Source organism: Chelativorans xinjiangensis, assembly GCF_009812055.1.
In the GTDB taxonomy this organism is placed as follows: domain Bacteria; phylum Pseudomonadota; class Alphaproteobacteria; order Rhizobiales; family Rhizobiaceae; genus Chelativorans; species Chelativorans xinjiangense.
The window spans coordinates 1-55,414 of record NZ_WQNH01000032.1 but is presented as its reverse complement, the minus strand read 5'-3'; the positions used below and the strand labels follow the sequence as shown (position 1 = coordinate 55,414).

General features: G+C 60.8%; 57 protein-coding genes and 5 pseudogenes. 26 read left to right on the top strand and 36 right to left on the bottom strand.

Translation table 11 applies throughout. The annotated features are described in order from the left end of the window. Positions 1–83 precede the first annotated feature (83 nt). Positions 84–260 (bottom strand): hypothetical protein, encoded by a 177-nt coding sequence (locus GM910_RS18145; protein WP_159589764.1) that lies wholly within the window; start codon positions 258–260, stop codon positions 84–86. A gap of 184 nt (positions 261–444) precedes the next feature. Here GM910_RS18145 and GM910_RS18140 point away from each other — a divergent pair, with 184 nt between their 5' ends. Further along, complete coding sequence (locus GM910_RS18140; protein ID WP_159589762.1) at positions 445–651, top strand: hypothetical protein; 207 nt, start codon at positions 445–447, stop codon at positions 649–651. Here the strand turns inward: GM910_RS18140 and GM910_RS18135 are convergent. From GM910_RS18135 to GM910_RS18110, 6 genes are all read right to left on the bottom strand, one after another. Continuing rightward, on the bottom strand, positions 648–869 hold the full coding sequence (locus GM910_RS18135) for a hypothetical protein (RefSeq protein ID WP_159589760.1): 222 nt from the start codon (positions 867–869) through the stop codon (positions 648–650). The two genes, GM910_RS18140 and GM910_RS18135, sit on opposite strands and share 4 nt — an antisense overlap. Positions 870–896: 27 nt before the next feature. Then, positions 897–2,006, bottom strand: coding sequence for a PrsW family intramembrane metalloprotease (locus GM910_RS18130; protein WP_159589758.1), 1,110 nt, complete (start codon positions 2,004–2,006; stop codon positions 897–899). Continuing rightward, positions 2,003–2,548, bottom strand: a complete 546-nt coding sequence (locus GM910_RS18125; protein WP_159589756.1) for a hypothetical protein — start codon at positions 2,546–2,548, stop codon at positions 2,003–2,005. The genes GM910_RS18130 and GM910_RS18125 overlap by 4 nt, the downstream gene beginning before the upstream one ends. Positions 2,549–2,658: 110 nt before the next feature. Then, positions 2,659–3,066 (bottom strand): lysozyme inhibitor LprI family protein, encoded by a 408-nt coding sequence (locus GM910_RS18120; protein WP_159589754.1) that lies wholly within the window; start codon positions 3,064–3,066, stop codon positions 2,659–2,661. A 57-nt stretch (positions 3,067–3,123) separates the two neighbouring features. After that, on the bottom strand, positions 3,124–3,477 hold the full coding sequence (locus GM910_RS18115) for an EF-hand domain-containing protein (protein WP_159589752.1): 354 nt from the start codon (positions 3,475–3,477) through the stop codon (positions 3,124–3,126). Positions 3,478–3,494: 17 nt separating this feature from the next. Beyond that, positions 3,495–3,740, bottom strand: a complete 246-nt coding sequence (locus GM910_RS18110; RefSeq protein ID WP_159589750.1) for a hypothetical protein — start codon at positions 3,738–3,740, stop codon at positions 3,495–3,497. 415 nt (positions 3,741–4,155) lie between these two features. On the opposite strand from GM910_RS18110, the gene GM910_RS18105 reads away from it, so the two are divergent. From GM910_RS18105 to GM910_RS18065, 9 genes are read left to right on the top strand one after another with little or no spacing between them, the layout of a single operon-like run. Beyond that, on the top strand, positions 4,156–5,031 hold the full coding sequence (locus tag GM910_RS18105) for a helix-turn-helix domain-containing protein (protein WP_159589748.1): 876 nt from the start codon (positions 4,156–4,158) through the stop codon (positions 5,029–5,031). Between the two features lie 30 nt (positions 5,032–5,061). Then, positions 5,062–8,073 (top strand): autotransporter domain-containing protein, encoded by a 3,012-nt coding sequence (locus GM910_RS27655; RefSeq protein ID WP_159589746.1) that lies wholly within the window; start codon positions 5,062–5,064, stop codon positions 8,071–8,073. 43 nt (positions 8,074–8,116) lie between these two features. Further along, positions 8,117–8,386 (top strand): hypothetical protein, encoded by a 270-nt coding sequence (locus GM910_RS18095; RefSeq protein WP_159589744.1) that lies wholly within the window; start codon positions 8,117–8,119, stop codon positions 8,384–8,386. A 36-nt stretch (positions 8,387–8,422) separates the two neighbouring features. Next, positions 8,423–8,863, top strand: coding sequence for a hypothetical protein (locus tag GM910_RS18090; RefSeq protein ID WP_159589742.1), 441 nt, complete (start codon positions 8,423–8,425; stop codon positions 8,861–8,863). Continuing rightward, a complete protein-coding gene (locus GM910_RS18085; RefSeq protein WP_159589740.1) occupies positions 8,860–9,153 on the top strand; it encodes a hypothetical protein in 294 nt (97 codons plus the stop codon). The genes GM910_RS18090 and GM910_RS18085 overlap by 4 nt, the downstream gene beginning before the upstream one ends. Before the next feature lie 33 nt (positions 9,154–9,186). After that, on the top strand, positions 9,187–9,636 hold the full coding sequence (locus GM910_RS18080) for a hypothetical protein (protein WP_201285541.1): 450 nt from the start codon (positions 9,187–9,189) through the stop codon (positions 9,634–9,636). Positions 9,637–9,688: 52 nt separating this feature from the next. Continuing rightward, complete coding sequence (locus GM910_RS18075; protein WP_159589738.1) at positions 9,689–10,180, top strand: hypothetical protein; 492 nt, start codon at positions 9,689–9,691, stop codon at positions 10,178–10,180. A 43-nt stretch (positions 10,181–10,223) separates the two neighbouring features. Next, positions 10,224–10,460, top strand: a complete 237-nt coding sequence (locus tag GM910_RS18070) for a hypothetical protein (protein WP_159589736.1) — start codon at positions 10,224–10,226, stop codon at positions 10,458–10,460. Then, positions 10,435–12,279 carry a mechanosensitive ion channel family protein gene (locus tag GM910_RS18065; protein ID WP_246226217.1) on the top strand — a complete coding sequence of 615 codons (1,845 nt, stop codon included), beginning with the start codon at positions 10,435–10,437 and terminating at the stop codon, positions 12,277–12,279. Before GM910_RS18070 ends, GM910_RS18065 begins: the two co-directional genes overlap by 26 nt. Positions 12,280–12,475: 196 nt before the next feature. Here GM910_RS18065 and GM910_RS18060 read toward each other — a convergent pair whose 3' ends face one another. After that, entirely contained in the window at positions 12,476–13,396 is a 921-nt protein-coding gene (locus GM910_RS18060; RefSeq protein ID WP_159589732.1) for an aldo/keto reductase, read from the bottom strand. A gap of 440 nt (positions 13,397–13,836) precedes the next feature. On the opposite strand from GM910_RS18060, the gene GM910_RS18055 reads away from it, so the two are divergent. Further along, positions 13,837–14,646: a class I SAM-dependent methyltransferase gene (locus GM910_RS18055; RefSeq protein ID WP_159589730.1), complete on the top strand. Its 810-nt coding sequence runs from the start codon at positions 13,837–13,839 to the stop codon at positions 14,644–14,646. A gap of 191 nt (positions 14,647–14,837) precedes the next feature. Here GM910_RS18055 and GM910_RS26980 read toward each other — a convergent pair whose 3' ends face one another. The 9 genes and pseudogenes from GM910_RS26980 to GM910_RS18005 all read right to left on the bottom strand — a co-directional run bounded on the left by GM910_RS26980 (position 14,838) and on the right by GM910_RS18005 (position 24,666). Continuing rightward, positions 14,838–16,580 (bottom strand): alpha/beta fold hydrolase, encoded by a 1,743-nt coding sequence (locus tag GM910_RS26980; protein WP_201285540.1) that lies wholly within the window; start codon positions 16,578–16,580, stop codon positions 14,838–14,840. 27 nt (positions 16,581–16,607) lie between these two features. Further along, the gene (locus GM910_RS18040) at positions 16,608–17,417 is read right to left on the bottom strand and encodes a class I SAM-dependent methyltransferase (protein ID WP_159589728.1); all 810 of its coding nucleotides are present in this window, start codon (positions 17,415–17,417) and stop codon (positions 16,608–16,610) included. 15 nt (positions 17,418–17,432) lie between these two features. Continuing rightward, positions 17,433–18,116 carry a hypothetical protein gene (locus GM910_RS18035; protein WP_159589726.1) on the bottom strand — a complete coding sequence of 228 codons (684 nt, stop codon included), beginning with the start codon at positions 18,114–18,116 and terminating at the stop codon, positions 17,433–17,435. A gap of 201 nt (positions 18,117–18,317) precedes the next feature. Beyond that, positions 18,318–20,180, bottom strand: coding sequence for a helix-turn-helix transcriptional regulator (locus GM910_RS27650; RefSeq protein ID WP_281354907.1), 1,863 nt, complete (start codon positions 20,178–20,180; stop codon positions 18,318–18,320). Between the two features lie 155 nt (positions 20,181–20,335). Next, a pseudogene (locus GM910_RS18025) lies at positions 20,336–20,772 on the bottom strand (TIM barrel protein); the annotation flags it as partial. Between the two features lie 16 nt (positions 20,773–20,788). Further along, positions 20,789–21,964 carry a Gfo/Idh/MocA family protein gene (locus tag GM910_RS18020; protein ID WP_159589724.1) on the bottom strand — a complete coding sequence of 392 codons (1,176 nt, stop codon included), beginning with the start codon at positions 21,962–21,964 and terminating at the stop codon, positions 20,789–20,791. Between the two features lie 76 nt (positions 21,965–22,040). Continuing rightward, positions 22,041–22,346, bottom strand: coding sequence for a Gfo/Idh/MocA family oxidoreductase (locus GM910_RS18015; RefSeq protein WP_246226216.1), 306 nt, complete (start codon positions 22,344–22,346; stop codon positions 22,041–22,043). A gap of 171 nt (positions 22,347–22,517) precedes the next feature. Then, positions 22,518–22,964 (bottom strand): annotated as a pseudogene (locus GM910_RS18010) (sugar phosphate isomerase/epimerase family protein); the annotation flags it as partial. 328 nt (positions 22,965–23,292) lie between these two features. Next, entirely contained in the window at positions 23,293–24,666 is a 1,374-nt protein-coding gene (locus GM910_RS18005; RefSeq protein ID WP_201285539.1) for an aminomethyltransferase family protein, read from the bottom strand. Between the two features lie 107 nt (positions 24,667–24,773). On the opposite strand from GM910_RS18005, the gene GM910_RS18000 reads away from it, so the two are divergent. Beyond that, positions 24,774–25,967 carry a LysR family transcriptional regulator gene (locus tag GM910_RS18000; protein WP_159589722.1) on the top strand — a complete coding sequence of 398 codons (1,194 nt, stop codon included), beginning with the start codon at positions 24,774–24,776 and terminating at the stop codon, positions 25,965–25,967. A 63-nt stretch (positions 25,968–26,030) separates the two neighbouring features. Here the strand turns inward: GM910_RS18000 and GM910_RS27865 are convergent. The 7 genes and pseudogenes from GM910_RS27865 to GM910_RS26975 all read right to left on the bottom strand — a co-directional run. Next, positions 26,031–26,123: pseudogene (locus tag GM910_RS27865) on the bottom strand (LecA/PA-IL family lectin); the annotation flags it as partial. 193 nt (positions 26,124–26,316) lie between these two features. Next, positions 26,317–27,096 carry an ATP-binding cassette domain-containing protein gene (locus tag GM910_RS17990; RefSeq protein WP_159589718.1) on the bottom strand — a complete coding sequence of 260 codons (780 nt, stop codon included), beginning with the start codon at positions 27,094–27,096 and terminating at the stop codon, positions 26,317–26,319. Beyond that, a complete protein-coding gene (locus GM910_RS17985) occupies positions 27,089–29,380 on the bottom strand; it encodes an ABC transporter permease (protein ID WP_159589716.1) in 2,292 nt (763 codons plus the stop codon). Before GM910_RS17985 ends, GM910_RS17990 begins: the two co-directional genes overlap by 8 nt. A 67-nt stretch (positions 29,381–29,447) precedes the next feature. Further along, positions 29,448–30,530 (bottom strand): substrate-binding domain-containing protein, encoded by a 1,083-nt coding sequence (locus GM910_RS17980; protein WP_159589714.1) that lies wholly within the window; start codon positions 30,528–30,530, stop codon positions 29,448–29,450. A gap of 217 nt (positions 30,531–30,747) precedes the next feature. Beyond that, a complete protein-coding gene (locus tag GM910_RS17975) occupies positions 30,748–31,944 on the bottom strand; it encodes an aldose epimerase family protein (RefSeq protein WP_246226215.1) in 1,197 nt (398 codons plus the stop codon). A 537-nt stretch (positions 31,945–32,481) separates the two neighbouring features. Next, positions 32,482–33,432 carry an MBL fold metallo-hydrolase gene (locus GM910_RS17970; RefSeq protein WP_159589712.1) on the bottom strand — a complete coding sequence of 317 codons (951 nt, stop codon included), beginning with the start codon at positions 33,430–33,432 and terminating at the stop codon, positions 32,482–32,484. 33 nt (positions 33,433–33,465) lie between these two features. Next, the gene (locus tag GM910_RS26975) at positions 33,466–33,747 is read right to left on the bottom strand and encodes an alpha/beta hydrolase family protein (RefSeq protein ID WP_201285538.1); all 282 of its coding nucleotides are present in this window, start codon (positions 33,745–33,747) and stop codon (positions 33,466–33,468) included. Between the two features lie 89 nt (positions 33,748–33,836). Between GM910_RS26975 and GM910_RS17960 the strand changes: the two genes are divergently transcribed. Further along, the gene (locus GM910_RS17960; protein WP_343032997.1) at positions 33,837–34,781 is read left to right on the top strand and encodes a LysR family transcriptional regulator; all 945 of its coding nucleotides are present in this window, start codon (positions 33,837–33,839) and stop codon (positions 34,779–34,781) included. Positions 34,782–34,908: 127 nt separating this feature from the next. On the opposite strand, the gene GM910_RS17955 is transcribed toward GM910_RS17960, so the two are convergent. The 4 genes from GM910_RS17955 to GM910_RS17940 all read right to left on the bottom strand — a co-directional run bounded on the left by GM910_RS17955 (position 34,909) and on the right by GM910_RS17940 (position 36,964). Continuing rightward, positions 34,909–35,232, bottom strand: coding sequence for a MarR family winged helix-turn-helix transcriptional regulator (locus GM910_RS17955; protein WP_159589708.1), 324 nt, complete (start codon positions 35,230–35,232; stop codon positions 34,909–34,911). Positions 35,233–35,364: 132 nt separating this feature from the next. Next, positions 35,365–35,667 carry a 4Fe-4S dicluster domain-containing protein gene (locus tag GM910_RS17950; protein WP_159589706.1) on the bottom strand — a complete coding sequence of 101 codons (303 nt, stop codon included), beginning with the start codon at positions 35,665–35,667 and terminating at the stop codon, positions 35,365–35,367. A 3-nt stretch (positions 35,668–35,670) separates the two neighbouring features. Then, positions 35,671–35,865 carry a periplasmic nitrate reductase, NapE protein gene (gene napE, locus GM910_RS17945; protein ID WP_159589770.1) on the bottom strand — a complete coding sequence of 65 codons (195 nt, stop codon included), beginning with the start codon at positions 35,863–35,865 and terminating at the stop codon, positions 35,671–35,673. Positions 35,866–36,079: 214 nt separating this feature from the next. Next, entirely contained in the window at positions 36,080–36,964 is an 885-nt protein-coding gene (locus GM910_RS17940) for a GGDEF domain-containing protein (protein WP_159589768.1), read from the bottom strand. 999 nt (positions 36,965–37,963) lie between these two features. Here GM910_RS17940 and GM910_RS17935 point away from each other — a divergent pair. Together GM910_RS17935 and GM910_RS27645 are read left to right on the top strand one after the other, a co-directional pair. Then, a complete protein-coding gene (locus GM910_RS17935) occupies positions 37,964–39,274 on the top strand; it encodes an AMP-dependent synthetase/ligase (RefSeq protein ID WP_159589704.1) in 1,311 nt (436 codons plus the stop codon). Then, positions 39,274–39,804: an AMP-binding protein gene (locus tag GM910_RS27645; RefSeq protein WP_281354908.1), complete on the top strand. Its 531-nt coding sequence runs from the start codon at positions 39,274–39,276 to the stop codon at positions 39,802–39,804. The genes GM910_RS17935 and GM910_RS27645 overlap by 1 nt, the downstream gene beginning before the upstream one ends. A 177-nt stretch (positions 39,805–39,981) precedes the next feature. Here GM910_RS27645 and GM910_RS27860 read toward each other — a convergent pair. The 3 genes and pseudogenes from GM910_RS27860 to GM910_RS17920 all read right to left on the bottom strand — a co-directional run. Further along, a pseudogene (locus tag GM910_RS27860) lies at positions 39,982–40,080 on the bottom strand (hypothetical protein); the annotation flags it as partial. Then, the gene (locus GM910_RS17925) at positions 40,044–40,403 is read right to left on the bottom strand and encodes a BON domain-containing protein (RefSeq protein WP_159589700.1); all 360 of its coding nucleotides are present in this window, start codon (positions 40,401–40,403) and stop codon (positions 40,044–40,046) included. The gene GM910_RS17925 and the pseudogene GM910_RS27860, both read right to left, overlap by 37 nt. A gap of 117 nt (positions 40,404–40,520) precedes the next feature. Then, positions 40,521–40,802 (bottom strand): annotated as a pseudogene (locus GM910_RS17920) (hypothetical protein); the annotation flags it as partial. A 541-nt stretch (positions 40,803–41,343) separates the two neighbouring features. On the opposite strand from GM910_RS17920, the gene GM910_RS17915 reads away from it, so the two are divergent. The 7 genes from GM910_RS17915 to GM910_RS17885 all read left to right on the top strand — a co-directional run bounded on the left by GM910_RS17915 (position 41,344) and on the right by GM910_RS17885 (position 47,616). Further along, complete coding sequence (locus GM910_RS17915) at positions 41,344–42,555, top strand: thiamine pyrophosphate-dependent dehydrogenase E1 component subunit alpha (RefSeq protein ID WP_246226214.1); 1,212 nt, start codon at positions 41,344–41,346, stop codon at positions 42,553–42,555. Positions 42,556–42,614: 59 nt separating this feature from the next. Next, a complete protein-coding gene (locus GM910_RS17910; RefSeq protein WP_159589698.1) occupies positions 42,615–43,586 on the top strand; it encodes an alpha-ketoacid dehydrogenase subunit beta in 972 nt (323 codons plus the stop codon). 77 nt (positions 43,587–43,663) lie between these two features. Further along, positions 43,664–43,987 carry a type II toxin-antitoxin system MqsA family antitoxin gene (locus GM910_RS17905; RefSeq protein WP_159589696.1) on the top strand — a complete coding sequence of 108 codons (324 nt, stop codon included), beginning with the start codon at positions 43,664–43,666 and terminating at the stop codon, positions 43,985–43,987. After that, entirely contained in the window at positions 43,984–44,538 is a 555-nt protein-coding gene (locus GM910_RS17900) for a hypothetical protein (protein WP_159589694.1), read from the top strand. Before GM910_RS17905 ends, GM910_RS17900 begins: the two co-directional genes overlap by 4 nt. 31 nt (positions 44,539–44,569) lie before the next feature. Continuing rightward, positions 44,570–45,136 carry a hypothetical protein gene (locus GM910_RS17895; RefSeq protein ID WP_159589692.1) on the top strand — a complete coding sequence of 189 codons (567 nt, stop codon included), beginning with the start codon at positions 44,570–44,572 and terminating at the stop codon, positions 45,134–45,136. A 33-nt stretch (positions 45,137–45,169) separates the two neighbouring features. Beyond that, on the top strand, positions 45,170–46,639 hold the full coding sequence (locus GM910_RS17890; protein WP_159589690.1) for an MBOAT family O-acyltransferase: 1,470 nt from the start codon (positions 45,170–45,172) through the stop codon (positions 46,637–46,639). Between the two features lie 8 nt (positions 46,640–46,647). Further along, positions 46,648–47,616, top strand: coding sequence for an SGNH/GDSL hydrolase family protein (locus GM910_RS17885; protein WP_159589688.1), 969 nt, complete (start codon positions 46,648–46,650; stop codon positions 47,614–47,616). A gap of 35 nt (positions 47,617–47,651) precedes the next feature. On the opposite strand, the gene GM910_RS17880 is transcribed toward GM910_RS17885, so the two are convergent. Next, positions 47,652–48,161 (bottom strand): hydrolase, encoded by a 510-nt coding sequence (locus tag GM910_RS17880; RefSeq protein WP_159589686.1) that lies wholly within the window; start codon positions 48,159–48,161, stop codon positions 47,652–47,654. A gap of 36 nt (positions 48,162–48,197) precedes the next feature. Beyond that, positions 48,198–48,854 carry a nitroreductase family protein gene (locus GM910_RS17875; protein WP_159589684.1) on the bottom strand — a complete coding sequence of 219 codons (657 nt, stop codon included), beginning with the start codon at positions 48,852–48,854 and terminating at the stop codon, positions 48,198–48,200. Positions 48,855–49,017: 163 nt separating this feature from the next. Between GM910_RS17875 and groL the strand changes: the two genes are divergently transcribed. Together groL and GM910_RS17865 are read left to right on the top strand one after the other, a co-directional pair. After that, positions 49,018–50,640 (top strand): chaperonin GroEL, encoded by a 1,623-nt coding sequence (gene groL, locus GM910_RS17870; RefSeq protein ID WP_159589682.1) that lies wholly within the window; start codon positions 49,018–49,020, stop codon positions 50,638–50,640. 50 nt (positions 50,641–50,690) lie between these two features. Then, positions 50,691–50,996, top strand: coding sequence for an XRE family transcriptional regulator (locus tag GM910_RS17865; protein ID WP_159589680.1), 306 nt, complete (start codon positions 50,691–50,693; stop codon positions 50,994–50,996). A gap of 334 nt (positions 50,997–51,330) precedes the next feature. Here GM910_RS17865 and GM910_RS17860 read toward each other — a convergent pair whose 3' ends face one another. The 3 genes from GM910_RS17860 to GM910_RS17850 form a co-directional block, all read right to left on the bottom strand. Continuing rightward, on the bottom strand, positions 51,331–52,803 hold the full coding sequence (locus tag GM910_RS17860; RefSeq protein WP_159589678.1) for a DUF6745 domain-containing protein: 1,473 nt from the start codon (positions 52,801–52,803) through the stop codon (positions 51,331–51,333). 24 nt (positions 52,804–52,827) lie between these two features. Continuing rightward, on the bottom strand, positions 52,828–53,181 hold the full coding sequence (locus tag GM910_RS17855) for a hypothetical protein (protein ID WP_159589676.1): 354 nt from the start codon (positions 53,179–53,181) through the stop codon (positions 52,828–52,830). Positions 53,182–53,820: 639 nt separating this feature from the next. After that, complete coding sequence (locus tag GM910_RS17850; protein ID WP_159589674.1) at positions 53,821–54,117, bottom strand: transposase; 297 nt, start codon at positions 54,115–54,117, stop codon at positions 53,821–53,823. Positions 54,118–54,228: 111 nt separating this feature from the next. On the opposite strand from GM910_RS17850, the gene GM910_RS17845 reads away from it, so the two are divergent. Continuing rightward, entirely contained in the window at positions 54,229–54,603 is a 375-nt protein-coding gene (locus GM910_RS17845) for a hypothetical protein (protein WP_159589672.1), read from the top strand. Positions 54,604–54,685: 82 nt separating this feature from the next. Further along, positions 54,686–55,042: a carboxymuconolactone decarboxylase family protein gene (locus tag GM910_RS17840; RefSeq protein WP_159589670.1), complete on the top strand. Its 357-nt coding sequence runs from the start codon at positions 54,686–54,688 to the stop codon at positions 55,040–55,042. Positions 55,043–55,414 lie beyond the last annotated feature (372 nt).

Genomic DNA, 55,414 nt, shown 5'->3' with positions numbered 1-55,414 from the left:
TCCACCTCCGTCAAAATGGAGGTTGAATCAGAACAAAATGTCGCCGTCACATCACAATCGATTCATCGATCACAGGACATGCTCTAGATCGAATAGCTGATCGCCCCCCGAGCCAGCGCTATGGGCAGTGATCCAGCGGCCCTCAGTTCCCTTGCCGGCATTGCCGAACGGCGCGAAGAGCGGTCGCCGTCGACCGGGTGATGGGTATAGGCAAGGCCGGCGCATCCGACCGCATTGAGCAGCGAACCTGACGCGAGCATCCCGCCCCGCCCAAGGTGGGGCAAGGCCCATCACCAGCAGGCAGGCCGATCGGCACGGGGTGCATTGTTGGCGCCGCGGACCCAGCCAACTGGATACACATATTGGCCAAACTGACGACATCAGCTAGTCACCGTTCCCGCCTATGATGCGGGAAATTCGTTATCCGATGTTGGAGGTGACGCAATGGCACGTGAGGGCGAACCAACGCTCGACGATCTTTTGAGCGAGCCGATCATCCGCAAGGTTATGGCGGTCGACGGCTACACCCCTGATGATATCCGCACCCTGATGCGCCGTGCAGGTGCGCGGGAACCGTTCGTGAAAATCCCAAAGCCGTCCAACAGCGTCTCCGCTCCGCAACGGCGTCCTGCCATGCCGATCTCGACCTAACAGACCAGTCCGCAGTCGGACAGGCCCTTTTCGACAACCTGCGGGGCACTGGAATCCGACCGTTGGGACCAAGTCTGCCGCCATCCGGTGATCAATTGGTCGCGGGGCTGCAGCGCGCGACCGAAAGTGATGGACGATGCGAAGATCATGCCCGCCGTCATTTCGACTTGCAGAACAAGCCAGGCGCCGGCGCGCCTGGAGGCCAGGATGTCGTTCATGACCTGGAAATTATCTTTCAGGATGAGCTACCGAGGCCCCATTGCTGGTTTAGCACCCTGAACCAAATCGAGCGCATAGTGCTGCCTTCTAGCAATAGCCCTTGCCGCCACCCACCCACCGGACTTCCTGGCCTGCCTTCGCAGCCGGCGTCGGTCCTTTCGGGTTACCAGGGAATCGAGAATTTCGGGATCGAACTCGGAAAGAACGCCATCCGACGCACGCAGCTCCGCGATGCGTCCGACAACCCATTGGCGTTCATAGCGAAACAACAGCAGGATAGCGGTGAGGAATATCACCAGATTGACTAAGATTTTAAAGAACAGCAGCACAAAACCCAGCTTACTATCACTGGCAATGAATTCGGGGGCTGGGCTATCCCACACAAAATGCATGAGCCAGGCGCTGACGAAAAGGGCAATCGCCATCGCCCGGCGGTGAAGCGCCTTCCATTCTCTTCGGCCTGCGAAGCTGGGAAGTAGAAGCAGCACGCCGACGGAGGTCAACGCCGTATAGGACCAGTGGGAAGGAAACCCGGTCAGGATTCGAATGATAAGCGTAGGCACGGCTCCGGCAAGATCGGAGTCCAGATCGCCGAGCGCCGACTGCACTTCATAGGTCAGATCCTCGACAATGTCGAAGCCAAGTCCGACAAACATGCCGACCATCAGGGCATGGGCTATGCGGTTCATTCGGTCCCAACACAAAACGAGGATTACGGCGGCGCAAGTTGCCTTGCTTGCCTCCTCGATGATCGGCGCGCTCAGGGCAGCGGACCAATCGGAAGCGAAGTGAGCGCCGAAGAGCCAGCTTATGATGACCTCCATCGCCCCGTTGCCTTGCAGCGCCATGAACAGGGCCGCAGTGCCTCCGAGGGCTACTGCGGCAACCAGAACCTGTGGCACCTGGCGCACCGCGCGAAACGGATCGAATAGCAGGATGATGCGGACGAGCACGAAAACGAAGACCGCCCAGACCGAGATAAGCAAAAGGTTGGTATGGAGCGTTATCTGGATCGCTGCCCCGAACGCCATAAACACGCCGATAACGCCAACTGTGATGGCTGCAAGGTAGACCCAGAAAACCGCCGAATAAGGTCGGTAAATCAGTGGGGGATCATGACGAGCGGCTGTGGTCATGACGCCGGGTTTTCGCTGATGGAGGCGATAATGCTGTCGATCGATGCAGCAGGTCTTTCGGCAGTCCCGATCGAAGTAATCCTGACAATGACGGTATCATCCAAGAGGACGGCGCAATGTCCGGTGTATTCGGTGGCAACCAGTACGCAGGTCGGACCACTCAGGTCGGAATCGGGTACAGAGACATTGCCTCCATCGAATCCGGAGGCGATCCCGCCGATGCGGTCGAGGCGCAGCAGTCGCTCCGCTTCAACCTTCGGATCGCCCTCACCGCGATCAACGATCTCGACGACAATTCGCCGATGACCCGACCGGAAGGTGACGGATGATGCAGTCTGCTGTGCCTCCCAGTGCCGGGGCGAGACAAATGAAATCGCTGCGCCGGAGTCGGAAGTGATCGTCACCAAATCGCCGTCCGAGGTTCGCTCCCAGGCGGGCTGAGGGGCAAGTTGGGCCATGGTGACGGGTATGGCCGGAATGCACACAAGTGCAGCACTCAACCAGGCCGCGGAGGTCTTCTGTTTCAACGCGCGCAGTTTCACCGCTTTGCCCTTGTCACCAAGCCCAAGCTGCCCGCGTCCATGGCGTTTCGGCCAAGATGGTGGTGCGCTGGGTGGAGCGCTTCAAGGCCGCAAAACAGTCGTGAGATGTGTCAGTTCGCCGCCGGCACGGGGCAACTCAGATCGCCTTCCTCGCAATTCAGATAACCCTCGAAGTCTTCGACACGGGATTGCGTCAGGCCGTCCATGCACATCGCAATGAGCATTGGAATTACGCTTCCTCCGGCCGCTCCCGCTGTCTGGAAACCGCACTCCGCGTCGCGAAATTTGACCCAATCCCGCTGTGCTTGAATGAGAAGCTTTTTGGTATCGGCATCGTCCTTCAGGCGGGCTTCGATCTGCTTGTAGAGCTCGTTGAGCTTCTTGTCGGATTTCTTGAACGCAGCGTCGTAGCACTCGTTCAAGGTGGCCTGATCCTCGGCATCGTCGCAGTTGTCTTGCGCAAATGCGAACGCCGGAATGGCCAGAACCATGGCAGCAGCCAGCAGCGCGGTTTTCATCGATTGTCCCTCCATTAGGAATGAACATGTTTTGCGGGGCTCTAACCCCGTCAATGTTCACTCGAGTTGTCCGTCTCCGCCACGGTCAGCCGCTGCGAAATCACTCATGACCCGCTTCAGGAACTCGTTGCGGCTCGCGCCACCATCTCCGTTGGCGTCAATGGCGGTGAACTGCTCCGGCGAAAGCACCTCCGTCACCTCGCTTTCGGCAAGAACACCATCCCCATTTCTGTCGAGCCTGGCGAAGCTTTCAGTCATGAAGGACTGGTATTCTCGCTGGCTGACACCTCCGTCAGTATCGGTATCGAGCTGGTTGAGATGACCTTCGTGCATTGCCGGGGCCTGTTGTGCCGCTGCCAGGCCGGTTCCGACCAATAAAGCGACTGCGGCGGCAGGAATAATCTTGTGCATCGGAAATCCTCCCTCTCCTAGCGACAGGCCAAACGATTACCGAGGAATCCGCCGCCGCCGATACCAACTGCTTCGCCTATGACACGACCGGTGCCGCCACCGATCGTGCTGCCGATCAGGCCGCCAATGATCGCGCCGCCAACGGTGCCGGCGATGCATCCGAACTCGTGGTTGCGCGCTTGAACCTGTGGGTCGGGGCTGGCCTGGCAGCCCACCAACAGCACGGCCGCGCCGGCCAAGCCGATTACATTTCGTTTGATCATTCTCTCACCTGTCGGTTCGCATCTCGCCCCGTACAGCTAATCGCCTACCGTATCCCACAGGCATACAGAGGACTTAGCCGAACATACCACACGCAAAGTGAAGCACAGAAACGGCAACAATTTGCCGAAGCTGGCGAAAAAGCAGCGAAAATTTGACAAATGATAGTTTCTTGATAGCCAAACACCAAAATGCCCACCTTAGTATATGTAATATTCTGAAATATCTCTTGAGATTCAGCCATTAATATCAATTTCTTAGCCATATATTGACGGAAAATAGGTTGAGCTTCTTGAATTTTATAAGCGGTTGCTAAAAATTGCTCGCGGCGAGGGATTTCGGAAAATTGCTTCGGACAAGGGGGTAGTCACGGTCGGCCTTGGATTATGCCGACTGAAGCGGTCCAAGGGGGTGACGTTGGCCGAGACCGTTGGCAGCCTTTTGAGTAGCATTCCAGATGAATGGGGACCGAAGTTCGAGACGACGAGTGGAGCGGTCACCCATACGCTGACAGGCCCCAATTCGATTAGTTACCGCACGCCTTCCCACATGGCGGTGGTGATGCTGTCGCCCCAGGCCGGACGAGAGGTTGCACTCAATTCGGATGGGAGACCGCAGTTTCTGGCTCCGGTTGGCACAGTCGAGATTATCCCTGCCAGCTCCGATCTTTTTGCGCGCTGGACGGTGCCGAAGGAAAACCTGCTGTTGGCCTTGGCTCCGGAACAGCTTTCCAAGCTGGCAGCTCTGGAATTCGAAAGGGAAGATTTTGAGTTCCTGCCTCCGCCAGCCGGACATGTTGATGAGAAGGCACTTTTGCTCGCCCGTTTGGTGAGAGACGAGATTCAAAAAGGGGAATCAATAAACCATCTCTATATGGGTTCCCTTCTGACAGTTTTCTCCACCTACCTCTTGCGCAATTACTCGACCCTTCAAGACTATCCATCGTCCCGGTACCGGGGAGGACTTTCGCCCAAAACCTGGCGTGATGTTCAAGACTACATCCGGGCCAATATTGGTGAACAATTGTCGATCGAACGGTTGGCTCTGCTCGCTGGTCTATCGCCCAGCCATTTTATGCGCGCCTTCAAACAGACGACCGGCCAATCACCTCACCAATATATCCTTTCGACACGGCTTGAACTCGCCGAGCGCTTCGTGATCACGACCGACATGCCCCTGGCTAAGATCGCCAGCCTCACCGGATTCGCCAATCACAGCCACCTGACTGCATCGATGCGGCGTCACAAATTCACGACGCCAAGTGCCCTGCGCCGGGGGCGTTTCGTCCGTTGAGCGGGAGAAGATGGTTTGCAGGAGTCGAGTATGCGGGTGAATTTCAGGACGATCAAATTTCTGGCCGCGACGACGGCATTGTTCGCGCCACATGTGGCGTTGTCGCAGGAGGCTCACACGCCCGTGCCGCCGGCGGCCGATGCGGAATATTCCAGGAACTGGGGCATGCCGATGATCAATGCCCTGCCGGCCTATCTGCAAGGCTATACGGGCAAAGGTGTGACTGTCGCAGTGATCGACACTGGGCTGGATGTCAACCATCCGGAGTTCGCCGGACGCATTTCTGAAGCTCTTCGAAACTTCGGTACGGAAAAGGAACGGGCTCCCGACGACGTAAGTCATACTGACGACGAAGATGGCAAGATAAACGGTCATGGCACACATGTCGCGGGCATCGTTGGCGCGGCTCGCGATGGCAAGGGCATGCATGGTGTCGCCTATGAGGCCACCATTTTGCCGCTCCGCGCGATCGGGACCGAAACTGATGACGACGCCCTGTCCCCTGACATGGCGGCCGTTGAATATGCGGCCCGTCACAAGGTCGATGTTTTCAATGCAAGCTATGGCCCGGACTTGCCGCGTGAAGAAAACAATCCCCACTACCAAAAACTCGAGTACATCCCCGTTATGGATGGGCCCGATTTCGTGACGAGGCAATATAACGCGCTCAGAAAGGCAGCTGATGCGGATGTCGTCATGGTCGTCGCCGCCGGTAATGATTTTATAGATCAACCGAAAGCGGCGGTTTTGCCGTCAGGCGGGTTTGGCATGTTTCCGTTGATCACGCCGGAGAATACCGCAAACCGCCTTTACGAGTTCGTCAAACCCCACGATGATTTCGATTACCAGAACCCGGATACCTGGGATCTTTATGATCCGTCTCATCCCGATGTCGCGGATCTGGACTTTTCAGATTTGCAAGGGTCGGTGATCGCGGTCGTCGCCGTCGGCAAGGACGGGAATATCGCAAGCTACAGCCAACGTTGCGGAGCGGCAGCGGAATGGTGCATGGCTGCACCGGGTGGCGAGTGGCCGGAGCCCGATCCATCCGTGGCCATCTATTCGACCTGGCCGATGTCGGATGGAAGCTACAAAGCCATTGATGGAACATCCATGGCAGCGCCACACGTGACAGGTGCTGCCGCAGTGGTCCGGTCCGCATTTCCTTACATGAACGCAAGCCAGACTATTGAGACAATTCTGACAACGGCGACCAAGGAAGGTTACGAAGACGAAAGCATCTACGGCCAGGGGCTTCTCAATCTTGGAGATGCCGTCAACGGTCCCATGGAGTTCCGTTATCAAGGCGTGTTCGACGTGGACACGCAAGGCTATTCGTCGATCTGGTCAAACCCAATCTCGGGTCCGGCTGATCTTACCAAGCGGGGCGAAGGCGCACTCATCCTGAGCGGCGACAACAGCACCTATACGGGACCGACCACTGTCCTCGGCGGAACGCTGGCCGTCGACGGCAGCATCGTCTCTCAGGTGGATGTCTCGGGAGCGGGCCTTGTTGCAGGCATTGGTACGGTCGGCTCCCTCACAGCAGGCGAAGGCGGCGCGATCGCACCGGGCAGTGTACTCGATCCCGCCCAGGTCGTCTCGGCGTTATCTGTCGACGGCGATTTCGTGCAGCAGGCCGGGTCCACCTACCAGGCGGGTCTCGCATCGACGTCCGATCTCATCGATACGACGGGAAGTGCTGCGATCGACGACGGGGCGCACATCGAATTGTTGCGGCAGGGAACGCCTTCAGTGGATACGCGCTACACTTTGCTGACAGCGGCGGGCGGTGTGAACGGGACATACGCCGGCCTGACCGGAATCTGGGCTGCGGACACACCCTTCGTCGATTTCGCACTGGCCTACGATCCGCAAAACGTCTTCCTCGATACCGAGCGAACCGCGACGACCTTCGCCGATGTGGGAATGACCTTCAACCAGCGCTCGGCTGCGGCGGCTTCCGAGGCGCTTGGAGCGGGCAATCCCGTCCATGACAATATCCTCTTCCTGACGACACCTGAAACGCGCAACGCCTTCGACCAGCTTTCAGGTGATATCTATTCTTCCGTTCACGGCGCCCTCATCCAGGACAGCCATTTCGTCCGCGATGCCGCCAGCGATCGCATCCGCGCAGCATTCGAAGGTGTCGGCGCTTCGCCTATGCAGGTGATGGCCTATGGGCCGGCTGGACCGGAGCTGGCTCCAGCGACAAATGAGAAATTTACCGTTTGGGGAAGCGGCTTCGGCGCTTGGGGCCATCTTGATGGCGACGGCAACGCCGCACGGCTCGACCGCTCGACGGGAGGCCTCCTGGCTGGCGGAGATATACTCGTGGGCGATCATTGGCGGCTCGGGCTTCTGGCCGGTTACAGCCATACTTCCTTCGACGTCGACAACCGAGCATCATCCGGCTCGAGCAACAATTATCACCTGGGCCTCTATGCCGGCACCCAGCGTGGGCCTCTCGGTTTCCGCTCGGGTCTTGCGTATTCGTGGCATCGCGTCGAAACCGACAGGGTCGTGGCTTTTCCAGGCTTCTCCGACGGCCTCTCGGCCGACTACGATGCGGGCACCTTTCAGGCCTTCGGTGAGCTCGGCTACCGGCTGGACACGGCCTCAGTGTCCTTCGAGCCATACGCCAACCTCTCTTATGTGGGGTTTGACGCGGACGGCTTCTCGGAAGATGGCGGCGCGGCCGCACTCTCCAGTGGGGACCAATCCAGCGATACGACGTTCACGACCCTCGGGCTGCGCGCTTCATCGGCATTCACACTGGGCTCGACGACCGCAACGGCCCGTGGCGGCATCGGCTGGCGGCATGCGTTCGGCGACGTAACGCCTGAAACGCATCTTGCCTTTGCCGGCGGCTCGTCCTTCGCCATCAAGGGCACGCCGATCGCGAAGAACGCTGCGGTGCTCGAAGCAGGACTGGACATAAATCTCAGTGAAAAGGCCACCGTCGGACTGACCTATCAGGGGCAGCTCGCCTCGGATGCGCAGGAGCACGGCTTCAACGGCAAGCTCACGGTTCGTTTCTGAGGATTAGCGAAAAGCACCAAAACCGACTGAAGGAGGACATGCATTGAAACCCTTACTTTACGCGACTTTGGTTTCCGCTTTGCTGGCGATCGCCGGCTGCACAACGGATGACGGCTATGATGGCTGCCATGGCGTCGGCTGCATGGTCGATGATCCTGATGCTGGGGATCGGACCATCGACGACAGGCCGCAATTCGACCGCGAGGGCAATCCCAATTTCGATACGCAGGGCAGATACCAGGGGTGCCACGGTATCGGCTGTGAGGCCGATGACCCCGACGACGACAGTTCATCGGATGACGATGATTTCTGAGTGATGGACCTCGCAACGTGGAAGGAATAGCTGCTCATGTCTAAATTCAACAGCCTGCCCCATCGACATGCTGAAATCGTCATGATCGCCCTCACAGGGCTGGGAATTACGCTGACGTCCGCTTTCGCCGCAACCAGTGCCTGCGATGGTGTGAAGGTCGACGTGACGAAGGCGCGCAAGGAGGCATATGCCCCTCTTGTCGCCTCGGTGATGGAAAGCAAGGTCAAGCCTGCTCAGGTGAAGTTCAGCACGATCATGGAGAGCGGCAACTGGAGTGCCGTTTATGTCTCCACGCCCGTGAGCGATGACGGCGTCATGTTCTTCCAGACGGTCGCCGGAAAGAAGCGTTTTCGCGACGTCTGGGGCGGCTGGGCGGATCCGTCGGAACGCCCGGAGTTGGTAGCCTGGGCAAAGAAGCTTGGAGCGCCGGCCGACTTGGCCAGGTGTTTCGCCGAGACCGTTACGGAGGATGAATGATGACCTTTCGTATTCCTATCCCATTTTTGGCCGTTTCGCTGATGCTGACCGGCTGCGTGAGCGATGACAGCGCATGGGTCAAGGATGATACGCCTCGTTCGGAGACTGATCAGGCGTTGGCCGATTGCAAGTACCAGGCAGAGGCGGCCACGATCGGGATCGGGGCGAACGATCACCCAAAAACCTGGGGCGAGGCCATTGGGGATGGAATTGGCAATGCCGTGATTCAGACCATGGACGAGGAGGAGCTCATCAAATCCTGTATGCGAGCCAAAGGATTCCAGCGATAGAGACTCACGATAGATCCGTAGGAGAACGGTAAAATGCCCAAGCTGAACCGAATGCTTTTTGCAGCTTTGTTCATCGGCCTCGCGGGTGCCACGGTCGCGGGGGCCCAATCGGCGAAAGAAATGAACCAGACGCTTGACGAGCTGTACGGCGCTCATGCGCCGTACCAGACCTTCTTCGACAAGCTGAAGAAGGCCGTCGCCGAAAACGACAAGCAGGCCGTTGCCTCGATGATCGAATATCCTTTCAAGGCGCGGATCAACGGCAAGGCGGTGACCATCAGGGACGCCGCCCATTTTGAAACGGATTACGACAAGGTCTTCACCGCCAAGGTCAAGAAAGCTGTCTCCAAACAGACTTATGCGACCCTGTTTGCCAACTGGCAGGGCGTGATGATTGGCGACGGAGAGGTCTGGTTTGGTGGCATCTGCGACGACGATGCATGCGAACAGCAGACGGTCAGGATAATCGCCGTCAACGACTGACAATAGAAAAGGTGATCAGGGGCTGATTACGTGCAGACGATGGGAAAAGGAAATGAGGCTTGTTCCTGTAACGATTGCGACCACCATGCTGTTGGCATGTTCCCTACCGGCAATGGCACAGGGCGACATGGGCTTCGACCTTGAGGTCACACTCTCCGAGAAAGCAGCCGCAAAGCTCGCCGCTGAAAAGGAGGGAATCGTTGCCTTCGCCTCATACTACGGTGACCCGAAGCGGGGCGCCGAGAAGCATGCTGACGAAATCGGCCAAATCGATCTCACGCAGCAGGACGAAGAGGTGGAGATCTCTGGCTCGGGCGGACGCGCCCACATCAGCGGCGCAAAGGTCGACACGAAGCGTCTCGACTGGCTAGCCGGCCCTGCCAAGGTTAACGTCAACATTGCGTCGGCGCGCAAGAGCAGTTCAGACAATCTGCTCGACTGCGATTTCATAGACGGTGCACTCGCGGATGTCAGGAAAGCGCCGATTACGCTCCATTGTTATCTGATCGAGGAAGAGCATCCGGATACAGAGATGAAACCATAAGGCTTACTATATTCATGCTGCCTCGTTCCAATGAGGACCTCACGTGGAAGCGATTCTTACTCAGTTGATCGGTGGTGCAGCCGGCGGAGTTGCTGGCCGCAAGTTGTTAAAAGATGCTGATCCAGGAAACATCGGCAATCTGATTGCCGGTGGAACTGGGGGCGGTCAGTTGCTTGGAACCCTGATCGGTGGGGCAACGGGTGATGCTGCTGCGGGGCTCGATGTCGCTGCGCTGGCCGGGAAGCTCGTTGGAGGTGGCATCGCCGGTGCAATCAAGTGAAATGAACAACCGAAATCGTATTCTGCGCCTTGTCGCGGCGCTGTTGGTGGTGGTTCTCGGTACGAGGGCATTTGCGCAAGATATTGGACCTGATCCTATCGGGGAGGACACCGGCGTCTCCTTTTTCCCATCCGAAAGCACGCGCGGCATCGAAGCCATTCTCGATCAGCTCGCCGAACCTGATGAAGATAACCTCCAACCGCTGGAGGAACTCCTTGAACCGGCGAATACGAACAGCCCCCGTGATACGATCATCAGCTTCCTCAAGTTGACCCAGCGATACTACGACCTCCTACGACAGGACGCATACACGGCGGAGGACGATGCGGAACTGCAGCATCTGTACGACGAGATGCAGTGGTTCTTCGATCTCAGAAATGTCGCACCATCGCTGCGTCAGGATGTGGCTGTGAATTCCGCGGTTTATCTTCGTGAGGTTATCGATCGGATCGGCTTGCCCCCGGTCAATCAGATCCCTGACCGAAGACAGATGCTCGCCGCAATCAACGAAGGATTTCCACCAGCATGGAAGATCGGCAACAGCCCGCTTCTCATCACGCGTATCGACGAGGGACCGAACCAGGGAAAGTATCTGTTCAGTGAGGAGACGCTGGAGACGGTTGAAGACCTGTTCCACCGGCTTAGATCGTTTCCTTACCGGAGCACGTCAGCAGAAGGCTTCTACGAAGCGTCTTTTCTGACGCCGCGCCCCACCCTGCAGGCGTGGTCGGATAGTCTTCCCGCCTGGATGCACAATGGTTTTCTGGGGCAGACCATCTGGCAGTGGATCGCGATGGCTTTGCTCTTTGTCCTGATGTTCCTATTGATTTGGCTCCTGTCGTCTGTCCTCAAGCTGCTGACCCGGAACGCCACACCCCTCGTGCGCGATTCGGCGCTGCTTCTTGTGCCGCTATTCGTGGTTTTCGCCAGCTATTTGCTCTACGACCTCATCGGCGACAAGATCTTCATCACCGGCCTGGTCTTTCAGACTGCCGTCTACATCATTTACGGCATGGCCCTGCTTGCGGGCATTATCTTTATCTTCTCGCTTGGAACTGTGCTGATCGAACTGGCAGCCTCGACCGAGCGCGCCAAACGACGCCCGTCCGACTTCCATCTGGCAACCCTTGGCATCCGTGTAGTGAGCATCATTGCGATTATCGCTGTCTTGCTGCAAGGGATGTACCTAATGGGCTTCTCGCTGGCCACCATTCTTGCCGGTGCCGGTGTGACGGGTCTCGCTGTTGCGCTGGCTGCACAAAATACTCTGCGCAACGTTTTCGGCAGCCTCATGCTGCTCCTGGACAAGCCGTTCGAGGTTGGTCAGCGAATCAGGCTTCGTGGCTATGACGGTGTTGTCGAAGACATCGGAATGCGCTCTACCCGGCTGCGCCTGCTCTCGGGCCATCTCGTCAGCATTCCCAATGAAAACGTTGCCGGGGTGGATATTGAGAATGTCGACATGCGCCCCTCTATCCGGCGCACAATCAATCTTCCGCTGGCTTATGATACGTCTCAGGAGAAGATCCAACGCGCCGTGACGGCCCTGCGTGAAATTCTCTCCGTGCCCGACTCAAGCATTGCGCCGCCATTGCAAAGGGAACCGCATGGTGCGCAAGCGGCACAAGCAAGGCATCCGAATGAAGCCATTAATCATCCGGACCAGCCGCCGCGCGTCATCTTTAATGAAATCAACTCTGACTCCCTCAACATCAGCGTCACATACTGGTACAGCCCGCCAGATTATTGCGCTTATCTGGAGCATTGCCAGATGATCAACCACGAAATCATCCGTCGCTTTCGTGAAGAAGGATTATAGCTTCCCTAATTCTGCATATCCTCTACCTCGTCGGATCACGACCGAGGCGATGACCGCTGCACTCGCCATCCGCCGCCGCAACACAGACTGAGTGGGCGTCAACTTGCTCGGAGCCGTCAGCACCCTCGGGCGCTCGCCCGAGACGCTCAGGCACTTTCTCTCCGAGCTCGACACGGCGCGACGGCAGTCGGCATCCTCACAAGTTCAGCGTGCTGTCCACCTGCGTGATCACCGAATACCAGTCCTGCCGGTCGAGCTGTGTTTCGGCCGCCTTTACGGCGCCGTCTATTCTCTCACGATTGGCCGAACCAATAACGGGCAGACGCCCCGCCGGATGGCGCGCGACGAACGCGATTGCAGCTTCCGCCGGTCCGGCAAGCGAGTATTTCTTGGCGATCTCGCTAAGGACCGACCGCATTCCCCGGATCGCTTCATCGTCGCTTGTAAGTAGCCTGCCGCCGGCAACCGGCGACCAGATCATGGGAACGTGGCCAAGCTGAAGAGCCAGATCGAATGTGCCGTCGGAAATAGGCTCCAGGTGGAGCGGTGAGAACTGGACCTGGTTCGTAACGATCGGCGCTTTGAGCCGAGACGCTAGCAGATTCAGCCGCGAGGGCGAGAAGTTGGAGACGCCGATATACCTCGCCTTGCCTTCTGAGACCACCTTGTCCAGTGCTCCAGCCGTCTCATCGGGGTCCATCAGGTAGTCGGGCCGGTGAACGAGCAGCACATCGATCGCATCCACTCCGAGCTTCTGCAGGGACCGGTCAACGGAACGGAGGATCTCCTTCTCGGTGGAATCAAAGTGCCGGATCCAATTTTCCGTCCTGTGCGGCGACAGCCTTTGAATGCCGCACTTTGTCACAATCTCGAACTTGTTGCGACCAACCTTGGCAATCGCCCGGCCGAGAAACTCCTCGACGGTGTAGGGGTCGGGATGCCCGTAGGGGGGAGCCGTGTCCAGCGTGGTGATCCCGCGATCCAGAAGAAACCGCAGGTGCTCCGCCAACGCATCCGACGAGGCGAATTGCTGCTCCGACCGCATCGAACCCCATACGACGCGTGAAAACTCAGGGCCATTCTCGTGTATCTTAATGCGGCGCAATTCGCTCCTCATCCGGATACTCCATGAAAGATTGTGGCGAGCAGCTTATCCATGGCCTCGCCGGAAGCGAACGGCCATCGAAAGCCGTCGCGTGCAAACGGCAGGGGCATCTGTTCTACGCACAGGCCGCGCAACGCTGGTACATCACGCGAACAAGCAACCAAGAGTATCGTACCCGTGAGAGAGAACAAGGGGTCCGCTCTGCATACCTTACAGATCGACAGTCATCCCGAAAGGTTGCCTTCGGCAACTACAACGTCTGTCATCGATCGGCCTGGTTGAACGGGGTTGCGCCGGAGAGGAGTTCCCGGATCACGAGAAACGTCCAGCGCTCGGCGAGAATCTCCGTGGCACTAGCCAAGGGTCAGAGTGCGGGCCGATTCAATTTCTGGACTGGAGATGTCTGCTTCCTGGCGCATACTTCTCGAAATGATCCTGAAAGGGAGGATGCCATGACAGATATTGCCCATCGTGAAGACAAGTGGAGCGCCGGCGATGCCTATGAGCCCTATGTCGGGCGCTGGAGCAGGCTGGTCGCTGCACACTTCCTGGACTGGCTTGCCTTTCCCGCAGAAGCGCGCTGGCTCGATGTCGGCTGCGGGACCGGAGCGCTCAGTGAGACGGTCCTCGATCGCGCGGCGCCGCGTCAGATCGTCGGGATCGATCCGTCGGAGGCGTTCCTTGACTTTGCCAGGAGCCGCCTGAGCGATCCGCGTGTCGCGTTCCGGGCCGGAGACGTGCAAACCCTCCCCCTTGAGGATGAGGCCTTCGGTGTTGCCGTCGCTGGCCTGGTCCTCAACTTCGTCGCCGACCCGGCCAAGGCGCTCTGCGAAATGCGGCGCGTCGTGCGGCCGGGCGGAACCGTCGCGGTCTATGTCTGGGACTATGCTGGCGAGATGCAGTTGATGCGGCGCTTCTGGGAAGCCGCTGCGGCGCTGGACCCCGCCGCGCGCGAGCTCGACGAAGGGCGCAGGTTCCCGATCTGCAAGCCTGAGCCGCTACGTGCGCTGTTCGCCGAGGCCGGCCTTGGCGACATCCAGGACTGCGCGATCGACGTGCCGACCGTATTCCGCGACTTTGACGACTACTGGTCGCCGTTCCTCGGCGGCCAGGGGCCGGCGCCCGGATACTGCGTTTCGCTCTCCGAGGCCAAACGCCAATCGCTGCAGGAAAAGCTTCGCGCCGAGCTGCCAGCAGCGCCTGACGGCAGCATCCGCCTCACGGCGCGGGCATTTGCCGTTCGCGGCGTTCGGCCCGCATGAATTGCGTAATTGCAGGGGCGGCATCGAGCAATGACCGCGTTGCCGCCCTTGTCGGTTCCTCGCGAGGTATCTGATTGACCGACCGCTTCGCACGCCTTCAGCATTAACATCGGCGCTGCCGCCGGAGTCGAGCTTTGGAAGCCAGCCGAGCATCAAAACGTGGCCACCATCAAGCTCTGGTGGCTGCACCGTCACTTGGTACCGAATCCAATATTGACGGGGTTTGTCAGGATGGCCAAGCCGTCATTGCCTGCCCGTTCGCGGACCATGAGATCAATCCTATGGCGAATGACTCCGCGGTCGCCTTCGCTCAACGCGAGGCTGCCAAGCACTTCCTCGACAATTGGATTGCTCCATACGATCCAGTCCCATAGCTCAGCACCGGACTTGAACGCCGTGCTCTCGGTGATCGTCTCGACTTTGACGTCCATCAATCCGGCCTTCGTCAGTTCGCGGGCAAGCCGCTCCGGATCGCTGAGCCGGAACGGCAGCGGCGGCGGGTCCATGGGCGGACCGTCGAACTCCGGGCGGACCGATTGGACGGCGCCGACCAGGAAAGCGAGGAAGTCGATTTGATGCGGATCGCCATAGGCGATGATCAGCACTTGTCCGCCCGGCTTGACGACCCGCGCCATCTCCCGAATGCCCCTTGACATGTCGGGAAACAGCATGACGCCGAACTGGGATCCCACCATGTCGAAGGTGTCGTCGTCGAAGGCGAGGGCGTGCCCGTCCATCACGCGGGTGTCGATGTCGAGATCCTCGTTTCTGGCCCGCTCATGGAGCAGCCTGAGCATCACCTGCGACTGGTCGACCGCGACCACCTCGGCGCCAATCTGCGCTGCCGGGATACTGAGCGCACCACTGCCCGACGCCACGTCCAGAAAATGCATCCCGGCCTGGAGGCCGGCCTTTCGCAGCGCCTCGCCGCCGAGCCACATCTGCGTTTCAGTGTTCGTGCGGTCGTAGCCCGGCGCAATTCGATCCCAGGCCTCGCGCGTGTCGGACAGCGCCTGGGGAGCGGCGGGTTCTGCCTCGGCAAGCGCGGCGCGCAGCACCTTCACGAAAGCGACAGGCTGTTCGATCGGCGGATCGTCGGCCGTCCCGTCGACAACGTGGAGCGGCCAGCCAAACCGGATGCTCGCTGCCTCGGCTACAGGCAATGGAGTGGCAAGGTCATGCCGCCCCCAGATCAAGACAGTCGGGATTTTGATGCGCGCCAGTTCCTCCGGTGGGATTGCCGGCAGCCCAAACTGTTCCATCAGACTCTGCTGGGTCGGCTTCAACTCCGGTACCTGCGCGCGGTCGAGGTTGTAGGCCCGTAGATGGTCCCAGCTTTCGCCCATACAATCGCGCAGCGCGTCGAGGTCGAAGGCGCAGCGCTGCCAGAGCCGATCATGGGTTTCCGGACTTGGCTCCGTGATGAACGCGGAGAGCGCCGCGCCAAATTCAGGCGCCGGCTGAAACGGCGCGAGGCCCAGCGCATCCGACAGCACCAGGCAGCGGAGCTTGTTACGGTGCTTGGCGGCAAAGCGAGCGGCAATTGCGGCGCCGAGAATTTGGCCGACAAGAATGGGCGGTGTCGGGCAGATGTGTTCGATGAGTTCGCCAAGCCACTCGAGGATACGATCGGGATGAACTGGGCCCTCGATCGTCCCCGATGTGCCATGGCCCGGCAGATCGGGCGCGATCACGTGATGTGTTCTCACAAGGTCCGGGAGAATTCGGCGCCACTTTGCTGCATATTCTCCTGGGCCGTGCAACAGCACGATCGGTGGTCCCGCGCCGCCTTCCAGTACCATGGTCGAGATGCCGGCCAGTTCGAGGCGCCGCTCGGTGATCGGCAGCCCGGCGAGTAGCCACTTGCGGGCAGCTTCTCCGGATGTGCGGTTCGATTCTGCCGCGGTGGCGGTATAACCTTCAGCGTGAGCCATTATGGCCTCCCATTTCATCTCACATGTCTATTTCCGCGCGGTCGCCGTGGTCATGCCCACCTGAAGCGACATGGAGCCGTCCGCCATAAACTCTTGCCACTGCGCGCAGACGTCCCGCTCAAGCGCATCGCGTTTTGTCTGGCCGGCTTGAGCGACCGCTTCGGCGAGCGGCGTGCTGTGGATGTATTGCCACAGGAAGTCGGCGGGGGCCGGGAGACGAAGGGTTCTGGACTTCGCCTGAACATCGACTTCCCGGAAGCTGGCGCTGCGCATGAGTTCGGTGAGTTCATCGACATCGTGCAACGAGAACACCAGGTCGACGAAGGAAGCGGCTTTCGGGCTTAGGTGACGGGCCAGTGCATCCGTCATGATCACGAACATCGGCGGCTTTGGCCCGGGCACGGTGACAAACACTCGTCCATCGGCATCCAAAACCCGCCGCATTTCGCGCAGCGCGGCGACTCTGTCGGGCACAAACTGGAGACCCATCTGGCAGAGAGCGACATCGAAGGCCTCGTCCGGCAGCGGCATCGACTCGGCACTCGCCTCGTGCCAGTCGATCGAGATATGAGGCGGGGTCTGCGAACGGGCCACCGCCAGCATGCCCGGGCTCACGTCCAAGCCGGCAACCGCGCCGCCGGCACCGACACACCCCGCCGCGAGCCGCGTCACGACGCCGGTGCCGCACGCGACATCGAGCACACGCTCGCCCGGTTGAAGGCCTGCAACGCCGATCAGATCGTTGGCCACCGGCGCACTGATGGAAGGGACAAAAAAGCGCTGGTAGTTCTCGGCTGGGGTCCCTCCGTAAGACTCACCGAAGACTTGCCGCTTCATCGATTCCTCCTTTTCCTAGGCGGCGGACGGTGTGTCCCGCCGGATGCCTGCCCGCCCGGCCTCGAGCCGCGCCAAGGACAGGCCGAACCAGACGAGCCATAGGCACATCACGATCGACCCTACGACCCAGATCGGAGCGCCGAAAGGCAGCCCAAGCCCCATCCCCAGCGCCCAGCCGGCAAATGAAGCCAGGCCGGCGACGGCACCGATCGACGATGCCCAAAAGGGCGTGGTGCCGCTGGCCGTGCGCGCCTCGTTGGCTGCGATCACGGTGAACGCCAACGCCATCGCCGCGAAGCCGTTGGCGCTGCCTTCCGCGAACATCCACCAGGCGTCGTAGACCGCCCGGTTCTCTCTCACCGCGGCGTCGTAAATCACGGTGGCTTCGGCCACAGCCGTGGTCACCGTCCAGAGCGCGCCGACCGGCAGCAGCGCCCACGCCGACAGCGTCCACCATTCCTGGGTGAGCCGCGAGCCAGCGGTCAACGCAATCAGGCTCGCGATGGCGAAGAACGACAGGGCAGCCGCCGCCGCCCAGTGCACAACGGCCCAACGCAGGCTTCCATCGGCGATACTCCGCATCTGCGCGCTGCTGTCCGAAGCGATCGGACCGTGAAAGACGAGCGCGACGGCCAGTATGATCGCCGCCAGCGCGAGCCAAGCACCCGCGACCCGCATTCCGGTACCGGCATGTGACATCGCTTCCTCCCTTCATTGGGGCCGGATGTTCGCGGTCCGATCACGGAGTCCGCCTGCGGTCTGCAGGCGAGCTTCGCCGAGGCGCCGCGCATCCATGGCCGACAGGTGCAAGCTTAAGGCGGAAGGGAGGGCGGCGCATCGGGCGAACCACCCACTCGGCGCCGATAACGGCATGGGTGATTCCACCCATTCAAGGCACGCTCAGACTAGGCGGTGCTCGTACGCCCAGGCGGTGGCGGCGGCGCGTGTGGGGACGTCAAGCTTGTTGAAAATATTGCTGACGTGCCTGTCCACCGTCTTTCCGCTCAAATGCAGTTCGTTGGCGATTTCCTTGTTGGTTTTACCGGAAGCGATCAGGCGGAGGACCTGCAGCTCGCGGGCAGAAAGGCTGCAGGCCTCGTCAGACCGCATGTTAAGCAAGGTATCGACACGAGAAACGTCCGGCGCGGCCCCAAGCTGCTGGAACACGGTCCGCGCTGCCTGCAACTCCAATGCCGCACTGTCATCGTCGCCGAGGGCGCGGCACGCCAGGCCCATCATGACGCGGACCCGCCCTGCTTCGTACGGCGCATCGACCTGTTGCCAACCCTCGATTGCCTGGCGCAGCCAAACGGCTGCTGCTTGCGCTTCGCCTTCCGCCAGTTCCACCGCTCCCCGCGCGTGGGCGGCAAGGGCACGCAGCAACTCTGTTCCGTAGGATTCTGCGGCATCTTCCAGTTCGCGGCAGGCACGCCGTGCTTCCTCGATATCGTCAGCCGCCAGCATGATCTCGACGTGAGCAGGCAACAGCCGCATGCGCCGCACCTGATCGGTCGTCGCCCCCATGACGCGCCGGATCGCGGCCACAGCCGCATCGACATGCCTGTTGGCCAACCGCAACAGGGCAAAGCCCGGCTGCGGTTCGAAGCCATATTGGCTCGCACTTCGATACGCTTGCTCGGCCGCGTCAAAGTCCCCGCGGAGGCGGTGTACTTCCGCCAGTTGGTACCACGCCCCAGCCGCATCTTTCCGATTGTTTGACTGCGTCAAACGCTCCACGGCCTGCTGCGCTTCGTCGACTGCGTCCTGCCATGCGCCGCTGAGCCGCTTGATCTCGGCGCGATGCATCAGGCAGGTGCCGCTAAAACTGACCAGTTGAGGCTGTTGCGAGCACCATCGCCCCAGAGCGGAAGTCCATTCGCGTGCGCGGCCCAGAGCATGGACTTGCTGACACGCTTCGATCACGCTGCAGTAGATCAAGCCGGTGAGAATTGGCGACAATTCGCCAGCCGTGACCGAAACCATCGCCTCGTCGAGAAGAGCGAAACCCTCCATGGTCCGCCTCTGTCGCAACAGAATCCGGCCCTGCAAGTGCCGCGCACAGGCCACGAGATCCGCGTCCGCAAAGCGCTCGCCGATCTCGACTGCACCTTTGGCCGCAGCGTATGCCGCGTCAAGATTGCCCGCGGCAAGATGCTGTTCGACGCGGGGCAGCATCAGGTAACCCTGTTCGGCACAATCATGTGGCTCGCGTTCGAGCAATCGATGCGCCCGTCCAAACCAGCCGGTCGCCGGAGCCATCTCCCCACGAAAGGCAAGGCGCAGGCCCAGCCAGAAAGCGCAGCGGGCGGCGCGACGACCATTGCCCGCGTCGCGATATGCTTGATGGGTTCGCTCCAGGGCGCGCAGGTACTCCTCGTCGCGCCCGGTCAAATAGGCCGACATCGCCAGCCGTTCGAGATCGTCCACGGCGAGCGGAGCCGCTTCACTTGCGCGCGAGAGGAACCGATAAGCGTCGTCCCACGCCCTTTCCTCGTAGGCCTTGCGACCGAGCACGAGCTGGTCCGTCTCCTCCAGGGAGCCGCTGTTGAATTTCTGTCGATCTGACCTGCCCATCCGCACTGGTTCCGGAGACGAACGGAAATCCCATCCATCAATGGCTGCTTTGGAGCCAGGGTGCAGTATAGCATGCTTGAACATGAATGAGCGGAATGCACCTGAAGCCTTTCGACAATCTGCGGCGCCGATAAGGGCCTCCTCGATCTCGGCCGTGGAACTGTCGACACGCACGGTGTAGTCGGGCACAGCATTCACCTTGGCCAACATATCGGTCCGTATATCAACTTGTTGAACGAGCCCATATCCTCCAGACGCCCGCCGACCTGTGCGCCTTAGAGATCGACCGAGGACCGGCCCATGGTGATTACGTCGAGCTTTATCGCAAATCTCCTCGCCTCGCCTCAGAACCCGGCGCGCGCCAGATAGGACCGGCTGGCCGCCAGATCGTTGAGGATCGAGCCGGTGTTGCGGGGGTCCTCTCCTGCTCAATGGTGATGTAGCCGCCGTAGCCGAGCTCGGTCAGGAGGGACCGGATGCCCGGATAGTCGATATTGCCGTGGCCGATGGGGCACATAACGCCTTTGGCGCAGGCGTCGAAGAAACGGATGCGCTCGCCCATCACCTCCTGGAGAACCTTGGGATCGATGTCCTTGAAATGAATGTAGTCGACCCGGTCCCCGTAGCGCCTGAGCGTTTCGATGGGGTCCATCCCGGCATAGGCCAGATGGCCCGTATCGAGGCACAGGCCCGCGGTCTTGGCGGGAATGTCGGAAACGATGCGCTCCAGTTCGTCGGCGAACTCGATGTGGCCGCCGGCGTGGGGATGGATCACAGCGCGCCCAAGGGTGGAGGAGCTATTGAAAATCTACCCAGGCGGATCCCGTGTCCGCCGAGCGCACGCAATTCTCCAGCCAGCGCACGCCTTCGGTGCCGGCTTTGATCCCCGGATAGTGGTGAGTTCTCAGGAACGCCTCGTCGCCTCGCCTTTTCGCGTCGATGGCCTGGGCGATCCAAAGGTAGATGTTCGACCAGCTGTCGCCGAGACCTTCCGTGTGCAGCGCGCCCATGCGCTCGTATTGCAGGCTTTCCTCTTCAAGATAGGGCATGCCGTGATGCAGGATTTGCGGCGGCTGGCCCTGGATCTCGTATATCAATTCATTGGGCTGGGTGTCGGTCCACTCGACCGAGGCTTTGGAGCCGACGAGACGGTAGCGTTGGCTGGCCATGGAGCCCGCATTTACCGACGACACCCAAAGACGGCCGACCGCGCCGCTGTCGTAATGCGAAAGCACGTAGGCGTTGTCCTCAAGCGGCGCACGCGACTTGATGAAGGAGTGGCGGTCGCACATCAGCCTTGTGATCTTCATATGCGGCAGAACGATCTCGGACAGATAGTAGAGGTGCGTGCCGATATCGCCGAGAACGAAGGTCGGGCCTGAGGTCGCCGGGTTGGTGCGCCATTTCTGGGCTTCCGAAGCGTCTGCGTCGTCGCCCGCGTTGAAACCGTGCGTGTATTGCAGATCGACGATGCGGATGTCGCCCAGCATGCCCTTCTTGACCATGGCTGCCATCTGATGAACCAGAGGGTGACCGGTGAATCCGTAGGTCACGCCGATGATCATGCCCGTCTCTTCCGCAAGTGCAGCGATCTCTTCGCATTCCGCGACAGTGAAGAAGAGCGGCTTTTCGCAGATCACATGCATGCCGGCTTCGAGGCAGGCCTTGGTGATCTCGTAGTGGGTGAAGTTGGGCGTGGCGATGGAGACAACTTCCACGCCATCCTCGCGTTTGGCCTCTTCGGTGATCAACGTCTTGTAATCGGGATAACACCGGTCACCATCGACGCCGATATTCGCCCCGAAATCCCTGCCGCGCACGGCATCGAGGTCGAATGCGCCGCAGACCAGCTTGTAGGTCGTGTTGTCGCGCAGTGCGCCGGTGCGGTGCTTGTAGCCCACCTGCCCCGTGCGTCCGCCGCCGACCATGCCCCAGCGCAAGGGGCGCTCGATCAACTTTTCTCCGTTCAGCATTCCACTGACCTTTCTCGTCTCGCGTATCAACACCCATCCTGCGGGTCTAGTCTGTCTGAAAAGCCGCGTGCTTGCGTTACGCGGCGGCGGCAAGCGGCGCGTCGTAGAGCGCCGGCTTGTCACCCATCTCGATCCTTTCGGGCTGACCGCTTTCGACGGCCCGCAGCGCCGCGTCGGCCACGAGCGTCGCGGCATAGCCGTCCCAGGTGCTGGGGCCGGTTGCTGTCCCCTGCCCCGCCGCGACAATCCACTCGCGGAATTCCTGGTCGTAGGCTTCGATAAAGCGCTCCCGCCAATCCACCGGGATGCGCTGGCGCACCCCGTAGTAGTCGCGGATCACGGCTGAGGGGCGTTCGGGCAGGCTTGCCGCCCCCCTTCTCACAGCTCACCTCGCCGCGGATGTCGTAGCCATAGGTGATGTTGACCGAGATCTCGACATCGACCAACGCGCCCGACGCCAGGTGCAGAAGCACCAGGGTCGGATCGCGTAGGTCGCCGCCTCGGGAGGAGCGTCGCGGCAGGCGCACTTCGACCCCAGTGATTTCACTGAGGGTCATTTCGCCCGCCAGTACTTGTCGACATAGTTCTGCATGCTCTCGCGCATATAGCGTCCGGACTGGTCGGCGCGCTCCTCCCAGGTGAAGACGCATGAGGTCATGATGCCGTCGAAGCCGATCTCCGCGAGCGTGCCGAAGAACTCGTCCCAGGGCACCTCACCTTGTCCTATATCGAGATGCTGGTGCATGCGCGCAGCCGATCCGGGCGGGTTTACGATATACCGCAACCCGGAAGAGGCCTTGTGGTTGAACGTATCGGCGACATGGACATGAGCCAGAACGTCGGCACATTCGCGCAGCATCGCCTTCGTGTCGTCACCGAAATAGAAAGTGTGCGGCGAGCAGTAGAGGAACTTGACGCGCGGGCTGTTGACCGTGCGGATCAAGTCGACCGACGGCTGCAGCGTCTCCACCCAGTCTTCCGGGTGCGGCTCGATGTGTAGCTCACGCGGCTCGGAGAACACAGCGATGCTGTCGCAACGAACTGATCGACGTCATGCTGAACCTGACCGGAGAGCGCCAGGAGCACTCCATTGTCCAGCGGGTCGTACCCTTCGAGGTCGTAACACCGGAAAGCGTTTGGACTTGAGGCCGCGCGGACTGCTCCTTCGAAGTCGAGAATGGCCATCAACTCGCCGCGTAGCTCGGCATGCACCTCGCCGCGCTTGCTACCGGGCGACAGAGCCGCCAATCAGCGCGCGCAGCTTCCTGCCGCCTTATCCACCCTCTGCCAGGGAGCGAGAGCATCCGGTTGCGTCCGCGGTTGGCAGCCTAGACTTGCGACCGGTAGTGCTTCCGGCTCGCCTCGTGGATCGGCCAGGGGTGTACCTCGGTGCCCACCAGCATCTGCACGTGCCGCTCAACATGCGGCTTCTTGGTGCCGCCATTGGCCTCGCCCCAAAGGATCGACACTTTCGTTTCCTGATCGGCCAAATCCGCCCGTACCATCGCGAGTGAAATCCACGCCCGCTCATTCGCCGAATAGACAGGATAGGTGGACAGGCCGACCTGACGACCATCAAGCAGCACCTGATCATAGGGATGGGCGGCATAGTGGCCGGCGGGCAGCTCCATCAGCTTAGGGCCGGGATATTCATCCATCATGCCGCCGAAAATATTGAGCACGTCCGCCCTGTCCCAGACCAGCGTGACCTTGGTGCGATGGCTTTGCCTCGCCATCTCCTCCAGCGCTTTACGCCCTATGAAATCGTGGTCGAACTTCACAATGCGGCCGTAGTCGAGGTCCCAGGGTGTGAGATAGAACTCCTCTACATTGTCCGGCTGAAAGCTGCCGCCAACCGAGCACGTCGCTTCGAAGCTGTCCGCGCCAAGCCATTCACGATAGGGACGCATGGCTTCCCCGGTATAGATCGCCGGCAGCGGTGATGGAATCCAACCTGATTCCATTGCGGCGCAGGAATAGGCCCGCGAGCCCGCGCGCAGCATGCCGTACTTCCCGCCGATTTCGAGCAAACGATCGTAGACCTTCCCGGTGTCGCCGATGGGTCCCCAGATCTCGAGCCCCTTGGCACCGCCCATCCCGTGGCTGAGCGTGCGCGCATGGCATCCGGCGATGGTGATCTCCCCCATGTTGAAGAACTTGGTGACCAGCGGACCGCCCTCGTTGACCTCGTTGAGGATGTCCATGGCGAGAGGGCCCTGAATCTCGTATCGATAAAGCTTGCGCGGCTTGTCGGGATTCTCAAGGGTACGGACGTCAAGCACGGTCTGAACATCGAAACCGGCGGTTTCCGCCTGAAACTTAATCCAGTTTGCAAGGGGCGGCCTTCCAACATAGAGGATTTCGTCATCCTCCAGCGCGAAGACGATGCCGTCGCCGATCACGAACCCGTCGTAATTGCAGCAGACCAGCTGCTTGGCCTTGTCGCGCCGGAAGCCCTCAAAGCTGTTGACCCCCACATGCGCCAACAACCTGACGGCATCAGGGCCGCGCACGTAAAGATCGGTCATGTGATAGGACTGATTGAGCAGTACAGCGCCGTGATGCCAGGCACGCACCTCCTCCATCCAATTGGTATATTGCGGCTGGACGGGAAAGGCGTACGGGCCCACCTGCGCATTCTGCAACATGTGCGACGGGTTACCGACGCGTTTGATCTTATCTTCTAGTGACTTGTCGGCCATCGCCCGGACTCCTCCCGAAATTTCACTGCCGAAATGCCTATCATCCAGAGTCTGGGCTCGCATATGCTCATATTGAATAACCATACGCATTTCAGTAATATTCGTGCATGGCAGAGGAAGCCCGTATTGCACTGAAGCAGGTACGCGTCATAGACGCAGTGGCAAGAACCAGGAGTTTTGAGCAGGCAGCGCGAACACTGAACACGAGCCAGCCCGTTGTTTCACGGACGATAGCCTCTGCCGAGAAAGCTCTGGGCATAGCTCTGTTTCAGCGCGGCTGGAGCGGGACCGAACCCACGTCATGGGGCGAGGCCACCCTGAAGCACTGCTCGGCGGCACTCAAACTGATTCAAAAAGCAGAAGATGAAATCGCCATCGCCGGCGGCCCCCGTCCAAATCTCAGGGCTTTCCTGCGATGGCATCATCTTGATGCCGTCGCGGCGGTGGTGCGGCTCGGAAGCGCCTCGGCCGCATCCGTTCACCTGAATATGACGCAGCCGGCGATCAGCCGGTCGATCGCCGCCATCACGCAGTATTCAAAGCAGGTACTTTTCAACAGACGACGCGATGGGCTCGAAGCGACGGGGCAAGCACGGCGTCTTGCGGCACTTCGCGAAGAGCTTCTTCAGGAATTGGACGGCATAGCGACGTTCAAGCCGGAAACGAAACGTGGCCTGATCGACCGCCTGGCGGTCGGGATGCTGCCGTTTTCAGGACAGAACATAGTGGCAAAGGTCTTTGGAACCCTGACCGACCGTTATCCGGATTTGCGGCTGATGGCCGTCCCGGGCAGCTACAACATGCTCGCAGAGGCGCTCCGGCGCAGGGAAATCGATTGTATGGTGGGGATTCTTAGAGGCCCGTCGCCGTTCAATGACCTTCGCGAAATCTTTCTCCACGATGAGAAGTTCACTCTGGTCGCCCGGCATGACCACCCCTGCCACTCCCGACCGGTTTCCATCTCCACCCTGCAGGACGAGAAATGGATCGTCGCGCCACACGGCACGCCGGTGCGCGCCTACTTCGAAGAATTGTTCCGGAATGTCGGCGCCGTGCCGCCGACACAGACCTGTGAAATCCTATCCTTCGGCAACGCGGAACAAGTCATCATGAACAGCAATTCGATCGGGCTTTTGAGTTACAGCGACGAGAACCTAAAAAGCCTTCCCGACAGGCTGCGTAAAGTAGAGATCGACCTCCCGGGATCGGAGATCGCCATAGGGTTGACCGTCAGGAAGAGCGGCGGATTGACCGCGATACTCAAGGTCTTCGAAGACCACTTGAGAGGCCAGGCGTCGTAGGGTCTGGCGGATACCAGCGCGTAATCCAACTCGACCTACGCTTGCCGTCAAAATTACCCAGCCCTTGGCCAGTATCGAGATGACTTCTCCCTTTTTGAGATGCACAAGCGTTGCTTTCCCATTTTCCGAGCTAGCATCAACTTTCCCATGCCACATTGGTCGCTCCTCTCGAAGATAACTCGATGAACTTGGTCGTTGCTCTGGATGTACGGTGAACCGCACCGACTATTTGAGGTTAAGCAAAAAGAGAGGAACTGGTATTGTAGTTTCCTACAGGTTGAGTGGAATGAGGCAGTGCTGAGCCGCGCCTATGGCTCGGGCGCCCAGGGTTGGTTCCAGCGGCGTTCGCTTAAACCGCCGCTTCCAGCGCCTCGTCGGCATCAAGCGCGGTCTCGCGTGTGCCGGAGACGATGATCCGCAGTATTTCGTGCTCGTCGGTATTCCTGACGTAGCGGTCGCCGACATTCTCGCCGCGCTTCAGAACCATGACGCGGTCGCCGACGGCAAAGATGTCCTGCAGGCGGTGCGAGATGATGATCTGCGCGACGCCCTGCTGCTTCAGTTCCACCATCGTTTCCAGAAGCCGTTCGGTCGCCGTCACTGACAAATTGGCGGTCGGCTCGTCGAGGATGACGACGGGCGGCTCGAAAGAGATGGCGCGGGCGATCGCCACGGATTGCTGGCGCCCGCCCGACAGGCTCTCGACCTTCTGATAGACCGAGTTGACGTCGACCTTCAGACGCTTCAGCACGGTGTCGGCTTGCCGATACATCTTGCGCCGGTCGACGAAAATGCCGCGCCGCGGCCAGCGGCCGAGGAAGATGTTTTGGCCGACATCCATGTTCCCGCACAGGGCGAAGTCCTGGTAGATCATCTCGAGGCCGGCATCGCGGCTTTCGTGCGGATTACGGAAATGAACCGGCTTGCCTTCGACCAGCACCTCTCCGGCATCGCGCTGATAGGCGCCGGTCAGGATCTTCATGAGCGTCGATTTGCCGGCCGAATTGTCGCCGACGAGGCCGAGGATCTCGCCGGGATAGAGCTTCAGATCCACATCGATCAGCGCGCGCACCGGTCCGAACGATTTGCTGATGCCGCGCATTTCCACGATGGGCGTTTTCTCAGGCATGGGCGTCTTTCCTTGCCAGGCCGAGCCTCTTTCGCACGCGTCGCCGAAGTCTGCCGAAAAGGTCCTGTTGGCGCAACCAGATATCGCTCAAGACCGCGATGATGAGGATGAGGCCGACAAAGACGTTGACCCAGTGCTGCGGCATGACGAAGGAGCGTCCCTCGGCGGTGATGATCTGCAGCGAAAGCAACGCGCGGATGAGCGCGATCACCGCAGCGCCCGCCAGCGAGCCCAGCACGCTGCCATAGCCGCCGAAAATCGAGCCCCCGCCGATGATCACCGCGGCAATGGCGTCGAGCTCGCGCAACTGCCCCGCAGCGGGATTGAAGCTGCGGAAGAAAGCGATGTAGATCACGCCTGCCATGGCCGCGCACAGACCCGAAAAGACGAGGCTCGTGAAGCGCACGCGTGCGGTATTGATGCCGGCGTAATCGGCGGCGCGCCGGTTGCCGCCGGTGGCAAGCACCTTTTGGCCGATGGGCGTGTAGCCAAGCACGATGCCGGCAGCCACAGCGAGGCATGCTACGAACAGCGTCTGCACGCTGAGTGCGGCGCTAAGCGTGAACAGCAACGAGTCCGGCGCCGGTGTCAGCCCGAAATGACGCAGCGCCTCGATCAGCTTGCGTCCGATCAGGTTGAACACCTCGGGGAAGCCTGAAAGCTGGCGGCCGGCGACGATCCAGGCGCCGATGCCGCGGGCCATGTAGAACATGGCGAGCGTGGCAACGAAGGCGGGCAGGCCGAAGCGCACTGTCATCAGCGCATTGATACAGCCGGCCAGCGCGCCGGCCGATAGCGCCATCAGAACGGCAAGCCACGGATCGACCCCCATGTTGCGCATCATGAAGGCGGCGACGGCGCCCGACATTGCCAGCACCGCACCCACGGACAGGTCTATGTCTGCATTGGCGATGACGAACGTAAGCCCGATTGAGAGCAGCCCGACCTCGGTGAAGGCCAGCATCAGGTTGAAGGTGTTGTCGATCGAGGCCCAGAAATCGGGGCGCAGCCACAGCCCCACCAGCCAGAGCACGACGGCGAGGATAAGCGCCGCCGCGTCGCGCCGAGCGAAGAAGCGGCGCACGAGCCCTCCTTTGAGGGCGCGGTCGGCGGCAACGGTGCCGCGTGTCTGTGTGCCGACGATGGCGATGCCGCCGATCTCGACCGGCCGCGGCACGGGGCGCCCCCTGAGCCGCGCCCAGGCGCGCTGGAGGAGCTTGCGCCGGATCACCCACGGCTCGATCAGCACGGCCATCAGCATGATCATGCCGAGGAAGGCCGGCACTGCCCCCGGCGGAAGTTGGGCCATCGCCTGCACCTGCATCTCAACCTCGCCGATCCGAACGATCCGCGTGGTCGGCACGCCTTCGCGCAGCACCTTGTCGATGAGGACCACAAGTGCGGCACCCAGCACGCTGCCCACAACCCGGCCGCGCCCGCCGAGGATCGAAGCGCCGCCGACGATGACCGAGGCGATGACGATCAGCTCGTTGCCCTGGCCGTATTGCGAGGTCATGCCCTTGTCCTGCGCGATCATCATGAGGCCGGCCAGCGTCGCGCAGAATGCGGACAGGAGATAGGCGCGCATGCGCGCGCGCCGGGTGGAGATGCCGGCATAGCCGGCCGCCATCTCGTTACCCCCGGTGGCATAGGTCTCGTAGCCCCAGCGCGTCTTGCCGAGCAGGATCATGCCGACGAGAGCGACCACGATGAGGAGGAGTATCTGGTTGTTGAAGCCGAGCGCCCCGCGCTCGCCGATGGCGAAGAACCACTCATGGTCGCGCGCCTTGCCGGCAAAGGAGATCGTCTTGCCGCCGGTTATCCCGAGCACGAGTCCCCGCCCGATGAACAGCATGGTGAGCGTGGCAATGAAGGATGGCACCTGCAGCATGGTAACGAGGACGCCGTTGATGAGGCCAATCATGAGACCGGCAAGGATCGCGAAGAAGAGCGCTGCCCCCAGGCCGGCGCCGATATGCGTTTCAGCGAAGACAATGGAGAATACGGTGGCGACGAGGCCAAGCGTTGAGCCGACCGAAAGGTCGAGATCCTTGTTGACGATGACGAAGGTCATGCCGACGGCCATGACACCGAAGCGCGCGGCATCGCGCATCACGGCAGCAAACGCGTCGGTCGTTCCGAAGAAACCCGGATTGATGTAGACCCCTGCCAGATAGAGCAGGACCATGAAAGCAAACAGCCCACCTTCCCATCCGCCGATCAGCTCGAGCGGCAGGCGGCGGGTGAGAGGGGCGCTCACGGCGGAACTCGTCGCTGCGGTCATCTTTCATCTGGTCCCAGCCGCTGCGGACGGGATACCGCCCCGCCCGACAGCAGCACAGGTGCCGGACTCAGTTCTCGTAGCGCTGGCCAACCTGACCGACCGTCTCCTTGGTCACAAGCTGGGCGCGCGTGTCGAGATTGGCAGCTGCGACATTGCGGTCGATCTCCAGGTAGAGCTGCATCACAGGCCAGAAGCCCTGCAGGAAAGGCTGCTGCCCAAGCGAACCGGTGAGCGCCTCTGTCTCAATCAGTTCCTGATGCTTGGGGCCGAGGTCGAAACCGAAGGCGCAGATCTCGCCATTGTCGCCGAGCTGTGCGATGGCGTCGCCGAGCGAGACTGTGACGAAGGCATTGCCGGCAAAAGCACCGACCACATCGCCGCGAGACTCGATCAGCGTCACGATGGAGGCTGTCGGATTATTGGGATCGACATCGACGCCGATGTTCTCAGGTCCCGCGTCGACGGTGAAGTTGTCGAGGATACCCGCCTCGTTGAGGCTCTCGACCACCGCCTCGAATGCATGGGTTACGCGCTCGTTCACCTCCACATTGCCGAGCGTCGTGGTGGACGGCAAAATGATCGACCCGCTGGTGATCCCCTTCTCCTGCAGGCAGTTGACGATCGCCTCACCTGCGATGGCAGCCGCCGAGGAGGGCTGGCCCGTATGGCTGATGTCCGATCGGTTGTAGAGCGTCGGGTCGAAAGAGTTGGTAGTGGCGACCGGAACACCACGGTCGAGCATGGTCTTGACGATGTCGTCATAGGCCCCGGCTTGCGGCGTGGTGAGGATCAGCCCGTCGATGGTCGGATCCTGGATGATCTGATTCAGGATCTCGATCTGGCGCGGGACATCGTCCACCGGCGCTTCGGAACCGAGCATCAAAAGGTTGATGCCGAAGGCATCGGCGGCAACCTTGGCCCCGACATAGGCCGGATCGAAGAAGCCATTGCCGGCCGTGTGGGTCACAATGGCGAAGGTGAGCCGCCCGTCATCCGAATTGAAGTCCTTCGTATCCGGATCTTCCTGAGCGGCCTCCTCGAAGGTATAGCCGCCGACCGCCTGCTCGAGCAGGCCGACCTGTGCGGAGGCGTTCGATGCGATAAGCGAGAGCGCCGCAGCGCAGGCTGCGAGCGGTAAGATGCGTCTCATGACTTTCCTCCCAGTGCATAGGTAGGGCGGACGTCTCCTTGGACACTCCTGCCTTGGCTTTGCATTAGCGTGCCAAGCGTTTCCTCCCTAAGTCATACTTTTCACCCAGAACGACCGTCTGTAAATAGAGCATCTCGTCGAGCCGGATTGACGGCGGTCATGGGCAACTGCACGGCCCCACTCCCCTTCCTGGACAGGGGGTGGAACGGGGCACGCCTCAGCTCCCGTCAGTCAGAAAGCGATGCACGGTTGTGGTTTCGTAGGTCTCGCCCGGACGCAGCACAGTCGACGGGAAGTCCGGCTTGTTCGGCGAATCCGGGAAGTGCTGCGTTTCAAGGGCAAGGCCATCGCTCTGACGGTAGATGTTCCCGGAGGTCCCGACGAGTGTGGCATCTAGGAAATTGCCGGAGTAGAACTGGATCCCCGGCTCCGTCGTCTCGATCTCCATGATGCGGCCGCTTTCCGGGTCGTGGAGCCGCGCCGCCAGCACCAGCGAGTCGTCGTCCGGCCGGTCGAGCACCCAGTTGTGGTCGTATCCACGGCCGTAGACGATCTGCTGATGGTTCTCTCGAACGCGCTCGCCGATCACCGTCGCTTCGCGGAAGTCGAAGGGGGTGCCGGCGACCTCGGCGAGTTCTCCGGTCGGGATCAGCGTCTCATCGACAGGGGTATACCGGCTGGCGTTCAGCATCAGCTCGTGGTCGAGGATCGTGCCTGTGCCTTCGCCGCCAAGGTTGAAGTAGGAGTGGCTGGTGAGGTTGACCACAGTCGGCTTGTCGGTTGTCGCCGTGTAGTCGACGCGCAGTTCGTCGTCGTTTGTCAGCGTGTAGACGACTGTGACATCGAGCGTGCCCGGATAGCCCTCCTCGCCGTCCGGGCTCACATAGGCCAGTTCGAGCGCCTCGCCCTCGTCCGTTTCAACCTCGCGTGCGTTCCAGACCTGCTTGTCGAAGCCCGTCTCGCCGCCGTGCAGCGAGTTCGGCCCGTTATTGGCGGCCAGCGTATAGGTCTCGCCGTCGAGCATGAAGCTCGCCCCGCCGATGCGGTTGGCGTAGCGGCCGGTGATCGTGCCGAAATAGGGGTTCTTGGTTCTGTAGTCTTCGAGGTTGTCGAAGCCGAGCACAACGTTATCCGTGTTACCGTCGCGGTCCGGCACATTGATCGAGGTGACGATGCCGCCATAGGTGATGAACCCGACACTTATCCCGTTTTCGTTGGTCAGGGTATACTCCTCGACCGCTGTGCCGTCCTCGGTCTCGCCAAACGGACGCATCTCGATGCCGTAGGCCGAGGTCGTCATCGTTGCCAGTCCAAGAGCCAGACAAAGCGCGCCGCTGCCGATGGTACTGGTGAAAAGCGCGCTGTACCGGGTGCCGCAGTTCTCGCGCGGCCATTCGCAATGCCATGTACGCATTCATACTCCTCCCTAGGTCGTGTTCGAAACGCGTCCTTCTGCCTTGTTGTTTGCCCTTTTGTCCGATTTTTCGTCGTCGCTGCCCGGTTTTCCAAGCCGACAGTCGCCCCCACGCAAGGTGGTCTGTGGCCTTTCTTCGCCTTCCGTCCGGCAGCCTCGGACACGCTTCGTTTCGAATGTTGAGCATGACCAAAAAGTCATACTATTGGGGTAAGTAATCGACATCCGGAAGCCGTCAAGGCAGGGACTGCCTATTCTATTCGGCGCGAGTGGGTGCCGCTTTCAAAACGGCGCCCGAGACGCTCATCTACCGTCCGGTGCCTGAGACAACCTGAGAATGGATCGGGGTCTGCTGTTGGATCGCGGGAGGACGTCATGAATATCTAGGACGTGGCCGCGGCAGCCGACGGGACTGTACCCATCGTTCATGGCCGGGCTACCCAACTGGGAGCGGCTCGCGCTACCGATGCTGGAAAACACGACCGCCGCGGCAGGCGCGTCGGGTGCGCGCATCGTCTTCCCCGGCATGGTCTATAACTATGGCAGAAGCCCCAGACGTTCCGCGTTGGGCAAAATGGACAGTTCCATGAGAAACAGGAGTTGCTCATTGGGCAGGAAATCCTGCATCGCGGCGACGACCGACGCCGCCCCGGCGTCCGGGTCGCTCAAGTCGGCATTCGCGATCGCCGCCTCGAACCGGTCGAGATAGCTGTCCTGCCAAGCCAGGAAACCGGGTGTGACGGGCATGCCGTGGCCGATATGGAGCACCATGTCCTCGGGCAATTCGTCCTGCAACAGGGCAATCGCCCGTTTCCATTCGGGATTGCGGTCGTCGGCCATATAGGCGTGCATCAGGCCATAGGCGATGTCGCCGGCAAAGGCTTCCGGCCGTTCGCCCTCGTGGATGAAGATACAGTCGTGGTGGGACTCAGCCGGACCGATGTCGCGGACTGTGAAGCGCAGTCCCGGCCCGAAATCCAGCCTGTCGCCGTCGGCGACGGTCTGGTTCGGGAACACGCGGTTCTGCGGCCATTCGGCGCCGAACATTCCACCCAGCAATGCGTCCTTTTCGGCGTCGTCGCGTCGGGCGACGTCATTGACACCGGCGACCGTGACGATCGGCACGTCAAGCCCTGCCGAAAGATTGCCCAGTCCGGCATAGTGATCCGGATGGGGGTGGGTCAGCAAGATCACACGCAGCGGCTTGCCGATGTCGTCCACCCTGGCGCGCAGTGCTTTCGACGAGGTGTCGGTGAGCGTCGAATCCACGACAACCAGCCCATGCTGCCCTTCGACGATGTAGGCATTGACGGGAAAGGGGGCGGCCTGCTCGAAGCGATGGACGGTCGTAGCCGATCCAGGGTCCGCAACAGCGCGTGCCGCACCCGGCAGCGCGATGCTGCTTGCAGCGCCCAGCGTGGTCATCGTCATTCCCTTGGCAAAAGCCCTGCGCGAAATCCCGTCGGTGTCATCCTTGATGGTCCGCATCGGAGCGTTCTCCTTCATTTTCTATTCTGGCCATCAGCCTGAGCTCATGGGCATAGGTTCTGAGCCACTCGCTTTTCCGCCGGGCCGCGTCGGCCGTTGCCGGTCGGGCGTCGAGATAGGCACGGCGACCATGGCGGCCAAATCGTCGAGCTTTTTCTGCGGCTCCTCGTGCTGGCGGATACCGCCGCTGCTCTCGCCGAAATTGCGGTGATCGAAGGCAAGCCCCGGTAATGCGTCTCGTTCGCCCACGCAGTTGGGGAGAAAGAGATGGCCGACGACCGTTTCCCCGGCGACGTTGAAAGAAATCCTTTCCATGTCCGGTGCTCCGCGGTCTCTTTTCATGCACTGTAGACTAGGTTATTTATGAATGCGATTTCGATCGAAATCATATATTCACAACATCAATGCCCTCTCCGAGCGCCGAGGAAATGAAACACAGTCAGCTCGACCTCAATCTGCTGCGCGTCTTCGATGTCCTCATGGAGGAGCGCAGCGTGTCGCGCGCCGCGGCGCGACTGGACCTCACCCAATCGAGCACCAGCAACGCCTTGGACCGTTTGCGTCGCGCTCTCGGCGACCGTGTCCTCGAACGGGAGGGAAACGGCATGGTCCCAACACGCAGTGCGGTGGAGCTCTGGCCTCATGTGCAATCGGCACTCCGGCAAATCGACATGGGGCTTGAGGCGCTGGTACGCTTCGACCCCTCGCGGCTGCGCCAGACTCTCAGCATAGGGATCGACGAATACAGTCTGACCCTGATCGGCGGGGGTCTTATGGCAGCGCTGAAGGAGAAGGCGCCGCATGCGAAGCTGTCATTCCTCTCGGCAATGCCGCTAAACGACGCTGAACAGCTCTTCGCCGGTGCGCTCGATCTGATCGTCGGCCCTGTCTGGCAGAGTTTTCCCGGATTGGAGCGCGCCGTGCTCCTGCATGAGACATTTGTCGGACTGGCCGACGCCGATCATCCATTGTTGCAGAGCGCAAAGGACAATTCGGGTGTCAGCGTGGAGGACTATGTTCGGTTTCCGCACCTTCTTGTCTCGCAGCGCGGCTTCGTTCCGGGAAATGTCGATGCGGGCCTGCACAAGATCGGCTGCCGCCGCGAAGTCGCGGCAACGATACCCTCCTATGCCAGCGCGCCGGCCTTCCTGTCCGGCTCGGAACTCATCCTGAATTTGGGGCACCGGCTCGCCGGGAAGGTCGCAGCCCCGGCAGGTCTCAAAACCTTTGCCCTGCCTCTTGACGTTCCCGGGTTCGACATCGCGATGCTCTGGCATCCCCGCAACACAACATCGAAGTCGCACCATTGGCTGCGCGAGGTGATACGCGAAGTTTGTTCCCGGCTGTAGTGACCGATCCCTACGCATGGCGGCGCAAAGGAAATCGAGATCGATGTCGACGATCCCCTAACCTTGGGCAGTCAGCGCAACGCTGACGCCAAACCGACCCCCGCCCGCGCCCTTGAATCGTCTGTTGTCAATTGGAGCCGCCGTAAGCTTTAACATCATCGCTCAGATGCTGCACGATCTCGATCGTCGTGCGGATGTCCGCCTCGCTGACATCGCCGCCCATGGTCGATGCGATCGAAAGGAGCGAAGCGTTGAGCTCGCGGTAGCGGGCGTCACCTTTGGGCGTCAGCCGCACGAGCCTAGAGCGCCGATGCTTCGGATTGTCGATGAATTCCACGAGCCCCTCGGCCGCAAGCTCATTCGCCAGCCGCTGCATGCGCTGGCGGCTGGTGGGCCGCATTTGGGCGATCTGCGGCACTGTGAGGGAACCAAGCAGCGCGAGGCTTCGCATGAACCCGAAGGCGCCGCCGCCCCATGCGCGTGGACTTCGGTGGCTTCAAAGCCGGAGAGCGCATCGATCACCGCCAGAGCCCGTTCCGGGTTCACCGACACGACCGCGCTCGAGATGTGGTGGAAACGCTGTTCAGGCATCAGCCACCTCCTGCGGCGTCTGGGCAACGTCAATTGCCGTGGCCGGACAGACCGCGGCGCAGTCGCCGCAACGGGTGCAACGGTCGTTTGTGACTTGGGGAATGAACAGTCTGCCTGGTCCCGGCCCAAAACGGATCGCATCCTCGGGGCAGGCGTCCCAGCATACCATGCAGGTCACGCCCGAGCGGGCCAGGCATATATCGGCGATCTTGATCGTTCCCTTGTTGTGGGTCGCGCTGGATCCCCGCCAGTTGCCGGTCAGGAAGTACCTGCGGTTCATGGACACGTCAGCCATCGCTCAGCCTCCTGGCGGTCCCGGCGGGCCAAAGACGATCTGCCACATCCACACGAGAAAGCCGTAGCCGCCGACGACACCGACGGCGAGAATCGGCCAGATGCCGAAGGCCAGCACCAAGAATGTAACCAGTTCCTTCCGCCGGACCGCACGGGTCGCCTGGCTCGCGTCTGCCGCCTCTCCCTTGTCCTGGATCATGAGAACCTCATGTGCCTTGGACCCGTGCATTGCGTCCTCCCGCAGCACGATTTCATCAGGCTAACGCACGAGGATGAAAATTCAATTGCGTAGTGTCGCGTTTTCGAAGATGCATCAGCAGTTTCCAGAGTCCCATGCCAATATGGGCATTTCGGCAATTCCAACTTCAACTGTCAGGTTCATGAGCAATCAAGTGGCGCCCGGGATCCGATGCTCATCCGAGCGCGGCGGCCTGATCCGGGAGGTCATCTGATCTGTAGATGCGGTCGCGCCCGGCCATCTTGGCGGCGTAGAGTGCCTTGTCGGCCCGCGAATACAGGCTGACAGCGACATCGCCGATCTGTGTCTCGGCAATTCCGGCGGAGAACGTGTATCGGAAATCAGGATGGTCGGCGAGCGGTCTTGAGAGACGAACGATTGCGAGCATCCGCTCAATGATCAGTTCAGCCTCTGCAGGGGGCGTATTCGGCAACACCAGCACGAACTCCTCACCGCCTACGCGTCCGAAGCAGTCCGTCCGTCTTACATGCTGGTGGATCTGGCTGGCAAAATCGCAGAGCACCATATCGCCGGCCTGATGACCGTATCGGTCATTGACGCTCTTGAAATGGTCGATGTCGAGCACAGCAAGACAACCGCGCCTGTGGCGTTCGCTTTCCTGTTGTTTGAGCATTTCCTCGATCCGTTCCATGACGAAACGCCGGTTGGCGACGCCTGTGAGATCGTCGGTCTGGGATGCCTTGATGGCCTGGTCTCGATCCTGCCGCAGCGAGCGCTCGTCGGACTGCAGGTCTGTGATGTCGCTGGCGATGCACAGCATAGATCCATCGTCGAGGACGGTCTCGGTCATCCAGAGCCAGCGGCCATCGACGAGGTCCGTCTCGAAGGCCCTGAACCCGGTTTTCCCGCGGCGGGACTGCGTCGAGCGCAGCCATTCCTCGAAATTTTCGGCACGGATGACGGTGCCCCTACCTGCAAGAAAGTTGCGACGCATCAGATCGGACCAAAGGGGCGTCTCGTCAGGACCGATGAACCACGCGGCGCGGAAGGCGGGATTCGCATAGCGCAAGCGGTCGAAGCCGTCATAGGCGGCCACCATGACTGGCGTTATCTCGTGCAGATAGGCGCCATTGGCGTCTACTATGCCGATTTCCGCCAGATCTCGGATCAAGAAGTCATCGACATTCTTGCCCGCGTTGCCGGTCTGCCGCAGACCAAAGGAGCCCTGCTGTCTGAAACGAAGTGGCTGGCGAACCTGCCGGGCCGATTTGCCTTGGGTCCGGAACCCAGGACCAAAGTTGCAGGCAGCAATGACCGATTGATTGATCATGAAGGATTGGAATGTGATCATCAGCGTCTACCAGAACGGCTTCGCCCGGGCAGTCCGCGCGCTCGGCGCTTTGGGAACCATCGATCGCACCCCTACTTCAATCTGCTCGTCATGGCCGTGGAGAACCCCGTTGCCTTGCTGGAAACCGTCGAGCGCTTAACCGAGAGCGACCCGGCTCTTTACGATGCGATTTAGCGCGTTGCGCCGGCAATGCGATGCTTCGAATTCCATTCTGCAGAGGAATTCGAGCAACGAGCAGGTCGATTGCGCTGGAGCGGCTGCCGCACCTCGGTGGGAGGTCATTTCACGTCCGACTGCATCGGCGCGGCTTCAAGCATGAACTGCGAACGCCGGATGCGGAACGTTTTCTCGATGACGCCCTATTCGACGCGCTGGTGCAAGCGGGAACGCCCGGATCACTGTCATTTCCAGACCCGGATTTGGTGATCACAATTGACACCATCGATGATCGTGCAGGGATCGCCCTGTGGAGCCGTGAGGAGCTTCTCCAACACCGGCTTTTGCGACCCGACTAACCTTGACGTGCTTCAATTGATCAACTCTCGCGGCCATAACGTGCAAGATCCGAGAGCGGTGCCGCTTCTCAACATTCACGACAACCTCAGACCCAAATTGGGAGCCGCATTTGTAACTTGGCCGACCGGTGATTTGCCGCCGCCTTCGTGGGAGTCGATATGACACGGGTCAATGAAGCCACTGGCAGGTTGATGCACTCTACCTGCCCATTCGGGTCGGAAAGGCAGGGCCATGGGATTCACATCGACCACGCGCGCTTCCGCGACGGTGGCAGCCGCCAGCGACTTCATCGGTCATAAGACAGCCGGTACCCTTTGGGGATTGTTTTGCGAACGCGTTCGTCGGACGCCCGATAGCGTGGCGTACCAAGAATACGACGAAAGCACCCGCGCGTGGCGTGATCACACATGGCGCGACGTCGCCGCCCGGATCAAGCAGTTCAGGGCAGCATTGGCGGCAGAAGAACTGCGACCGGGCGACCGGGTTGCCGTGGTGTTGCCCAGTGGAACCGATTGGGTGTGCTTTGATCTGGCCGCGCATGCACTGGGGCTTGTTGTGGTCGCGCTTTATTCGCACGACACAGCGGCAAGCAACGCCTACATCCTCGGCCATTCGGATGCTCGCCTGCTGCTCGTCGATACCTTCGTCCGATGGCAATCCTTCGCAGCTCTCCATTCCCAGTTTCCGGCGCTCGAGCGCGTATGGATCCGCGAGGGTGGGCAAGCGAGGGTTCCCGCCGATCCGATACTCCGTTCGCTCTCCAAGATTCTCTCTTTAGGTGGTGAACCACCGCCGGTACATCCTGTTGCGCCAACGTCGCTGGCGACGCTGATCTATACCTCAGGGACCACCAGCCGTCCAAAAGGGGTCATGCTGTCGCATTTCGCCTTGCTGTGGAATGCTGAAGCGTCCGCGACGGTCATCCCGACGCGGTCGGACGACGTGTTTCTTTCGATTCTGCCGCTGGCCCATGCTTTTGAACGAACTGCCGGCTATTATCTGCCGATGGCAGGCGGATGCGCGGTAGCATATGCCCGTTCACCTCAGGACTTGGCCGATGATCTCCTGACGGTAAGACCGACAGTACTGCTTGCGGTGCCCCGTCTTTACGAAAGGATGTACGCTGCGATCCATGCGCGCGCTGGCAGGAGTTCACTGAAGCGTAAGCTCCTGAAGCTAGCAGCATTGCTCGGCTGGCGGCACTTGGTGGCGGCTCAAGAGCAAGGGACAGCTCCGGGATTTGGCGAGCGGGTGTTGTGGCCGTTTCTCCGCCGCTTGGTAGCGGTGCCTGCCATGGCCGCATTCGGCGGACGCCTGCGTATTACAATAAGTGGGGGTGCCTCTCTTGACGAACGCATCGCTCGTTTCCTGATCGGTCTTGGCCTGCCGCTAGTCGAGGGCTATGGCCTCACTGAGGCAGCCCCGGTTGTCACTGCAATGGCGCTTGGGGACAATGTGGTTGGGTCAGTCGGCAGACCACTGCCGGGTGTCGATCTCGAATTGAACCAACAGGGCGAACTGCTGGTGCATTCGCCTCGGTGATGATGGGCTATTGGAAGGATGACGTCCTGACCAACCAAACTCTTGATGCCACTGGCTGGCTCTCGACCGGAGATCTGGCCGAGATTCGCGACGGCCGCGTCTTCATTCGTGGCCGGCTGAGCGAGACGATCGTTCTGTCGATCGGAGAAAAGGTGAACCCGACCGTGATCGAGGCCGAGATTACCTACGATACACTGTTCGAGCAGGCAGCAGTCATAGGCGACCGTCAACCGCATCTTGTTGCAATAATTGTTCTCAACAACGAAGCCTGGAGATCGTTCGCCGAAGAAATCAATACAGACCCAGAGTATCCCAACGCGCCGCCCGTAAAGACGAAGGTCCTCGCCAGGCTTGAACGGCTTCTCGCCGGATTGCCGCGTCATGCGCAGGTTCTTGCAGTTCACCTGACCCTTGAGCCGTGGACGATCGAGTCGGGATTGATGACGCCAACGCTCAAGGTCAAACGGCTGGCCCTCCAGCGCGTTTTTTCGGAAGAAATCGAGCAGTTGTATTCGCAAAGGTCGATTTGAGGTGCCATTACTTAAGCTACTGAGCGAAGCTCCCGACGCCGGATAGCACCGCCCTGCACTTATCGCCAATCTTTCAGTAGGAACGCTTGACCGCCGATCGACACCACAGGCGGTGGTCTCGTGCTTGTTTGCCCGAACATACGAGCCGGTGCCCATGCTGCCGCCGATGAGGAAAGGCTGTCCGACCGCACGAAATCCTTCCGGAAGGGCTGGATGGCCCGCGCCGAGCGAGCGCGTCGCTACTTTACGGATTTGCGCAGCGGAGCGTCCCGCCAACAATGCGACAGAATCGTCCGCCGGTAGGGCCTGACTTCGATCTTGTTGATGACGTCGTCAACTCCGAACACGTACCAGGCATCCGCTTCTGCAGCGTCCCGCATGACGTCGGATTTCACTAGCCCGGTGAGACGGACAACGCGGCCTCGACCGCCTACCCGGATCTGGGGAGCATCGACGAAACGGCTCCTCTCCAGCGCGATGCATACAGCCTCTTCAACAAGGATCGGAGCGTCGTCTTCTAGCGGGCTCACCGCGATTCCGTTGATCAGAAACCCACCACACGAGGAGCCGGCAAGACGCTTGGACGTGAGGCTTGGCATCCTTGAATGTTCCAATGCCGTCGACCTCCCGCTTCCCCCAAGCCAGCGCTGAAATCAGCGGCGATTTGAAGCACGCCGGCAGTCAAAGACGTACTTCCCGACAGACAGCACAACATTTCAGTTCTGGCTCGCCAAGGCGAGATACATCAGCACCAGATCGACGACGGGGATCACCGTCAGCACGCCGAGTCCCAAGGCTACCGGCGCTCCACAGTCGTTCGCCCACATGCGATAGCCGACGAAACCGACGGCAGCCAGGATGATGGCTGTTCCGATGAAGACCGGGGTGCCCTCGGGAACCGCGCGGATATCGCCGGTGAAGCGAAACGCTCTTAACCTTTCCAAGAAATCGGGCCTGAAGGATCCGAGCGCGTCGAGATAGCCGATGTCCTCGTCGCGAAACCGGAATTCTCGGTCTTCCGAAGCAGGTCGTCAAGGCCGCATGCAAGGAGGAAGTCGCAGTTGGATGGTAGCTTTCCCACGAAGAGGCTGAAGACGACGCGCATGGTCACATAATCGCCATCGAAAGAAGCGCGCCGAGCGCAACCGCCAAAATCGTCGCCAATGCCGCCAGCGTCAAGATGGCTATTTGGGATCTCATGCCGCCCATCTTACCTGCTCCGCCGCTGCGCGGGTCGCGCCTGGAACGAAGGCTTCATAATTTAGATGCCGGCGGGTTCCTTCCTTGATCGTCATCAACAACGCACGGCAATCGGCCGCACATCACTTCCCAAGGCATGGTTGTCGTTCCAGGCAATCCATGCGGGCTCAGGCGCTGGCGGGCAGAGATGCAGGCCCTGGTCCATCGGCACCGATCGACATTTGTCACCGTTGACGAAGATCAATGAGAACAACTCTCCCTGGTGAATAATTGTTTTATGCGTCCTGAGTTCAACTGCAGGAGCAGGGTTGGACGGGACGCTTCACGGGAGAGAACGTCATGCTCGACAATCCAGATCACAAAAATGAAGAGCGCATGTCGCCGATGGCGACCTCACGGCGCGGCTTCCTGAAAGCGGCTGCCATGGCGGGCGCCGCCGTATCCTTCGGTACCAGCATCGCCCGTGCCAATGGCGAGATCGGTTTCTGGGCGAAGGACCTCACGGACCAGCAACTCACCGATATGTTTACCACCATCCTGCGTATCCGCTGGCACGAGCGCACGATGGCGGACAAAATGCTGACTGATCCAGAGTATCGCGGCTACAACCATTTCTATGCCGGCCAGGAGGCTGTCGCGACGGGTGTGTGCGCGGCGTTGCGCAATTCGGGCGGCGTTATGCAGGCCGATCTTGCCTATTCAACGCACCGGCCGACCGGCCATGCGCTCGCCAAGGGCGTCGACATGAAGCTGATGGCGGCCGAGAACGATTTCCGCGCCACCGGCCTCAACGGCGGCTATGCGGCCGAGATGCACCTTTCCGATCCGGAGGTCGGCTTCATGGGTGCCGATGGCATGATCGGCCCCGGCCCGGTGATCGCCACCGGCTCGGCCTTCGCCATCAAGGCGCGCGGCAGCGACCAGGTGGTGGTCAATTTCGGCGGTGATGGCACCTATGCGACACCGCACTTCCACTCCACGCTCAACAACGCCGCACTGCTCAAGCTGCCCTTCATATACGTGCTGGAGAACAATCTCTATCACCAGTACGCGCACTACTCCTATTCGTGCCCGATGAAGGACATCGCCGACGCGGCAGCGCCTTACGGCATTCCCGGCATCGTCGTGGACGGACAGGACGTGATCCAGGTCTACAATGCAGCAAAAACCGCGGTGGACCGGGCACGCGCCGGTGAAGGCGCAACACTGATCGAGGCCAAGACCTACCGCTACTACAACCACTGGGGCGCTCCGGGTGCCAAGCCCGGCGAGCTTGGTGCCTTCGGCTACGATCCGCTCGCCATCTCCTCCTTCAGGCCCGAGCGCGAAGTGCGCGCCTGGATGCAGCGTGATCCCGTCGATATCGCCCGCAAGATCATGATCGACTGGGGCGTGATCGACGCCGCCAGGGCCGAAGGGATTGAAGCCTCCGTGAAGCAGGAAGTTGCCGACGCCTTCGCATGGGCAGCGGAGCAGCCGCTCTGCAAGCCCGAGGACGGACTCAGACACGTCTTCGTCGAAGGCACGGTCGAGGCACGCCAGTTCGGTTGACGAGGCTGCACCGGCAGGACCGGCGCCCCGCCGCCGGCACGAGATGAAAGGTTACGACAATGGCACGCAAAAGCTGGATGTATTCGGTCCTGGAGGCCGTGCAATACGAGATGCAGCAGGATCCGAACATGCTGTGGATATTCGAACTGACCCCGCCGGTCGCCTCGAATCCCGGCAAGCCGGTGATCAATCTGGAGAAGGAGTTCGGCCGCGGCCGGGTGGTCAACACCGGTATTGACGAGAACTGGATGGTGTCGGCCACGCTGGGCGCCGGCCTCGCCGGTTCCAGAGCCGCGACATACGTGCCCTATCAAGGCGCCTGTATGCCCTTCCAGGTGATCCAGAACCATGCCGGCAAGCTGCGACATATGACCGGCGGCAAGGCCTCGATGCCCGTCGTCTTCGTTATGGAGATGACCGGCCAGACGCCGGGCTTCGCCGGACAGCATTCCGATTACGAAATCGACACCTACTACGCCCACATTCCCGGCGTGAAGACGGTGATCCCGTCGACGCCCTATGACGCCAAGGGGATGATGGTCTCGGCCCTGCGCGATCCGAACCCCGTCGTCTATCTCTATCCGGCCGGCCTGCGAGAACTCATCGAGGAAGTGCCGGACGAGCAGTACGAGGTGTCGCTCGACAAGGCGATCGTGCGCATGGAGGGCAGCGACCTCACTATCGTCGGATCCGGCGCCAGCATGCCGGAGGTGATGAAGGCGGCCGAGGCGCTGAAAGCCGAAGGTATGAACGTGGAGGCAATCGACCTCAGGAGCCTGAAGCCGATGGATACCGAGACGCTGGTGAACTCGGTCAACAAGACCAAGCGGCTGCTCACCGTCGACCAGTCCTATTACACGCTGTGTCCCGGCGCGGAGGTGATCGCGCGCGTGGCCGAGAATGTCGACGGTGCACGCTACAAACGCGTGGCCTTTCCCGACGCGCCGCCGCCCGCCTCGCCGGAGATGTTCGTGTGGATGCGACCGAACGCTGACCACATCATCGGCGCAGCGAAGAAGCTGGTCGGCTAACTCCTTCCACCGGCCGGAGCCGGGCGCGAACCAGATGCTTGGGGTGGTTCGCGCCCGGAAGTACTAAGGAGAATCACGTGAACATCTCTGCCACACAAGCCGCCACCGAGACGGCGCATCATGAATGTCCGCAATGCGGCAGCACGGCGCTGCGGGAGGAGAAGGTAAAGTCCTCATTCTGGCATGGCGACCGCCTGGTCGTGGTCGAGGACATTCCGGCTCTTGTCTGCGGCAGGTGCGGTGAGCGCTTCTATGACGATGCGACCATCACGGCGCTCGATCTCATGCATGGCGGCGGCTTTCCCGCTGGGGAGGCAAAGCGGGAGATGCATGTGCCCATCTTCTCCTTTGCGCACCGTGTGCCGTCCGAGCTTGCTCCACTCCAAGAGGAGGAAACGTGACGCCTGGGATCAAGACGGCGATCATCGTTGGCGCCGCCCTTTGGCTGGGCGCCGGCACCCTGCTCGCGCAGCCGGAATTCGATTTCATGCCTGATGGCGGGCGTGAGACGCTGCTGCGCCTTGCCCAATCCTCCGCGGTAGATCTTAAGGCGCTCATCCACAGGACTGCCGGTGAAGAGGATTGGTCGGCCACGATCTCCAGCGCCGATCCTTCACTGTCATCCGACGCAGTCGAAACGCTCGCTTCCTACCTGGCGGTCAACATGCCGGTGGAGGGCATGTCCCCCGATGCAACGAGCCCGGAGGAACTCGCCGCCGCGCTTCCGCCTGACGGGAAAGAACTGGCGGTCGCCAATTGCCAGTTCTGCCATTCCTTCTTCACCGGCTACCTCGCCCACGACCGCGATGCGGAGGGCTGGCGCAGCACCTTCAAGGCGCCGTTCCACAAGGAGCTGCCGATGACGGAGAAGGAGCGTGAGACCTTCGCCCGCTATTCGGCGATTAACATGCCCATTCCCTACGACAAGGTGCCGGAGGATCTGCGCTTCTGAGGACGCAGGCCGAACTGTACGGAGGCGACTGATGAAATACATATTGGGATGCACGGCAGCCCTTCTCGGAATGACCCTGGCGGTCGGCTTGCCGGTCGCCGCACAGGAAGACGATCTTTTCTCCTTCATCCCTGACGGCGGCAGGACATTGCTCGGCAATCTCATCGCCGAGGGAAAAGTGGACCCGGGGGATATCCTATCGGCGAACCAGGACCGGGGCGCGTGGAAGGCCTATCTTGACGGCCTCTCCACCAGGCTCGACGAAACACAAACCGAGACGCTTGCAGCCTATCTTTCAGCCACCATGCCTCCGGCGGCGAAGGGCGGCGAAACCATCGATACGGGCGGCCTTGCCCTGCCCCGCGACGGCCGCGACCTGACGCTCGAGTTCTGCCAGTCCTGCCACATCATTACGGTCGTCATAACGCAGGACCGTTCGCGCGAGGCCTGGCTCGGCACGATGAACAAGCCGAGCCATGTGGAGATCGACACCACCCAGGCCGAGCGCGAGGCGATCGCCGACTATCTTATCCTGAACGGCGGCATTTCGATCGACGACGTGCCGGAAGAGTTGCGCGCCGGTGGGGCAACCTACTGAGGCGCAACGCGCGTATGAACGGGACGATGCGGGATGCTCTTCAACTCCTTCGGCTTCTTCCCATTCCTCGTCGCGACGCTGCTGGTTTTCATCTGGCTCCCGCTCCACTGGCGTTGGCCGTGGCTGCTTCTCGCCAGCATCGTGTTCTACGGCAGCTTCGGCGCAGGCAACCTCGTCTTCCTGTTGGCGGTGATCGCCTGCGCGTGGGCCACCGGCTACGGCCTCACCCATACCAGTAGCACGCGCCTGCGCCGCCTCATCTTTACAGCCGGTTTGGTGATCATTCTGGGCTCGCTCGCTGCGCTTAAATTCTACGACTTTCTCGCCAGCGAGATCGAGCGGTTCGCCGCTGCCTATATCGCGTTGCCGAACATGGTCCTCCCGCGCCTCGGCATCACTGCTCCCGTCGGATATTCCTTCTACGCCTTCATGGCTGCAAGCTATGTGATCGACGTCTATCGTGGCGTGCAGAACCCCGAGCTTAACGCAGGCAGGCTTGCCCTCTTCGTTGCCTGGTTCCCAAAGATCCTCGCCGGCCCCATAGAACGCGCCCCGCGTCTTATTCCGCAGATTGCCGGCGTGTTGAGGCCAGATTCAATCCTCTTCTTGGCAGGCCTGCAACTCGTCGTCTGGGGCCTCTTCAAGAAGGTGGTAATCGCCGACAATCTCGCGCCTGTCGTCGACAATACGTTCCGCATCGCGGCCTACGCCTCCCCCATGGAGCTTCTGATCGCGGTCTATTTCTTCGCCTTCCAGATCTATTGCGATTTCTCCGGCTACTCCGACATCGCCATCGGCATCTCGCTGCTGTTCGGCATCAGGCTGATGGAGAACTTCCGGCGTCCCTACCTCGCGCTCTCGACGGCCGAGTTCTGGTCCTCGCGCTGGCACATTTCGCTCAGCCACTGGTTCCGTGACTATCTCTACATCCCCCTCGGCGGCAGCCAAGTGGGTGCCGTCCGCCGTTATATGAACGTCATGGCCGTCTTCATCGTCAGCGGCCTGTGGCACGCCGGGCTCGGCTACGGGATCGGCTGGACCTTCCTCGTCTGGGGCGCGCTGAACGGCGCCTATGTATGGGCGGGCTTGGTGTCGCGAGGCTTTTGGAGTGGTGTCGCGGCCTTTCTCCCGAAGATGGCCGCGAGCGCAAGCCTGCGCCTCCTGCGCATCGTCTTGACCTTTCACCTCATAATGGTGAGTTGGATTTTCTTCCGCGCCCACACGATCGACCAGGCAACCATTGTGATCGGCAAGATCTGGACCGCTCTTCCCGGCCTGCCGGGACTTGCCGTGAGATATCCGTTCACGGCGGATCACGCATTAGGCGCTGTACTGATCCTCGTGCTGATCGCCGTCGAAGTCCTCGACGAGCGCCGGCCGCTCTTCGAGCGCCTTGCCGCCGCTCCGCGAATCTTGCGCTGGAGTGCCTACTATGCCGGAATATTCGGACTCATCGTCGTCGGCCGCTGGCAGGCCGGCGAGTTCATATACATGCAGTTCTGAGGCCGGTCATGGAACACATCAGCCCGATCAGGAAAGGCCTGCGCACCGGTACCGCCGCCGGCTTCATTGTGCTTGGCCTGGCGCTCTACGCACTGCTCTTCGCCGCGGCCGAATGGCTGGTCTATCGCAATGGACAGATGAACCCGATCTTCAAGATCGAAACGGCCGAGAGGCAAGAATTCGACTGGGTTATCCTCGGCGCCTCGCATGCCATGCCACTCGATTTCGACGATTTCAACGATGACATGGAGAGGCGGACGGGCAAGGCGATCCTCAACCTCGCCGGCCCCGGCACGGGCCCCCTCTATAACCGTTTCGCGCTCGAGCACTTCCTGTACAAGCACCGTGCGCTCAACGTACTCTACGTCGCAGACAGCTTCGCCTTCCGCTCGCCAATGTGGAACGAGGAGCGCCTTTCCGATGCGAAGCTGCTTGCCAGAACGCCTTTCAGCCCGATCATCGCCGGAAGCCTCGTCGGCTATGTGATGCACGAGGGCGTCGACCCGCTCGCCCTGCTCGACTATCTAACCGGCTTCTCCAAGATCAACAACCGACGCCGCTTCAGCCAGGATGTCTGGGAAGGGGAGGCCTCCTTCGATCGCGCCTTCAAGCCTTCGGCCACCGCTGAGAAGAAGCGAGTAGAGTATCTCTATCCGCCCGTCACCGACGAACCCGCCATACGCGATCGCTATTTCCGAGACTTCACCCGGCTAATCGCGACCGCCAAGCATCACGGCGCACGTGTAACGGTTGCTAAATTCCCGCTGCCTCCGCGCTTCAAGGCACTGTTGCGGGATGAAGCAGAGTTCGGCGCCGCGTTGCAGGCCCTCGCCATCGATCAAGGCGTTGCGTTCGTGGACTTCTCCGACGTGCTGACCGAATTCATCTACTACGCTGATACGGACCATCTCAACCGCGCAGGGCTGAGCCTCTTTTTCGAACTGCACCTCATGAAACTATTCATGGCGCAACAGTAATGGCCATGCTTCGAAGCGCGGCAGCAAGATTCCCCTCACTCGACCGCCGCAACCCCGACGACGTAGTTCTTCCCGTAGGCTTTCGCGCATTTTGGGCAGGTCGTGTAGAAGAAATAGATGTCGCCGGGTTGCGAGCCACGCTCGCGTACAGCGTCCTTCATTTCCTCATACCATCCTCCCGTCCGGCTATACGGACCCTCGAACAACTTGGTCACGAAGTCGCCAGTCAGGCTCGTCATCTCTTCTTCCGGAACGCGCTTGGAGACAGAGAAGAGGTGCTCCGTTCGCCACGGCGACACGTCACGGCTGAGAACGATAAAGTCGTTGTAGTCGTATGCGCCCGCCTCTTCGATGTGCTTGTTGACGCGCGAGAACACGCTGCTCATGTTTACAGGGACGTGAAACACGCTTCGCGAAACTGCCTTCACGAACGTCTTGTCCCTGAAATGCAGGTCTTGCCCGTCCCAGCCGGTCGGATTGAACTTGGGGCAGCAGCCGGTAGTGTTGATCGAAGCATCATATTTTGGAAGTTCGTTTGTCTTCATCTCCGCAGCCTTCGTAAGACGATAGCGGCCGCCCCTTTAGCCCGCCTGCGGATAACCCACTGGCTGCACGAAGGTGACGATCTGGCTCTCGGGCAGATCGAGAATCTGCGCGAGCCCAGACTTGTCCGCGCCGCCAACCAGACATGTGCCGAGGCCAACCGAAGCGCAGTAGAGATAGACGTTCTGGGCGATGATTGCCGCATCGACATGCGCCGACTGAATCTGCTCCTCCTCGGAAGCCTCGTACATGCGGAAGCGGTCGGCGACATAGACGAGAACCGTCGGCGCAGTTCCGATAAAGGGCTGTGGGCTGGCTTTCCCGCGGATATCCTGCGCAAGCACAGACTTGGCGGACTGTGTGACAGGATCGAATTTGCGCACCCCGCCAGCGTCCGCGACGTAGATGTCCGTCTCCATCGAGCTGCGCCACGATGGCGCAGTTCTATATCCACTTTCAGGACGGTTCACCCCGAAGGCACACCACAAGAGCGTGGACAGGATGTCGTCATCAATCGTCCTGTCGGAATAAAGCCGCGTTGAACGCCGCTCCGACAGCGCGTCGAGCAAGCCCATTCCGCCGCTTTTCCGCGCCGTCGGCAGGGCACCCGGAGTGTTGGTCAGAGCCGCTTTGGAAGAGAGCCAACCTGCCATCGCCGCAGAGGCCAGAAACAGGCGTCGTGTGAGCATGCGCATCTTTATCTCCCGGCTCGAGTCCCCGGGCCATTCTGAACAGTGCGCAAAGTTCATCATTGACGCGGATCAAGCATACGTCCGCCACGGTGTTTGACCGGCATCAATGTCGCTGCTCCCGGGCCAGAGTAAGCTGATTATCAAGGAATATTTGAGAGGCCGGCACATGGCGCACAAACAGGTTTTCTTCCGTTCCGCTGCGCGCGAAAAGATCCTCCTCGGAGCGACGCAGCTGGCCGACGCGGTGCGCGTCACCCTCGGACCGCGTTCGAAATCCGTGCTGATCGAACGAAAATGGGGAGCGCCAATCGTCTGCAACGATGGCGTCACCATCGCCAAGGAATTCGATCTCAAGGATCCCGAGGAAAATCTCGGCGCCCGCATGCTCCGGCAGGCGGCCGAGAAGACCGGCGACATGGTCGGCGACGGCACCAGCACGTCAACCATCCTCGCTCACGCGATCTTGGCCGACGGTGTGCGCAATGTCGTCGCCGGAGCAAGCGCCATCGACATCAAACGCGGTCTGGACCGCGCGACGAGAAGGGCGGTGGAAACGCTGAAGGAGATTTCCCGGCCGGTGAAGACCCGGCGCGAGAAGGAGCAGATCGCAACGATATCGGCCCACAACGACCCGGCGATCGGCGAGCTTATCGGCGAGGCCATGGAGAAGGTCGGCGGCGAAGGTGTCATCACGGTGGAGGAGTCGAAGACCACCGAAACGGCACTTGAGGTCGTTGAGGGCATGCAGTTCGACCGCGGCTTCATCTCCCCCTATTTCGTGACCGATCCGGAAAAGATGGAAGCCGTGCTTGAAGACGCGGTCGTGCTCATTGTCGACCGCAAGGTGTCGTCGCTGCACGACCTGATCAAGCTCCTTGAAGCGGTCGCCAAGTCCGCGGCTCCTCTTCTCGTCATCGCCGAAGACGTGGAGGGCGAGGCCTTGGCCACGCTCGTCGTCAATCAGATTCGTGGCATGTTTCGCAACTGCGCCGTCAAGGCGCCGGGGTTTGGCGACCGCCGCAAGGCGATGCTGCAGGACATCGCCATATTGACCGGCGGGCAGGTCGTCTCAGAGGAGATCGGCATCAAGCTTGAAAATGTCGGCATGGAGCAGCTGGGGCGTGCCAAACGCATCGTCATGGACAAGGACAGCACGACGATCATCGGCGGTGCGGGCGCGGCGCAGGCTATCAAGGCGCGCATCGAGCAAATCCGGCGCGAGATCGAGAACACGACGAGCGACTATGACCGCGAAAAGCTCCAGGAGCGCCTTGCAAAGCTCTCCGGGGGCGTTGCCGTTGTCAGGGTCGGCGCACCGACGGAAGCCGAGATGAAATCGAAGAAGGAAGCCTTGGACGATGCCATCAGCGCCACGAAAGCCGCGGTCGCTGAAGGTATAGTTCCCGGTGGCGGGCTCGCGCTTTTGCGCTGCATAAGCGCCATCGTCGAAGAAGAGAAGCTCTGCGAGGGCGACGAGCGCACTGGCGTTCAGATCCTGAGGCGCGCGCTCGAAGTGCCGGTCCGGCAGATTGCCGAGAACTCGGCTGCCGACGGTGGCGTCGTGGTCGCGAAAATGATCGAGGGAAGCGGCAATTTCGGTTTCGATGCGGGGCGCAAGGAATATGTCGATCTCGTCGAGGCCGGCATCATCGACCCGACCAAGGTCGTGCGCATTGCCCTCGAAAACGCCGTCTCGGTCGCCAGCGTCCTGCTCCTGACGGAAGCCACCATGACCGACATCCCCGAAGCGCCGAAGGAACGGTCGTCGGAAACGGAGATCACGATGTAGGCCTCTGGATCGGAAACTGGAGTTTCGACTCCACCAGCGAGGCAGAAGGCATGACGATCACGTCCGAACAGTGTCTTGCAGCACGAATCCTGACTCATGTGGACAGGTCACTGCTATCCGCCACATCCGGCGTTGCCGTCGCCGTCATCGCCCGATTCGAGAGGTTCAGCGCACTGCCCTCCGCTGAAGACATGGAGCGCCTGCGACATGGGCTCGAAAGACTGGGAGCGGACTTCATTGGCGAGGATGCCTTCGGTGGAAGAGGCGTAAGGCTTCGCTTCGATGCAGAGATGTCAAAACGGATTTCTGCGTGGGAGGATGAAGGAGGCTTGTCTGGCGAGGACGACGTGCCCTAAGGTTCGATCTTATGTGCATCCTCGCGTTCCCCGCCAAGACCCTGCGCACGCACGGAGCGGCTGCTTGTGACGCGCCCAGTTCCGTCAGTGTCGGTCCCAGCACACCGCCACATCCTGACCCTTTGGGACCTTGTCGCCATCCTGCTGGTGCTCGACGCTATGGTCTTTTTTCGCCGAAGCCAGCCGGGGGGTCATGCAGCCACTTTCCGAGCCGGGAGCAAGTCCGATCACGCTCGACCCGGCCACCTTGCCCGGCTATGCTGTCCGTGTCTGTTGGTCAAGTTGCGCAGTCAGGCCGGCTGGTGCGTAGAGCGGCATAGAGGTCGCATGCGCTTCACGATTGTGCGACCAGATTGTACTCCTCGGCAGACAGATCGAAGGTCCAGGCAACAGCCTGGCGCGCCGTCGTCGCCGTCGGCGGCACTCGCAGCCAGAACTCCCTTAGGCTGCCATCCGGCTCGGGCGTATGGTTGACCACGCGCACCGCCATGAGCGGTTCGCCCAAGCCCTGCCTGAGACGATAGAGGCGACCGCAGTCATCGTGCTGAATTTCGGACGCTCCAGCTTCAACACAGTAGCGTCCCAGTCCATAGCGCTGGATCAAGACCCTTCGTTGCGCAGGATCCGCTTCGGCATGAATACGCGAGAGCGTGACCGGCCGGTCCGGGTCGATCACCTCAGGGGAAACCAGCTGACCATGCCAAGCATAAAGGCGCGTACCATCTGCCCAGGCCAATGCCGGACCGTTCTCGGCGTGTGGCCTGCCTTCAGGATCGAGCGCAATGGTTGTTGCGGGGCGCACCGCCACCGCGATCGCGGCAAACGGGTAGAGCCGGTCGACGTGAAAGGCCAATTCGGCAAACGTCGCCGCCATGCCGGGCGCGCTGGTTTCGCCTACGACCGCGGCCTGCGCTGCGCTTTCGATTCCATCGAGGTGCGGGGTCACACCGATCCCCGGGTTTCGCCATACACCACCCCCGATCCAGATGGAACCAGTCCAACTGGTGTCCTGCGCTACTTGGATTGTTCTGCCGGAATCGAGGAGGAACGCATGCCGCGGAATGAAGGGTTGCCCGTGAGCGGCGCGATAAGCGTGGATCAGCGTATCGTCTACTCGGAGGTCAACGGTGGTTCGCTGGAACGACGCCCAGGCGTTCTCCTGCACGCGCTGGAGCCGCACCGCAACGGTAGTTGAGGGTGTGAGCTTGCGGAGAGCTTGCGGTAGATGGGCATAGGCGCTCCGCATCCGCACGCGAAGGAACACACCCGGCAGCGTGCCGACCAACGCTGCGACCGCGAGTGCAACGCCGCGTCCAACCGGCTCGGCAGGCAACCCGCCGAGGTGAAGCAAACCCAGAACCCACCCTGCCAGAGCAACAAAGATCACTGCGCCCACGAGGATCAGCTTGGCGGGATGGGAGCCGCTCGGCACACCCGGCGGCAAAGGCAGCTTGGGGAGGCCTCCAAGTGCGAGGCCGAAACCCGCCAGAACAGTGCTCCATAGCACAGCCGTCGCGGGAGGCCGGGCAGCTACCGCGCTGTCATCTAGCGCTAGTGCCAAACCGACACTGGCCGTTGCCCCAAAAATCAGAATGGCCAGAGCCATTCGGTTCAGCCGTCGCGGCGGATTCTGAACAAAGGCGATTGCCTGTGCCGCATCGCTCGGTCCATTCGCCCAAAGGATCTCGCTAGGCTCAGCCAAACTGTTTGCCTTATAGGCCCGCCGGACTGCTGCTTCGGCCGGGGGCAGGTCGAATTTGACCCGCCCGGCGAGCCGTTCGCGCCAAGCCTTGACGTTATGCACCATGTCGCCACCGCCCTTTGACGAAGGTCAGTCGTCTACCAGGCGCGGCACAGCGCGCGGCTGATATTCGCGCTGCTGTACAACCCGATAATTACCCGGTGGAATTGCCAGCGGTGCGTGCTCCTCGTGTGTCAGCTCGACGGGACCGGAACCAGTCACACAGATGAAAGTGCCTCCACTACCGCTGCCGTCTTCGCGGAAATAGCAGACCCGATCGGCCGCCATTGTATGCGCGTGTCCGGTTCGCTCACCAAGGGCGAGTACGACGCGCCCGTTCTCAGCCGCATTTTCATGCGCACTGTCAGGAATCTCGGTACAGGGAACGAGCAGAACATCGCCCTGCCTATAAGAAAGAGGAGCGTGCTGCTTCAGCTCGGGCATGATTTTATCCTCCTTTGGTATCCGTCATCCTCTTCTTCAGATACTCATGTTGAAGACTGCGGCATTCCGCGGCTGGATTAGACCTTTTCCAAGCCTTAAGTGTCTTTGACGCAGGTCAAATCGATCGCAAAATGGAGACGCCGGAAGGTCATCGCACACGAGCGAACGGGCAGGCACCTCAATGCTGGTGCGTTCTGGTGGTTGCTGTCAGCATTCATGTTCTCCGCTGTGCGGTATCCGAAGCGGCCAAGAACTGGCCCCGTGAAAAACCTGACCAGGACGATGCTAGACACAGGAACCGTCGTTCTTGTGTCGGAGGAGAATGAGAAGCTCGCCTCCTCACCAAGGTGGTCGCGCACCCGGCGCGGGTCCGCATCGTGCGCCTGCTGCACGAGAAGCGGCCTGCATCAGCTGCGACATCGTCGACGAGATCGAGCGCCCGAGGGTCTACTATTCGCTCGATCCTGCGGCTCTGGAGCCGCTGAAGGGGTCCCTCAAAGACGTTTTCGGCATGCAGTCAACAGAGAATGAGAATTGCTCGGATCGGCGAAAGCGGTGCCCCCGGAAGCCGAACCGACGATGGGGTGGTCCATTTGAAGGTGTACCCTCAACCGCAGGCTTGGAGGAGACCGTCCATGTTCAGAAAGGCCCTCGCCGGCGAAAGGCCAACGCCGACGAGGAGAGCGCAGCGAGGTGATCGAAGAAGGTCTCGAAGACGCCGGCTTTGCTCAGCCGGTCGAACCGCTCCCATACGCTGTTCCACTTGCCGAAGCGCTCCGGCAGCGCCCGCCAAGTGATGTTGTGGACCGAGAAATAGTGCAGCGCCTCCAGAAACAGTTGGCCGTTCCGGCCTTTCGCCCCGCGCCGCGGCAGCAGCGAAGCGTGGGACACCTCCAGCGCGTTCGCACAATCCGTATCCGTCATCCACGTAGACATCAGCGACCTCCAAATCAGTCAGCAATCCATGAATCAGATTGAATCCGTTCGCAGAAGCAGGAGATTGCCTAGACGGTCGCACGAACGGAATTGATCCCTATCAAGGAGTCCATGGCGCAAGCGACTAGAGTGGTGGGACTTTGCGTTTGGAGAAAAGAGGATGGGGCGAAACTCGATTACGAGAAGGCTCTCCTGAGCCCTGCTTCGATCTTCGAGAAGCCTGAGGATGTTTTGACATGCAAAGGCCTGACGGCACGGCAGAGGATCGAGGTCCTCCGGGGGCGGGAGTACGACGAGAGCAAGGTCGCAGTGGCGGTCGAGGGAGGTGCCAGATGGGAAAGTACACTGCTGCAGCGCATCCTGATCGCACTCGAACAGCTCCCCGGAGGCATTGATGCCGAACACATAGGTCCCGACGAAGCAGCAAGGGCTTCATGTCTCGGACCCGACACATACGCCCAAGGAGTAAGGGATAGACGCAGCTGAGACCGGGGTCCGGGTCTTGAGTCGGATCCGGTCGGATCGCCGCAGAAACGGGCACGAAGGACGAGAAAGAGGGCGCACCACCATGATCAAAGATTTCGATCAGATCGCCAATGATGTAATGACCGGCGTCGGTCTGATACGGGAGGGTGCACCGGATGCCATCAAGGCGTTTGGGGCGTTGTCCACTTCGGCCACCGCGACGCATGCGATTGACAGCAAGACCAAGGAGCTGATGGCGCTCGCAATCGGTATCGCGGTTCATTGCGACGGCTGCGTCGCTTACCATACGAGGATGGCGCACCAGCATGGCGCAAGTCGCACGGAGGTCGCCGAGACAGTTGCGCTGGCGGTCTACATGGGCGGCGGGCCGGCGGCAGTCTACGGAGGTGATGCGCTCCGCGCCTACGACCAGTTCAGCGGCGCCAGCAGAGGCGAATAGGTGTTCGAGGGCTAAACGCCGTGGAAGGATGGACAACGGGGTTGACCACCGCGGGTGCTGGCGAGAGCCTCAGATATTTCTGATTCGTCGCGGACACCGAAAAAGAGGGACTTCACAAGCGGTTAAGCTTGCGAAACCTCTATCAGATCATGACTTCGAGCGAGTTATGTGACGAAAGTGGGGGCGTGCAACCGTCGATATCAGCAGGGTCTTTTCCAAGCGGCGGCATAATGCGTGACCTGCTCCCCGCTTTGTCCCCGCCTATAGGTTAGCTCTGTGGCCTGGTGAGGTGCTTCCCGACTTTGGATCGCCCCGGGCGGGAATTTCCGGGGTGTCTGGCTCAGGGTGGCGCAGCCGCCGATGAGCCTTTCA

What these genes read in the sequence shown, in the direction of transcription:
- groL (WP_159589682.1), top strand. Translation starts at nt 49,018, where the DNA reads ATGGCGCACAAACAGGTTTTCTTCCGTTCCGCTGCGCGCGAAAAGATC.
- GM910_RS18130 (WP_159589758.1), bottom strand. Translation starts at nt 2,006, where the DNA reads ATGACCACAGCCGCTCGTCATGATCCCCCACTGATTTACCGACCTTAT.
- GM910_RS17940 (WP_159589768.1), bottom strand. Translation starts at nt 36,964, where the DNA reads ATGGTGGCCGCCTATGACGGCTTCGACCGCTTGCGCTATGCGAATCCC.
- GM910_RS17985 (WP_159589716.1), bottom strand. Translation starts at nt 29,380, where the DNA reads ATGACCGCAGCGACGAGTTCCGCCGTGAGCGCCCCTCTCACCCGCCGC.
- GM910_RS18075 (WP_159589738.1), top strand. Translation starts at nt 9,689, where the DNA reads ATGAGGCTTGTTCCTGTAACGATTGCGACCACCATGCTGTTGGCATGT.
- GM910_RS18140 (WP_159589762.1), top strand. Translation starts at nt 445, where the DNA reads ATGGCACGTGAGGGCGAACCAACGCTCGACGATCTTTTGAGCGAGCCG.
- GM910_RS17980 (WP_159589714.1), bottom strand. Translation starts at nt 30,530, where the DNA reads ATGAGACGCATCTTACCGCTCGCAGCCTGCGCTGCGGCGCTCTCGCTT.
- GM910_RS17885 (WP_159589688.1), top strand. Translation starts at nt 46,648, where the DNA reads ATGGAACACATCAGCCCGATCAGGAAAGGCCTGCGCACCGGTACCGCC.
- GM910_RS18055 (WP_159589730.1), top strand. Translation starts at nt 13,837, where the DNA reads ATGACAGATATTGCCCATCGTGAAGACAAGTGGAGCGCCGGCGATGCC.
- GM910_RS17875 (WP_159589684.1), bottom strand. Translation starts at nt 48,854, where the DNA reads ATGCGCATGCTCACACGACGCCTGTTTCTGGCCTCTGCGGCGATGGCA.
- GM910_RS18080 (WP_201285541.1), top strand. Translation starts at nt 9,187, where the DNA reads ATGCCCAAGCTGAACCGAATGCTTTTTGCAGCTTTGTTCATCGGCCTC.
- GM910_RS18135 (WP_159589760.1), bottom strand. Translation starts at nt 869, where the DNA reads ATGAACGACATCCTGGCCTCCAGGCGCGCCGGCGCCTGGCTTGTTCTG.
- GM910_RS26980 (WP_201285540.1), bottom strand. Translation starts at nt 16,580, where the DNA reads ATGGCTCACGCTGAAGGTTATACCGCCACCGCGGCAGAATCGAACCGC.
- GM910_RS17845 (WP_159589672.1), top strand. Translation starts at nt 54,229, where the DNA reads ATGGCGCAAGCGACTAGAGTGGTGGGACTTTGCGTTTGGAGAAAAGAG.
- GM910_RS17970 (WP_159589712.1), bottom strand. Translation starts at nt 33,432, where the DNA reads ATGCGGACCATCAAGGATGACACCGACGGGATTTCGCGCAGGGCTTTT.
- GM910_RS18040 (WP_159589728.1), bottom strand. Translation starts at nt 17,417, where the DNA reads ATGAAGCGGCAAGTCTTCGGTGAGTCTTACGGAGGGACCCCAGCCGAG.
- GM910_RS18085 (WP_159589740.1), top strand. Translation starts at nt 8,860, where the DNA reads ATGATGACCTTTCGTATTCCTATCCCATTTTTGGCCGTTTCGCTGATG.
- GM910_RS18060 (WP_159589732.1), bottom strand. Translation starts at nt 13,396, where the DNA reads ATGAGGAGCGAATTGCGCCGCATTAAGATACACGAGAATGGCCCTGAG.
- GM910_RS17860 (WP_159589678.1), bottom strand. Translation starts at nt 52,803, where the DNA reads ATGGTGCATAACGTCAAGGCTTGGCGCGAACGGCTCGCCGGGCGGGTC.
- GM910_RS17990 (WP_159589718.1), bottom strand. Translation starts at nt 27,096, where the DNA reads ATGCCTGAGAAAACGCCCATCGTGGAAATGCGCGGCATCAGCAAATCG.
- GM910_RS17935 (WP_159589704.1), top strand. Translation starts at nt 37,964, where the DNA reads ATGGGATTCACATCGACCACGCGCGCTTCCGCGACGGTGGCAGCCGCC.
- GM910_RS17960 (WP_343032997.1), top strand. Translation starts at nt 33,837, where the DNA reads ATGCCCTCTCCGAGCGCCGAGGAAATGAAACACAGTCAGCTCGACCTC.
- GM910_RS17840 (WP_159589670.1), top strand. Translation starts at nt 54,686, where the DNA reads ATGATCAAAGATTTCGATCAGATCGCCAATGATGTAATGACCGGCGTC.
- GM910_RS17865 (WP_159589680.1), top strand. Translation starts at nt 50,691, where the DNA reads ATGACGATCACGTCCGAACAGTGTCTTGCAGCACGAATCCTGACTCAT.
- GM910_RS17910 (WP_159589698.1), top strand. Translation starts at nt 42,615, where the DNA reads ATGGCACGCAAAAGCTGGATGTATTCGGTCCTGGAGGCCGTGCAATAC.
- napE (WP_159589770.1), bottom strand. Translation starts at nt 35,865, where the DNA reads ATGATCCAGGACAAGGGAGAGGCGGCAGACGCGAGCCAGGCGACCCGT.
- GM910_RS18110 (WP_159589750.1), bottom strand. Translation starts at nt 3,740, where the DNA reads ATGATCAAACGAAATGTAATCGGCTTGGCCGGCGCGGCCGTGCTGTTG.
- GM910_RS18115 (WP_159589752.1), bottom strand. Translation starts at nt 3,477, where the DNA reads ATGCACAAGATTATTCCTGCCGCCGCAGTCGCTTTATTGGTCGGAACC.
- GM910_RS17855 (WP_159589676.1), bottom strand. Translation starts at nt 53,181, where the DNA reads ATGCCCGAGCTGAAGCAGCACGCTCCTCTTTCTTATAGGCAGGGCGAT.
- GM910_RS27645 (WP_281354908.1), top strand. Translation starts at nt 39,274, where the DNA reads ATGATGGGCTATTGGAAGGATGACGTCCTGACCAACCAAACTCTTGAT.
- GM910_RS17950 (WP_159589706.1), bottom strand. Translation starts at nt 35,667, where the DNA reads ATGGCTGACGTGTCCATGAACCGCAGGTACTTCCTGACCGGCAACTGG.
- GM910_RS18145 (WP_159589764.1), bottom strand. Translation starts at nt 260, where the DNA reads ATGCTCGCGTCAGGTTCGCTGCTCAATGCGGTCGGATGCGCCGGCCTT.
- GM910_RS17975 (WP_246226215.1), bottom strand. Translation starts at nt 31,944, where the DNA reads ATGCGTACATGGCATTGCGAATGGCCGCGCGAGAACTGCGGCACCCGG.
- GM910_RS17895 (WP_159589692.1), top strand. Translation starts at nt 44,570, where the DNA reads ATGAAATACATATTGGGATGCACGGCAGCCCTTCTCGGAATGACCCTG.
- GM910_RS18090 (WP_159589742.1), top strand. Translation starts at nt 8,423, where the DNA reads ATGTCTAAATTCAACAGCCTGCCCCATCGACATGCTGAAATCGTCATG.
- GM910_RS18035 (WP_159589726.1), bottom strand. Translation starts at nt 18,116, where the DNA reads ATGTCACATGCCGGTACCGGAATGCGGGTCGCGGGTGCTTGGCTCGCG.
- GM910_RS17955 (WP_159589708.1), bottom strand. Translation starts at nt 35,232, where the DNA reads ATGCGAAGCCTCGCGCTGCTTGGTTCCCTCACAGTGCCGCAGATCGCC.
- GM910_RS17850 (WP_159589674.1), bottom strand. Translation starts at nt 54,117, where the DNA reads ATGTCTACGTGGATGACGGATACGGATTGTGCGAACGCGCTGGAGGTG.
- GM910_RS17880 (WP_159589686.1), bottom strand. Translation starts at nt 48,161, where the DNA reads ATGAAGACAAACGAACTTCCAAAATATGATGCTTCGATCAACACTACC.
- GM910_RS18120 (WP_159589754.1), bottom strand. Translation starts at nt 3,066, where the DNA reads ATGAAAACCGCGCTGCTGGCTGCTGCCATGGTTCTGGCCATTCCGGCG.
- GM910_RS17915 (WP_246226214.1), top strand. Translation starts at nt 41,344, where the DNA reads ATGCTCGACAATCCAGATCACAAAAATGAAGAGCGCATGTCGCCGATG.
- GM910_RS18020 (WP_159589724.1), bottom strand. Translation starts at nt 21,964, where the DNA reads ATGCTGAACGGAGAAAAGTTGATCGAGCGCCCCTTGCGCTGGGGCATG.
- GM910_RS27655 (WP_159589746.1), top strand. Translation starts at nt 5,062, where the DNA reads ATGCGGGTGAATTTCAGGACGATCAAATTTCTGGCCGCGACGACGGCA.
- GM910_RS18000 (WP_159589722.1), top strand. Translation starts at nt 24,774, where the DNA reads ATGGCAGAGGAAGCCCGTATTGCACTGAAGCAGGTACGCGTCATAGAC.
- GM910_RS18005 (WP_201285539.1), bottom strand. Translation starts at nt 24,666, where the DNA reads ATGGCCGACAAGTCACTAGAAGATAAGATCAAACGCGTCGGTAACCCG.
- GM910_RS17890 (WP_159589690.1), top strand. Translation starts at nt 45,170, where the DNA reads ATGCTCTTCAACTCCTTCGGCTTCTTCCCATTCCTCGTCGCGACGCTG.
- GM910_RS17925 (WP_159589700.1), bottom strand. Translation starts at nt 40,403, where the DNA reads ATGCCAAGCCTCACGTCCAAGCGTCTTGCCGGCTCCTCGTGTGGTGGG.
- GM910_RS26975 (WP_201285538.1), bottom strand. Translation starts at nt 33,747, where the DNA reads ATGGAAAGGATTTCTTTCAACGTCGCCGGGGAAACGGTCGTCGGCCAT.